At 47.6% G+C, this 54,941-nt stretch carries 67 protein-coding genes and 8 tRNA genes (2 of these 75 cut by a window edge); 73 read left to right on the forward strand and 2 right to left on the reverse strand.

All coding sequences use genetic code 11. The features are described 5' to 3' along the window. The 17 genes from lpxI to PHR44_02905 all read left to right on the forward strand — a co-directional run. Positions 1-259, forward strand: the final stretch of a protein-coding gene (gene lpxI / locus PHR44_02825; protein MDD4909603.1) for a UDP-2,3-diacylglucosamine diphosphatase LpxI. It extends 545 nt beyond the left edge of the window; only the last 259 of its 804 coding nucleotides appear in the window; its start codon lies beyond the left edge, outside the window; the stop codon is at positions 257-259. Further along, positions 256-975 carry a radical SAM protein gene (locus PHR44_02830; GenBank protein MDD4909604.1) on the forward strand — a complete coding sequence of 240 codons (720 nt, stop codon included), beginning with the start codon at positions 256-258 and terminating at the stop codon, positions 973-975. Before lpxI ends, PHR44_02830 begins: the two co-directional genes overlap by 4 nt. Before the next feature lie 14 nt (positions 976-989). Further along, complete coding sequence (gene lsrF / locus PHR44_02835; GenBank protein ID MDD4909605.1) at positions 990-1,787, forward strand: 3-hydroxy-5-phosphonooxypentane-2,4-dione thiolase; 798 nt, start codon at positions 990-992, stop codon at positions 1,785-1,787. Beyond that, a complete protein-coding gene (locus PHR44_02840; GenBank protein MDD4909606.1) occupies positions 1,765-2,745 on the forward strand; it encodes an alcohol dehydrogenase catalytic domain-containing protein in 981 nt (326 codons plus the stop codon). Before lsrF ends, PHR44_02840 begins: the two co-directional genes overlap by 23 nt. 119 nt (positions 2,746-2,864) lie before the next feature. Next, complete coding sequence (locus tag PHR44_02845) at positions 2,865-5,465, forward strand: HEAT repeat domain-containing protein (GenBank protein ID MDD4909607.1); 2,601 nt, start codon at positions 2,865-2,867, stop codon at positions 5,463-5,465. Between the two features lie 72 nt (positions 5,466-5,537). Beyond that, positions 5,538-5,611, forward strand: a tRNA-Arg gene (locus PHR44_02850). Between the two features lie 62 nt (positions 5,612-5,673). After that, positions 5,674-5,746: transfer RNA gene (locus PHR44_02855), tRNA-Lys, on the forward strand. Between the two features lie 14 nt (positions 5,747-5,760). Continuing rightward, positions 5,761-6,186 (forward strand): archease, encoded by a 426-nt coding sequence (locus tag PHR44_02860; protein MDD4909608.1) that lies wholly within the window; start codon positions 5,761-5,763, stop codon positions 6,184-6,186. Next, on the forward strand, positions 6,183-7,643 hold the full coding sequence (locus tag PHR44_02865; GenBank protein ID MDD4909609.1) for an RtcB family protein: 1,461 nt from the start codon (positions 6,183-6,185) through the stop codon (positions 7,641-7,643). The genes PHR44_02860 and PHR44_02865 overlap by 4 nt, the downstream gene beginning before the upstream one ends. Positions 7,644-7,646: 3 nt before the next feature. Next, positions 7,647-8,921: a serine--tRNA ligase gene (gene serS / locus PHR44_02870; GenBank protein ID MDD4909610.1), complete on the forward strand. Its 1,275-nt coding sequence runs from the start codon at positions 7,647-7,649 to the stop codon at positions 8,919-8,921. After that, on the forward strand, positions 8,893-9,567 hold the full coding sequence (locus tag PHR44_02875) for a hypothetical protein (protein MDD4909611.1): 675 nt from the start codon (positions 8,893-8,895) through the stop codon (positions 9,565-9,567). The genes serS and PHR44_02875 overlap by 29 nt, the downstream gene beginning before the upstream one ends. Before the next feature lie 7 nt (positions 9,568-9,574). Beyond that, a tRNA-Ser gene (locus PHR44_02880) sits at positions 9,575-9,664 on the forward strand. A gap of 8 nt (positions 9,665-9,672) precedes the next feature. After that, positions 9,673-10,047: a response regulator gene (locus tag PHR44_02885; GenBank protein ID MDD4909612.1), complete on the forward strand. Its 375-nt coding sequence runs from the start codon at positions 9,673-9,675 to the stop codon at positions 10,045-10,047. Positions 10,048-10,056: 9 nt separating this feature from the next. Beyond that, positions 10,057-10,143 (forward strand) — tRNA-Ser (locus PHR44_02890). 134 nt (positions 10,144-10,277) lie between these two features. Next, positions 10,278-10,898, forward strand: coding sequence for a Yip1 family protein (locus PHR44_02895; protein ID MDD4909613.1), 621 nt, complete (start codon positions 10,278-10,280; stop codon positions 10,896-10,898). 44 nt (positions 10,899-10,942) lie between these two features. Beyond that, a tRNA-Ser gene (locus PHR44_02900) sits at positions 10,943-11,027 on the forward strand. Positions 11,028-11,251: 224 nt separating this feature from the next. Further along, the gene (locus PHR44_02905) at positions 11,252-11,830 is read left to right on the forward strand and encodes a rubrerythrin family protein (GenBank protein MDD4909614.1); all 579 of its coding nucleotides are present in this window, start codon (positions 11,252-11,254) and stop codon (positions 11,828-11,830) included. Here the strand turns inward: PHR44_02905 and PHR44_02910 are convergent. Next, positions 11,827-12,354 carry a DJ-1/PfpI family protein gene (locus tag PHR44_02910; protein ID MDD4909615.1) on the reverse strand — a complete coding sequence of 176 codons (528 nt, stop codon included), beginning with the start codon at positions 12,352-12,354 and terminating at the stop codon, positions 11,827-11,829. The genes PHR44_02905 and PHR44_02910 overlap by 4 nt on opposite strands. 118 nt (positions 12,355-12,472) lie before the next feature. Between PHR44_02910 and PHR44_02915 the strand changes: the two genes are divergently transcribed. From PHR44_02915 to PHR44_02950, 8 genes are all read left to right on the forward strand, one after another. After that, positions 12,473-12,976, forward strand: a complete 504-nt coding sequence (locus PHR44_02915; protein MDD4909616.1) for a peptidylprolyl isomerase — start codon at positions 12,473-12,475, stop codon at positions 12,974-12,976. Positions 12,977-12,979: 3 nt separating this feature from the next. Beyond that, positions 12,980-13,053: transfer RNA gene (locus tag PHR44_02920), tRNA-Arg, on the forward strand. A 40-nt stretch (positions 13,054-13,093) separates the two neighbouring features. Continuing rightward, complete coding sequence (gene tadA / locus PHR44_02925) at positions 13,094-13,567, forward strand: tRNA adenosine(34) deaminase TadA (protein ID MDD4909617.1); 474 nt, start codon at positions 13,094-13,096, stop codon at positions 13,565-13,567. A 43-nt stretch (positions 13,568-13,610) separates the two neighbouring features. Next, positions 13,611-13,699, forward strand: a tRNA-Ser gene (locus tag PHR44_02930). Between the two features lie 203 nt (positions 13,700-13,902). Next, entirely contained in the window at positions 13,903-14,541 is a 639-nt protein-coding gene (locus PHR44_02935) for a hypothetical protein (GenBank protein ID MDD4909618.1), read from the forward strand. A 15-nt stretch (positions 14,542-14,556) separates the two neighbouring features. Continuing rightward, a complete protein-coding gene (dnaX, locus tag PHR44_02940; GenBank protein ID MDD4909619.1) occupies positions 14,557-16,125 on the forward strand; it encodes a DNA polymerase III subunit gamma/tau in 1,569 nt (522 codons plus the stop codon). Between the two features lies 1 nt (position 16,126). Beyond that, positions 16,127-16,726, forward strand: a complete 600-nt coding sequence (recR, locus tag PHR44_02945) for a recombination mediator RecR (protein ID MDD4909620.1) — start codon at positions 16,127-16,129, stop codon at positions 16,724-16,726. A gap of 66 nt (positions 16,727-16,792) precedes the next feature. Beyond that, positions 16,793-16,865 (forward strand) — tRNA-Asn (locus PHR44_02950). 343 nt (positions 16,866-17,208) lie between these two features. On the opposite strand, the gene PHR44_02955 is transcribed toward PHR44_02950, so the two are convergent. Further along, positions 17,209-17,601 carry a hypothetical protein gene (locus PHR44_02955; GenBank protein ID MDD4909621.1) on the reverse strand — a complete coding sequence of 131 codons (393 nt, stop codon included), beginning with the start codon at positions 17,599-17,601 and terminating at the stop codon, positions 17,209-17,211. Positions 17,602-18,097: 496 nt separating this feature from the next. Here PHR44_02955 and PHR44_02960 point away from each other — a divergent pair, with 496 nt between their 5' ends. The 48 genes from PHR44_02960 to PHR44_03195 form a co-directional block, all read left to right on the forward strand. Then, positions 18,098-18,886 carry a hypothetical protein gene (locus tag PHR44_02960; protein ID MDD4909622.1) on the forward strand — a complete coding sequence of 263 codons (789 nt, stop codon included), beginning with the start codon at positions 18,098-18,100 and terminating at the stop codon, positions 18,884-18,886. A gap of 1 nt (position 18,887) precedes the next feature. Then, positions 18,888-21,392: a DEAD/DEAH box helicase family protein gene (locus PHR44_02965; GenBank protein ID MDD4909623.1), complete on the forward strand. Its 2,505-nt coding sequence runs from the start codon at positions 18,888-18,890 to the stop codon at positions 21,390-21,392. A 71-nt stretch (positions 21,393-21,463) separates the two neighbouring features. After that, positions 21,464-22,090 carry a hypothetical protein gene (locus tag PHR44_02970; GenBank protein MDD4909624.1) on the forward strand — a complete coding sequence of 209 codons (627 nt, stop codon included), beginning with the start codon at positions 21,464-21,466 and terminating at the stop codon, positions 22,088-22,090. A gap of 648 nt (positions 22,091-22,738) precedes the next feature. Next, a complete protein-coding gene (locus tag PHR44_02975; GenBank protein ID MDD4909625.1) occupies positions 22,739-24,538 on the forward strand; it encodes an LTA synthase family protein in 1,800 nt (599 codons plus the stop codon). Beyond that, positions 24,501-25,181, forward strand: a complete 681-nt coding sequence (locus PHR44_02980; protein MDD4909626.1) for a phosphatidylserine decarboxylase — start codon at positions 24,501-24,503, stop codon at positions 25,179-25,181. The genes PHR44_02975 and PHR44_02980 overlap by 38 nt, the downstream gene beginning before the upstream one ends. Positions 25,182-25,410: 229 nt before the next feature. Next, positions 25,411-26,409, forward strand: a complete 999-nt coding sequence (hflK, locus tag PHR44_02985) for an FtsH protease activity modulator HflK (protein MDD4909627.1) — start codon at positions 25,411-25,413, stop codon at positions 26,407-26,409. Next, positions 26,406-27,365, forward strand: coding sequence for a protease modulator HflC (hflC, locus tag PHR44_02990; GenBank protein MDD4909628.1), 960 nt, complete (start codon positions 26,406-26,408; stop codon positions 27,363-27,365). Before hflK ends, hflC begins: the two co-directional genes overlap by 4 nt. 131 nt (positions 27,366-27,496) lie before the next feature. Continuing rightward, positions 27,497-28,624, forward strand: a complete 1,128-nt coding sequence (locus PHR44_02995) for a glycosyltransferase family 4 protein (protein MDD4909629.1) — start codon at positions 27,497-27,499, stop codon at positions 28,622-28,624. Continuing rightward, positions 28,608-29,195, forward strand: a complete 588-nt coding sequence (locus tag PHR44_03000) for a hypothetical protein (protein ID MDD4909630.1) — start codon at positions 28,608-28,610, stop codon at positions 29,193-29,195. The genes PHR44_02995 and PHR44_03000 overlap by 17 nt, the downstream gene beginning before the upstream one ends. Continuing rightward, a complete protein-coding gene (locus tag PHR44_03005) occupies positions 29,192-29,347 on the forward strand; it encodes a hypothetical protein (protein MDD4909631.1) in 156 nt (51 codons plus the stop codon). Before PHR44_03000 ends, PHR44_03005 begins: the two co-directional genes overlap by 4 nt. A gap of 53 nt (positions 29,348-29,400) precedes the next feature. After that, positions 29,401-29,790, forward strand: a complete 390-nt coding sequence (locus PHR44_03010; GenBank protein ID MDD4909632.1) for a hypothetical protein — start codon at positions 29,401-29,403, stop codon at positions 29,788-29,790. A 16-nt stretch (positions 29,791-29,806) separates the two neighbouring features. Beyond that, a complete protein-coding gene (locus PHR44_03015; GenBank protein MDD4909633.1) occupies positions 29,807-30,757 on the forward strand; it encodes an aldolase catalytic domain-containing protein in 951 nt (316 codons plus the stop codon). Between the two features lie 2 nt (positions 30,758-30,759). After that, the gene (locus PHR44_03020) at positions 30,760-31,386 is read left to right on the forward strand and encodes a bifunctional 4-hydroxy-2-oxoglutarate aldolase/2-dehydro-3-deoxy-phosphogluconate aldolase (protein MDD4909634.1); all 627 of its coding nucleotides are present in this window, start codon (positions 30,760-30,762) and stop codon (positions 31,384-31,386) included. Between the two features lie 67 nt (positions 31,387-31,453). Beyond that, on the forward strand, positions 31,454-31,579 hold the full coding sequence (locus PHR44_03025) for a hypothetical protein (protein ID MDD4909635.1): 126 nt from the start codon (positions 31,454-31,456) through the stop codon (positions 31,577-31,579). Between the two features lie 18 nt (positions 31,580-31,597). Beyond that, complete coding sequence (locus PHR44_03030; protein ID MDD4909636.1) at positions 31,598-32,020, forward strand: peptidoglycan-binding domain-containing protein; 423 nt, start codon at positions 31,598-31,600, stop codon at positions 32,018-32,020. A gap of 201 nt (positions 32,021-32,221) precedes the next feature. Beyond that, a complete protein-coding gene (locus PHR44_03035; protein MDD4909637.1) occupies positions 32,222-32,422 on the forward strand; it encodes a cold-shock protein in 201 nt (66 codons plus the stop codon). Between the two features lie 142 nt (positions 32,423-32,564). Then, a complete protein-coding gene (locus tag PHR44_03040) occupies positions 32,565-32,726 on the forward strand; it encodes a hypothetical protein (protein ID MDD4909638.1) in 162 nt (53 codons plus the stop codon). Between the two features lie 18 nt (positions 32,727-32,744). Further along, positions 32,745-34,430, forward strand: a complete 1,686-nt coding sequence (gene gspE / locus PHR44_03045; GenBank protein MDD4909639.1) for a type II secretion system ATPase GspE — start codon at positions 32,745-32,747, stop codon at positions 34,428-34,430. After that, positions 34,431-35,645 (forward strand): type II secretion system F family protein, encoded by a 1,215-nt coding sequence (locus tag PHR44_03050; GenBank protein ID MDD4909640.1) that lies wholly within the window; start codon positions 34,431-34,433, stop codon positions 35,643-35,645. Between the two features lie 3 nt (positions 35,646-35,648). Then, positions 35,649-36,101, forward strand: a complete 453-nt coding sequence (locus tag PHR44_03055; GenBank protein ID MDD4909641.1) for a type II secretion system protein — start codon at positions 35,649-35,651, stop codon at positions 36,099-36,101. Continuing rightward, positions 36,098-36,616, forward strand: a complete 519-nt coding sequence (locus tag PHR44_03060) for a prepilin-type N-terminal cleavage/methylation domain-containing protein (protein ID MDD4909642.1) — start codon at positions 36,098-36,100, stop codon at positions 36,614-36,616. Before PHR44_03055 ends, PHR44_03060 begins: the two co-directional genes overlap by 4 nt. Before the next feature lie 6 nt (positions 36,617-36,622). Continuing rightward, positions 36,623-37,174 (forward strand): hypothetical protein, encoded by a 552-nt coding sequence (locus PHR44_03065; protein ID MDD4909643.1) that lies wholly within the window; start codon positions 36,623-36,625, stop codon positions 37,172-37,174. Between the two features lie 7 nt (positions 37,175-37,181). Further along, positions 37,182-38,714 carry a hypothetical protein gene (locus PHR44_03070; GenBank protein ID MDD4909644.1) on the forward strand — a complete coding sequence of 511 codons (1,533 nt, stop codon included), beginning with the start codon at positions 37,182-37,184 and terminating at the stop codon, positions 38,712-38,714. Continuing rightward, positions 38,714-40,252: a type IV pilus assembly protein PilM gene (pilM, locus tag PHR44_03075; protein ID MDD4909645.1), complete on the forward strand. Its 1,539-nt coding sequence runs from the start codon at positions 38,714-38,716 to the stop codon at positions 40,250-40,252. Before PHR44_03070 ends, pilM begins: the two co-directional genes overlap by 1 nt. Positions 40,253-40,266: 14 nt before the next feature. After that, positions 40,267-40,773, forward strand: coding sequence for a type 4a pilus biogenesis protein PilO (pilO, locus tag PHR44_03080; protein ID MDD4909646.1), 507 nt, complete (start codon positions 40,267-40,269; stop codon positions 40,771-40,773). 1 nt (position 40,774) lies between these two features. After that, a complete protein-coding gene (locus PHR44_03085) occupies positions 40,775-41,179 on the forward strand; it encodes a hypothetical protein (GenBank protein ID MDD4909647.1) in 405 nt (134 codons plus the stop codon). Positions 41,180-41,231: 52 nt separating this feature from the next. After that, positions 41,232-41,633 carry a nickel-responsive transcriptional regulator NikR gene (gene nikR / locus PHR44_03090; protein ID MDD4909648.1) on the forward strand — a complete coding sequence of 134 codons (402 nt, stop codon included), beginning with the start codon at positions 41,232-41,234 and terminating at the stop codon, positions 41,631-41,633. A gap of 67 nt (positions 41,634-41,700) precedes the next feature. Beyond that, complete coding sequence (locus PHR44_03095) at positions 41,701-43,050, forward strand: carbohydrate porin (GenBank protein ID MDD4909649.1); 1,350 nt, start codon at positions 41,701-41,703, stop codon at positions 43,048-43,050. Positions 43,051-43,070: 20 nt separating this feature from the next. Continuing rightward, positions 43,071-43,706 (forward strand): energy-coupling factor ABC transporter permease, encoded by a 636-nt coding sequence (locus PHR44_03100; protein ID MDD4909650.1) that lies wholly within the window; start codon positions 43,071-43,073, stop codon positions 43,704-43,706. Positions 43,707-43,708: 2 nt separating this feature from the next. Beyond that, entirely contained in the window at positions 43,709-44,002 is a 294-nt protein-coding gene (locus PHR44_03105) for a PDGLE domain-containing protein (GenBank protein MDD4909651.1), read from the forward strand. Further along, a complete protein-coding gene (cbiQ, locus tag PHR44_03110; protein MDD4909652.1) occupies positions 43,999-44,646 on the forward strand; it encodes a cobalt ECF transporter T component CbiQ in 648 nt (215 codons plus the stop codon). The genes PHR44_03105 and cbiQ overlap by 4 nt, the downstream gene beginning before the upstream one ends. Then, positions 44,636-45,391: an ABC transporter ATP-binding protein gene (locus PHR44_03115; protein MDD4909653.1), complete on the forward strand. Its 756-nt coding sequence runs from the start codon at positions 44,636-44,638 to the stop codon at positions 45,389-45,391. The genes cbiQ and PHR44_03115 overlap by 11 nt, the downstream gene beginning before the upstream one ends. A 65-nt stretch (positions 45,392-45,456) precedes the next feature. Continuing rightward, positions 45,457-45,930, forward strand: coding sequence for a Fur family transcriptional regulator (locus tag PHR44_03120; protein MDD4909654.1), 474 nt, complete (start codon positions 45,457-45,459; stop codon positions 45,928-45,930). Positions 45,931-45,994: 64 nt separating this feature from the next. Continuing rightward, positions 45,995-46,378 (forward strand): DUF5320 domain-containing protein, encoded by a 384-nt coding sequence (locus PHR44_03125; protein MDD4909655.1) that lies wholly within the window; start codon positions 45,995-45,997, stop codon positions 46,376-46,378. A 24-nt stretch (positions 46,379-46,402) separates the two neighbouring features. Beyond that, the gene (locus PHR44_03130; protein MDD4909656.1) at positions 46,403-46,801 is read left to right on the forward strand and encodes a NifB/NifX family molybdenum-iron cluster-binding protein; all 399 of its coding nucleotides are present in this window, start codon (positions 46,403-46,405) and stop codon (positions 46,799-46,801) included. A gap of 17 nt (positions 46,802-46,818) precedes the next feature. After that, on the forward strand, positions 46,819-47,196 hold the full coding sequence (locus PHR44_03135; GenBank protein MDD4909657.1) for a NifB/NifX family molybdenum-iron cluster-binding protein: 378 nt from the start codon (positions 46,819-46,821) through the stop codon (positions 47,194-47,196). Positions 47,197-47,207: 11 nt separating this feature from the next. Beyond that, positions 47,208-47,459, forward strand: coding sequence for a ferritin (locus PHR44_03140; GenBank protein MDD4909658.1), 252 nt, complete (start codon positions 47,208-47,210; stop codon positions 47,457-47,459). Positions 47,460-47,548: 89 nt separating this feature from the next. After that, positions 47,549-48,001, forward strand: a complete 453-nt coding sequence (locus PHR44_03145; protein MDD4909659.1) for an S-adenosylmethionine decarboxylase — start codon at positions 47,549-47,551, stop codon at positions 47,999-48,001. Between the two features lie 23 nt (positions 48,002-48,024). Beyond that, positions 48,025-48,225, forward strand: coding sequence for a hypothetical protein (locus PHR44_03150; GenBank protein ID MDD4909660.1), 201 nt, complete (start codon positions 48,025-48,027; stop codon positions 48,223-48,225). Between the two features lie 10 nt (positions 48,226-48,235). Continuing rightward, the gene (locus tag PHR44_03155) at positions 48,236-48,847 is read left to right on the forward strand and encodes a class I SAM-dependent methyltransferase (protein ID MDD4909661.1); all 612 of its coding nucleotides are present in this window, start codon (positions 48,236-48,238) and stop codon (positions 48,845-48,847) included. Between the two features lie 5 nt (positions 48,848-48,852). Beyond that, positions 48,853-49,707, forward strand: coding sequence for an ATP-binding protein (locus PHR44_03160; GenBank protein ID MDD4909662.1), 855 nt, complete (start codon positions 48,853-48,855; stop codon positions 49,705-49,707). A 12-nt stretch (positions 49,708-49,719) separates the two neighbouring features. After that, a complete protein-coding gene (locus tag PHR44_03165) occupies positions 49,720-51,066 on the forward strand; it encodes an FAD-dependent oxidoreductase (GenBank protein MDD4909663.1) in 1,347 nt (448 codons plus the stop codon). A gap of 20 nt (positions 51,067-51,086) precedes the next feature. Further along, on the forward strand, positions 51,087-51,947 hold the full coding sequence (locus PHR44_03170) for an ATP-binding protein (protein MDD4909664.1): 861 nt from the start codon (positions 51,087-51,089) through the stop codon (positions 51,945-51,947). A 22-nt stretch (positions 51,948-51,969) separates the two neighbouring features. After that, positions 51,970-52,575 (forward strand): DUF169 domain-containing protein, encoded by a 606-nt coding sequence (locus PHR44_03175; GenBank protein MDD4909665.1) that lies wholly within the window; start codon positions 51,970-51,972, stop codon positions 52,573-52,575. Positions 52,576-52,588: 13 nt separating this feature from the next. Beyond that, the gene (locus tag PHR44_03180) at positions 52,589-53,368 is read left to right on the forward strand and encodes a radical SAM protein (GenBank protein MDD4909666.1); all 780 of its coding nucleotides are present in this window, start codon (positions 52,589-52,591) and stop codon (positions 53,366-53,368) included. A gap of 71 nt (positions 53,369-53,439) precedes the next feature. After that, entirely contained in the window at positions 53,440-54,339 is a 900-nt protein-coding gene (locus PHR44_03185; GenBank protein ID MDD4909667.1) for an ARMT1-like domain-containing protein, read from the forward strand. Then, a complete protein-coding gene (def, locus tag PHR44_03190; protein ID MDD4909668.1) occupies positions 54,320-54,820 on the forward strand; it encodes a peptide deformylase in 501 nt (166 codons plus the stop codon). The genes PHR44_03185 and def overlap by 20 nt, the downstream gene beginning before the upstream one ends. Then, on the forward strand, positions 54,807-54,941 hold the 5' portion of the coding sequence (locus tag PHR44_03195) for a zinc ribbon domain-containing protein (GenBank protein MDD4909669.1). Its footprint extends 114 nt past the window's final position; 135 of the gene's 249 nt are visible here — the first part of the coding sequence; the start codon lies at positions 54,807-54,809; its stop codon lies off the right edge, out of view. Before def ends, PHR44_03195 begins: the two co-directional genes overlap by 14 nt.

Here is a 54,941-nt window from a genome sequence, read left to right on the forward strand (position 1 = left end):
TGAGGCGCTGGAAGGAACGGACAACACCATAAGAAGGGCCGGGGCCATTGCCCGCGCGGGATTCTCAGTGGTCAAGGTAAGCCGGCCCAAACAGGATATGCGCTTTGATATCCCCGTGGTAGGCCTGCGCACGATCTCCGTGATACGCAAGGCCAAAGGTGCCTGCCTTGGCGTTGAGGCAGGCAAGACCATTATTCTGGACAAGGAAGATTTTATAAGATACGCGGACAGGAAAGGCGTAGCGGTGGCAGCCCTATGAAGTATCTATACGGCCCGGTCAAATCCCGCAGGTTAGGATATTCGCTGGGAGTAAGTTTAGTGCCTCATAAGGTATGCAACTTCGACTGCGTCTACTGCCAGTTGGGCCGCACCACGGTGCATACGGACAGAAGAAAAGAATACGTGAAGATCGAAGAGATCGTGGCCGAGATCAGGGAGTGGCTGGAGAGGGCGGAGGATGCCCCGCAGAGTTTGGACTATATAACCATTTCCGGCTCAGGCGAGCCGCTTCTTAACGCCGGTATAGGCGATCTGATAAAAAAGATAAAGGATCTGACCTCTGTGCCTTTGGCGCTTATAACCAACAGCCAGTGCATGGTGGATAAAGGGATAAGACGGGCCTTGAAGGGCGTTGACCTGATAGTGCCGTCGCTGGACGCGGTAACCCAGGAGGAATTTGAGAAGATAGACAGGCCGGCAGGCAATATAAAGATATACGATATCATAAAGGGCCTGATACACATGAGAAAGGAATTTAAAGGCAGGATATGGCTTGAGATAATGATCGTAAAGGGCATAAACGACAGCACCGATTATATCAAATACTTCAAGCCGGTATTATCGCGGATCGATCCTGATAAGATACAATTGAACACGCCTGTGCGCTGCCCTGACTTGAGGCACAGCGCCGTGCCGGATACGAAGGCGCTGGGGAAGATAAAGAAGATGCTGGGAAGCAAGTGTGAAATTATTTAAATGGAGGATTTAAAATGGAATGGGGTATGAAGAACAGGTTATCAAGGATAATTAATCCCAGGACAAAACGCTGCGTTATGCTGGCGGTTGACCACGGTTATTTTCAGGGCCCGACCACGGGCCTGCGTGATCTGGGCAGGACGGTTGAACCCCTGCTGCCGTACGCGGACGCGCTTATGATAACCAGAGGCGCCTTGAGGAACTGGGTCGCGCCCGAGATGGATAAGCCGGTAGTGCTGCGCGTTTCCGGCGGTACAAGCATCCTTAAGGAACTTTCCAATGAAATATTGACCGCTTCCATAGAAGACGCCATACGCGTCAACGCCTCGGCGATCACCTGCTCGGTCTTTATCGGAGGCGAATATGAAAAGCAGAGTATCAGTAACCTGGCGCAGATCGTGGACTGGGGAGAGAAATACGGCATACCTGTTTTGGCGGTAACAGCCGTGGGAAAAGAGATGGCGCGCGAGGCGCGCTATCTGGGGCTTGCCTGCCGTATTTGCGTGGAAACAGGCGCGCGTATGGTAAAGACCTATTATTGCGATAATTTCTCTGAAGTGGTTGAGGCGTGCGGCAGCGTGCCTGTTGTCATCGCCGGCGGCAAGAAGATAGAAGAGAAGGCGGCTTTGGAGATGGCATTCAATGCTATAAAGGAAGGCGCCGTAGGCGTTGATATGGGCAGGAACGTATTTCAGTCGGATAATCCCGTAGGGATGATGAAGGCGGTAAAGGCGGTTGTCCACGGCAATGTTTCTATAGCCGATGCCTTCGCGATATATAAGAGTAAGCATGAAAGTTGCTGTATATCATAGTAATAACGATATAAGGATACAGGATCTCCCCGTGCCAGAAGTTAAGTCCGGGGAGATTTTGGTTAAGGTCAGGGCATCCGGCATCTGCGGCACCGACGTTATGGAATGGTACAGGATAAAGAAGGCGCCGCGGGTATTGGGCCATGAGATAAGCGGGGATATCGTTGAGTCAAAATCCGACAGATTCAAGGCAGGCCAGCGCGTATTCGTAAGCCACCATGTCCCCTGTAATCAATGTAAATACTGCCTGGAGGGTGATCATACCGCCTGTGAAACCCTGCATAACGGCAACTATGAGCCAGGAGGTTACAGCGAATTTGTGCGCGTGCCTGAGATAAACGTTGAGCGCGGCACCTATATTTTGCCCGAAAATATTTCCTATGAAGAGGCGGCGATGATCGAGCCGCTTGCCTGCGCGGTCAGGGGGATAAGGGTGGTCAACGTCAAGGCCGGGCATACCGTATTGGTCTTGGGCTGCGGCATTTCCGGCTTGCTGAATATCCGTCTGGCAAAACTCAAAGGCGCGAAGGTCATTGCCACGGATATAAACGCCTTCCGGCTGGACAAGGCAAGAGAGTCCGGCGCGGATGAGGTGGTAGATGTAAGCAAAAAACAGGTTGATACCAGGGCAGACAGAGTGGTGGTCTCAACGGGCGCCCCCAGCGCGGTTGAGACGGCATTTAAGTGTGTTGACAGAAAAGGCGTAATACTCTTTTTTGCCATACCCAATAAGAACATTGAGATACCTGCCGTAGATTTCTGGCGCAATGAAATAACAGTTACCTCTTCTTATGGGGCGGCGCCGGTCGATCTGGAGGAGGCGTTGGAGTTGATCCGGAACGGCAGAGTCAGGGTTAAGGATATGATAACGCATTGCCTGCCTCTGGAAGAGATAAAAGAGGGCTTCCGGCTGGTTTCCCAGGCAAAGGACTCTCTGAAGGTAGTATTGAAACCGTAGCGCGGCATCACCTTATACTTAAGCTAATTCTGCAACCGCTTTCATAAATTCCCCTTAATGCCGTTGTTTTTCCTATTTAGTTCACGTATACTTATATTACAGTAATGAAGAGAATACACATGCCAAAATACAGCCTCTCCATATTAATATTAGCGGTTGTCTTTATGTTTACAGGTATGCCCTATACTTCAGGGGATACCATAGTTACATCCGATTTGGTAGACGCCGTTATAAGATGCGATCTTGATGGCGACGGCGATGTAGACGTTAAAGATTGGCTTTCCTTTAGAGCAGGATACATAGCGCGCAATCCCCTCTATGACCTTAACGGTGACAATAGAGTCGATAGATCGGACTTACTGTTTTTCAGGAGTCATTTTAGGCAGAGTGCCATTGAACTCATGCAGGAATGGCTGGGGTCTGACGTTGTATCGGAAAGATGGAATGCCATAGGAAAGCTTGGCGACATAGGTACTGGTTGGGCCATTGATATGCTGCTGGGCCATATAGCTGACGAGGAAGATTCAGCCAATCGGGAGTCGATAACAGGCATCATCAACAATATAGGCGGTGAGACCGACAGGGAAATAGCGCTGCGCCTTAATGATTTATTCTATAGTTCGTCTTTAACGAGCTGGCCCAAAGTCGATGCGGTCTGGATGCTGAGCGAGATAGAGAGGCCATGGATAGCAGATCTTTTATTGTCGTTGCTGAGCGAATCCCCGAATTATTTTGTCCGGAAGGCAGTTGCGGAGAGCGCAGGGACATTGTACAACCCGGACGCCAGGTATGTTCCGTCATTATTGGATGCTTTACAGAACGATACAGAACGCACAGTCAGAAGAGAGGCTGCCTGGTCTTTATACCAGATATACGATATCCTGCCGGAGGCATTTGAGGAAGTAGACATCAATATGCTTTTTGAGCTTTTTCAGGCAGAAGACGACAAGGACACACGGCTGTCGACCATAGACCTCATAGGCAAAATAGGGAACGAGCAGGATTATCAGGTAGCGCAGAACATAAACATCTTGTTATCAACTTACAACAGGAGCAAGTTGATTACTGCTGTGAATGCATTGGGAGATTTGGGCGATATTCGTGCCATCGGGCCTCTAATGGCATTCTTGCAAGGGGAGGCCTCTTTAGGATTGAGAGACGATGTTATATCTGCCATAGGCAGGGTATTGGGCGGCGCAACAGGAGATGTTTCCGCTGTAGTAGATGCCCTGGTAGGTATTTATGAAATCAGCGGCGGCATAGACGATACGACCGAATATTTGTATAAAAGCTCCATAATAAATGCATTGGCGTCATTACGATCATCGAGGGTTGTAGACATTTTCATAGAATGGATGAAAGACTCAACGCGCCACTTATTGTCCCTGCAGGAATTTTCTTATCTTGACCTCATTATAAATAGTCTGGGTAAGATGGATTCTGTTTATGGCATAGACGCATTGATCAATTGTCTGGGCGAGGACAATGAAGATTTCCGCATGAGCGCTGCCAAGGCGCTGGGTAAGATTGGCCCTGCGGCAGTAGGATCGCTGCAGAGGGTCTTGAACACGGGCAATCTTCAGGCAAAGCGCCATGCGGCCATAGCCCTGGGTGATATGCAGGACATACGGGCAATTGATGCCCTGGTTAATACGTTTGGTGACGCAGATGAAGGGTTAAGCTTTATTCTCGCGCCTGATGCACTGGCGCGGATCGGGGCTTCTGCGCAAGGCGCCCTGTTAAGGGCAGCGAATAATGAAAATTGGCGGCTGCGCGCAGGGGCTGCGATAACAATGGGAAGGCTGAGAACCCCGGAGAATATCGCATTGCTTAACGGCCTTTTATCCGATGCGAATATCCGTGTAAGGGAAGCGGCAAAGCTGGCATTAGAAAGTAATATCGGCCCTTCTTCCAGAGACGTTCTTTTGCTTTTGTCCTATATCTTGGATAACGATTATTTAAGCTCAGTATCATCTGAGAAAGAATTGCTTAGAGTGCTTGGCAGCCTGGAGATCAGCGGAATAAGAGCGGCTTTAGGAATAGCGAATTTATATTCAGAGACAGCAAGATTGAGAGCGTATTTGAGGCAGAAGCCGCAAATACTCGCAAGGTTATTTCAAGGACATAATACGACGATTGATGAGATAGATAAATTTACCGTAGGAGAATTACGCTGTCTGGAAAACTTTATGGATGTCTGGCGCCTGTTGGGAGTAAATGATGAGCTGATCATGTTTAGACGCCAGATCGTCCCGCACGGTACATATTCTTTCGGGAATAGCAGGGCAGAGATAACCTTAAAAGATGCCTATTATCAGGTGCCGATGTTTCTTCTGGACCCGCTATTACATGAGTTCGGGCATTTTCTTGATCATAGGAGATTCAGGGGGGACGCTATGTGGACAGATCCTCGCGCGGAAGACTTTGCCAATAATTTTTCCGCCTTTATGCTCGATTCAAGGGAAAAATTTTTAGAGGCCTTAAGGCAAACAAGGGGATCTCCGGGGTCGGCTTATCTTGAAGAACTTTTGGGTATCCTGGATATTTTCTCTCAAGGTACAAATACTTCATTCCTATGCCAATGGACCGTTAATGGCATAGAAAAAATACCCGTGGAAATAGGCAGGGATTTTGCAGGCAGCATATATAGTATCGCAGGCATACCTATTGAGAATATATCGGCATTGGAGACCTTTTTCAGTAACTTATTCACTTCATAAAATACATTTCTATTTTAGCCTTGCCCTGTCCGTATTATCCATATATAATAACGCCGTCCAAGCATCGATAATGCGCCCATAGCTCAATTGGATAGAGCATCTGTCTTCGGAACAGAGGGTTGCGGGTTCGACTCCTGCTGGGCGTAAAATTGCATATCGCCTGTTGCAATTCCCTCTCAATTTTGTTAAAATACGATAAGCAAAATTCGGGCCGCTAGCTCAATAGGTAGAGCAGGACCCTCTTAAGGTCAAGGTTCTTGGTTCGATTCCAAGGCGGCTCACTTAATATTCACAGGTGGGAAAGATACCCTACGAATTCATTGAACACACCGCGGATATCGGCATCCGTGTCAGGGGCGGCAGTTTGGAGGATCTATTCAAGAACGCCGCCTTGGCTATGTTTGAGATAATTGCCGAGAGAAAAAAATCCGCGCCCCAGTCGGCTAAGAAACATCTGAAAATAAAACAAACAGCGGATACAACAGACGAACTCTTTATAAATTGGCTGAGCGAACTGTTATCGTTGTCTTCGGCAAAGGGATTGATATTCTCCGATCTTAAAATAGAGAAAATGGATGAAACCGGATTGCGCGCCACCGCGGCCGGAGAGGACAGCGGGAATTACAGGTTTAACAGGGAGATCAAGGCCGTCACCTATCACGGGTTTAAGTTAGAGCAGGGTCCCTCCGGCTGGCAGGCAGAAGTGATCTTTGACGTATAAAAGAGATGTGGCAAGGCCCGTTAGAAAAGATCGACGATCGCCGTTTCCGCATACCCAGATCATACAAAACAGGCATGCTGGTAGACGGCATCATCATTGCCGACGAGCGGCTGCTTAAAAGCATCAGGCAGGATAAGGCGCTGGAACAGGTAGTCAATGTGGCCTTTTTGCCCGGCATAGTCAAGGCGTCTTTTGCCATGCCCGATATCCATTGGGGCTACGGCTTCGCCATCGGCGGAGTGGCCGCGACAGATATAGACGCCGGCGGCGTGATCTCTCCCGGCGGCGTGGGATTTGACATAAACTGCGGCGTGCGGCTGGTAAAGACCAACCTGCGGTATGACGAGATAAAAGACAGGATAGAAAAGATAGTCGCGCGGTTATTCAGCGATGTCCCTGCCGGCATCGGCTCCAAGGGCGACATAAGAGTAAGCCCGAAAGAAGAGAGGCAGATCCTGATCAAGGGGGCGCGCTGGTGCGTGGAACAGGGATACGGCGTTGAGGCAGACCTTGAGGCGACGGAAGAGAACGGAGAGATAAAGGGTGCCGACCCTTCCGGGGTTTCTGACAGGGCATACGAGCGAGGCAAGGCGCAGTCAGGCACTCTTGGTTCAGGCAACCATTTTCTGGAGATCCAGGCGGTCGAGCAGGTATTTGACCGCGGAGCAGCCGACAGGTTCGGGATCAGCGAGGGCCAGATCGTGTTGATGATACACAGCGGCTCGCGCGGTTTTGGCTATCAGGTTTGCGATGAATACGCCAAAGGCATGATAAAGGCGCTCGCCAAATACAGCATAAACGTCCCTGACAGGCAGCTTGCCTGCGCTCCGGTGAACTCCAGCGAAGGCAAGGCGTATCTGGGCGCGATGCGCTGCGCGGCGAATTACGCCTGGGCAAACAGGCAGAACCTTATGCATCTGGCGCGCGGCTCATTTGAGAAGATATTCGGCAGGTCCTGGCAGGATTTAGGTATGGACTTAATCTATGATGTGGCGCATAATATAGCCAAGATCGAGAAGCATAAAGTAGGCGGTAAAGAAAAATTGCTCTGCGTGCACCGTAAGGGCGCCACCCGCGCCTTCGGGCCCGGCTCTCCGGGCATACCGGCGCAATACGAAGACATAGGACAGCCGGTGATAATCCCCGGGGATATGGGCAGGAATTCTTATCTTTTAGCGGGGACGCGGAGGGCGATGGAAGAGACATTCGGGAGCACCTGTCACGGCGCGGGGCGGCTTATGTCGCGCCACGAAGCAAAGCGCAGGGTGAATTTTTCCGAACTTATCAGCCGCCTGAAGGCAAAAGGTATTGTGGTAATGTCCTCCGGCAGAGGGACTGTCGTGGAGGAGGCTCCTGAGGCGTACAAGGATGTCAATGAAGTGGTGGATGTGGTCCACAAGGCGGGGATCTCAAAAAAGGTCTGCAAGATGCGGCCGCTGGGTGTAATAAAGGGGTAGGTTATGCTGGATCTGAAATTTATCAGAGAAAATATTGACGCGGTAAAGAAAGCGATCAAGGACAGGAATTTAAAATTAGACCTCGCGGAGTTGATCTCTCTGGATGAGAAGCGGCGCAAGACGCTTGGCGAATTGGACGGCTTAAGGAGCAAGAAGAACGAGGCCAACGACGAGATAAGCGGGCTGCTGAAAGAGAAAAAGGACCCTAAGAAGAAGATCGCTTCAATGAAGTCCATATCCAAAGAGATCGATGCTCTGGAAGAAAGCGCCAGGTCTTTTGATTCCCGCCTCAAAGAAATACTGCTTACTATCCCCAATATCCCTCACGGGTCAGTGCCCGTGGGCAGCGCCTCTGTGAATAAAATAGCGCGCGGTTGGGGCGATCCGAGGCAGTTTGATTTTAAGCCGCTTACCCATATAGAACTTTGCGAGCGCCTGGATATAATAGATTTCCCGCGCGCGTCAAAGATCAGCGGCTCTAATTTCGTGCTGTATAAGGGAGACGGGGCGCGGCTTGAGCGGGCGCTGTTCAACTTTATGCTGGATCTGCATACAAGCAAACACGGTTATAAAGAGGTGTTCCCGCCTTTTCTGGTAAACCGCGCCTCTATGACCGGCACAGGCCAGCTGCCCAAATTAGAAGAGGATATGTACCGGCTTAAAGACGACGATCTGTTCCTGATCCCCACGGCAGAGGTGCCGGTTACAAACATACATAGAGACGAAGTGATCGATGAGAGCGCTTTACCTGTATACTATGCCGCCTACAGCGCCTGTTTCAGGAGGGAGGCGGGTTCCTACGGCAAAGACACAAGGGGGCTGATGCGGGTGCACCAGTTTAACAAGGTGGAACTGGTGAAGTTCGTAAGGCCGGAGACATCTTATGATGAGTTGGAGAAACTCCTGAATAACGCCGAGACAGTCCTGCAGATGCTGGGCCTGCCTTACAGGGTCATTCTTCTGGCTACGGGGGATATAAGTTTTGCCGCGGCAAAATGCTATGACCTTGAAGCATATGCCTGCGGTATGGATAAGTGGCTTGAGGTATCCAGCTGTTCCAACTTCGCTGATTTTCAGGCAAGGCGCGCGAACATAAGATTCCGCAGCAAAGAAACCGGCAAGACAGAATTTCTGCACACCCTGAATGGTTCCGGAGTCGCCCTGGCAAGGACCGTCGCCGCGATAATAGAGAACTATCAGCAAAAGGACGGCTCTGTAATAATACCTGAAGCCCTGAGGAGGTATTTTGATGGCAGAGAGAGGATCCAAAAAAAATAACGGAGAGAAATCGCAGGGGGATGAGGGCAGGAGGCCTTCCGGCAGGTTCCGTTCCCGCGTATTCGGACTGTTAAAACTTTTTTTGGGCATCCTGGTGGTCCCGCTGTGCGTAGGAACGAGCGCGGCGTTTATCTATAATTTCCGCCTTTTAGAGCCGGCCGTAATAAAATGCTTCATAAACGGCGCGGTTACGTTTATCGCCCTGTTTTTCCTGATATGGGAGCCGTTGCTGCTTTACAACAAAGGGCAGAGGATCATCAGCGTTATCTTCAGTTTCTTCCTGCCTCTTGTAAAAGTGGCATCTTATGTGCTGCCTGCCTATGTCATTGTGCTTTTTGCCGGTTATTTTATATTGAGGTTTTTTGGCTTGGAGGGGCCGGCTTTGGGCTGCATCGTCTTTCTGATCGGTTTCAGCCAGGCCCTGCACCTTGCCTTTACCGCGCGCACCTTACGGCAAAAGAAGGATTTTCTCAAGGCCAATTACGTATTCGGCTTCTCAGCCATTTACGTATTGAACATATTTATCCTTGCGCTGGGGATCAGTTTTATGTTTGCCAGGTTTTCGTTCCTGGATTTCGCGCGCAGCGCCTGTCAGATAACCGGCGAGATCTACCGTCCGCTTGTCGCACAGTTGTTTATGGTATAGGATTTCTGGTGGGGTGGCTGAGCGGTTGAAAGCGGCAGTCTTGAAAACTGTTGTGGGCGCAAGTCCACCCTGGGTTCGAATCCCAGCCCCACCGCCAATCGAGATATGGAAAGAGCCATTTTAGTCATTGATGACGACCGGATGGTCACGCACGCCCTGAGCAACCTGTTATCCAGGGAGGGCTACTCTGCCACCACCTCTAACGACGGATACAGCGCCATGGAGGAGGTCATAAGGGACGCGAATTTTGACCTTATTGTCTGCGACCTGCGCATGCCCGGCATCAACGGGATCGAGACCGTGCGCAGGATAAAGGAATACCTGAAGTCAAAGAATAAGCCGGATGTGCCGGTGATATTCATAACCGGCTATGCCGATTCCGACCTCCATATCAAGGCAAAGGACCTGGGCAAGGTGATCCTTAAGCCCTTTGAGAACAAAGACCTTATTGAGAGTATAAGGGAGTATCTGGAAGAGTAAGTACCCTTTGGAGAGTTGGCAGAGCGGCTGAATGCGGCGGTCTCGAAAACCGTTGTCGTCGTAAGACGACCGGAGGTTCAAATCCTCCACTCTCCGTTTTCATTTTCCGATAAGGAAAATGAAAACGGATACTTAACAAATGCAGCCGAGCGACAAGCGAGGCCATTTGTTAAGTATCTTGAATGAACAGGGCCGTAGCGAGCGTAGTGCCTGACAGGTAAAAGGAGTGTATGATGAAAAAATTTATAAACCGTATTATCCGCGCCTCATTATTGGACGCGGCGCTGTACAAGGAAGCCGTCTCTGACAATAAGACAATGGGGCAGGCGGTAGGCGTGGTTGTGTTGGCCGGGCTGGCAGCGGGGCTGGCGGTTGCCGCGCAAGGGGGAGTGATCGCGCTCCTTATGGCTATCGCGGCATCTCTTCTCGGATGGTATATCTGGGCGTTCCTGATCTATTTTCTCGGCACGCGGCTTATGCCCGGGCCGCAGACACAGGCGGATCTGGGCCAGTTGCTGCGCGCCGTCGGTTTTTCAAGCGCGCCGGGTATAGTCCGGATATTCGGTATTATATATGCCATACAAAACCCTGTTTTTATGGGCGCTTCGATTTGGATGCTGGCCGCGATGATAATCGCGGCCAGGGAGGCGCTCAATTACAAAAGCACCCTGCGCGCCATAGGCGTATGCGCTGTCGGCTGGATCATTCAGGCGGCGATTCTCGCGGCGCTGTTTTCTGTTTTGGGTGGAGGGGATCTGCTCAAGGGTATTTCAAAAGACGCCGCGTCCGAAGATAAACCGGCTGCCCAACAGCAGGGAATTCAGAATAGCTTGGATTCCGCAGTTCGATAGATTTAGCTTAGTTCTTAGCTCTTTTATCTTAGTTCTGCATTTCTGGAGGGGTCGCGTAGTGGCCGAGCGCGCGTGCCTGGAGTGCACGTAACCCGCAAGGGTTCGAGAGTTCGAATCTCTCCCTCTCCGTTTTAATTTTGCGACAAGCAAAATTAAACGGTACTGTACGAGCGTAGCGAGGCGACAAGCCGAGCAGCGAGTACAGTACCTGACAATGTTTTTCGGCTCCGGCACCAAAATTAAATTTCCCGACAAGGGAAATTTTAACGGCACTAAAGCGAGCGTTAAACGGCCCGACAAGGGCCGTAGCGAGCGTAGTGCCTGACACTCATTTTTACAAGGAGAAATCCAGGATGACCAAGTCAATTAAAGGGACAAAGACAGAAAAAAACCTTTTAGCGGCGTTTGCCGGAGAATCACAGGCGAGGAACAGATACACCTATTTTGCCTCGGCCGCCAGAAAAGAGGGCTATGAACAGATAGCCAATATCTTTACGGAGACCGCGGAAAATGAGAAAGAGCACGCCAAGGTATTCTTTAAATATCTTGAAGGCGGTGATGTGGAGATCACCGCCTCTTATCCCGCCGGGATGATCAAAGATACCAGGGCCAACCTTGGGGAAGCGGCAGCCGGAGAGAACCTGGAGTGGACCACCCTTTATTCGGATTTTGCTAAAACCGCTAAAGACGAGGGCTTTCCGGAGGTAGCGCGGTCATTTGAACAGGTAGCCAAGGTGGAAAGGTTCCATGAGTCCAGATACAGAAAGTTGATCAATAATATATCTGACGGCGAGGTATTTAAGAAGAAGGCAGTGGTAAAATGGCACTGTATTAACTGCGGTTATGTCGCTGAGGGCGCTGAGGCGCCTAAAGAGTGCCCTGCTTGTAAGCATCCGCGGGCGTTCTATGAGGTTTTGAGCGAGAATTATTAGAGGATAACAGTTTCTTTCCCGCAGAGTTTTTCCGCTATCGCCAGCGCGAAGGACAGGGCAGTGGCCGGGCCGCGGCTGGTGATGATATTTCCATCCACAACAACATCATCCTCTTTATAGGCTGTGTTTTTGCCGAAGCTGTCCTGCATCCCGGGATAGCAAGTCGCGGCCTTTCCTTTTAATATCCCCGTGGGTATCAGCACCAGGGCAGGGGCCGCGCAGATAGCCGCGATTATCTTTCCTTCCTGATTCATTTTTATTAATAGGGATCTGACCTTATCCGAAGCGGCGAGATTTTTCGCTCCCAGGCTGCCTCCGGGCAGGACGCAGGCGTCAAAATCCGTCCCGGATTCCTCAAGTTTCTTATCGGCAACGACAACTAATCCGCGCGAGCCCTTGATCTTGACATCTGTCAGCCCGGCCGCTATCACATCTACCCCGGCCCTTCTTAACACATCTATCGGGGTCACCGCCTCTATTTCTTCAAAACCTTCCGCGAGTATAACAATGGCTTTTTTTGGCATATCCGCCTCCTTAAGTATTATTTTAACACCTTATTTCAGAGTTGCAATTTTCTTATATATGGATATAATAGAATAAGCCATGAGGACGATTTTAGCCGTATTTCTAATATCAGGTTTGATGTTCAGCGCTTATGCCGAGGAGGGTGCTTTGGATGAGAAGGTCGCGGTTTTAGAGACAAATCAGGGCGTGATAAAGATAAAGTTGTATCCCGAGGCAGCGCCTAAGGCCTGCGAGAACTTCACGCGGTTGATCGGTGATGGTTATTACAACGGTCTCATATTCCACAGGGTGATCAAGGACTTCATGATTCAGGGCGGAGACCCTACCGGCACAGGCAGGGGAGGGGAGTCAATTTGGGGCGCGCCTTTTGAGGATGAAGTAACCTCACGGATTAAATTTGACAGGCCGGGGATCCTGGCGATGGCGAATGCCGGCCCCAATACCAACGGAAGCCAGTTTTTCATTACGACCGCGGCAACGCCCTGGCTCAATATGAAACATACTATATTCGGCGAGGTGATCTCCGGGTACGAAGCAGTTGAGAAGATAGAGAACGCGCCTGCCGACTCCTCCGACCGTCCGGTTAGCGAACAAAAGATCATAAAGGCATATTTAGAATAAAGCGCGCCCATAGCTCAATTGGATAGAGCACTTGCCTACGGAGCAAGTTGTTGCTGGTTCGACTCCAGCTGGGCGCATTAAAACAGAACTAAGAACTAAGAGTTAAGAACTAAGATCGTGAAGCGGAATGATGAGTTTTATATGCGCCTGGCGCTGAAGGAGGCGCTGGCCGCCTCTGAGAAAGACGAGGTGCCTGTGGGAGCGGTGATAATCCACAAGGGGCAGATGATTGCCAAGGCGCACAATCAGATAGAGTCCCTGAAAGACCCTACCGCCCACGCGGAAATGATAGCCATAACGCAGGCGGCAAATTACCTGAAAAGCAAGTGGTTGTTGGGCGCGACGATTTATGTTACAATTGAGCCGTGCGCGATGTGCGCCGGCGCTCTGGTGCTTTCGCGCATAAAGAATATAGTATTCGGGGCAAAGGACCCCAAGACCGGCGCCTGCGGCTCGGTGTTTGACATAGCGCGCCATAAAAAGCTTAACCACAGGATAAAGGTCTCCGGCGGCGTAATGGAAGCGGATTGCTCTTTATTATTGAAGGAATTCTTTAAGAAAAAGCGGGCAAAGAACGCCGACCTGAGTTGATTGATCTTAGTTCTTAGCTCTTAAATCTTAGTTCTGCTTTTCTGGAGAGGTGGCTGAGCGGTCGAAAGCAACTCACTGCTAATGAGTTGACCTGGGAAACTGGGTCCCTGGGTTCAAATCCCAGCCTCTCCGTTTTCATTTCCCGATAAGGGAAATGAAAACGGATACTTAACAAATGTAGCCGAGCGGCAAGCGAGGCCATTTGTTAAGTATCTTGAATGAACAGGGCCGTAGCGAGCGTAGTGCCTGACACGATATCATGAAATATTTCGCACTTTAGCGAAAGATTTGGTATAATAGATAAAATAGCATTAACCAATTTCAGAGAAAGGACAGTGAAGGTGAAAAAAAAGCGTATCGTATTTTTCATGATCGTTTTTCTTTGTTTCTTTATCACCAGCGCTTTCGCGCGGTTCTCAGGCAAGCCGAGTTTCAGATTGGAAGAGTTATACAGGTTTGATATAAAGACGAGCAAAAGCAACCTGGTCATCACCCGCCTGAATGCCGCGTTAAGTTATCTGGGGGCCGGCAAGAAAGAGGCCTTTAAATTAATACCGTATATTGAGGGCCAATGGAATCATAAGTATGACACGTGGATAAGGCATAAAGTCGGCCTGGAGATAGGCAGGGATATATTCAAGTGGCTATACCTGGGCCAGGGGTTCCATTATGCCGATCTTGATGAGAACGACAGGGATAGGGAAATATTTCGTAAAGACGATACCGCGGAAGGCCTGACCCGCGTGAAAGTCAGTTTTCCGCTGCCGAAGATGAAGAATAAGCTCAAAGGCTACATAATGAACGAATTCACTTATAATTTAGAGGAGAACGAGGGGTACAGAAACGACTCTATCATAGGCGCCGTAATGCCCATAGGCAAGAATGCCGAAGCGAACCTTGACTGGCGCCACATAGACAGGATCCATTATTACGACTCTGATACCGTAGAGGTTTCTCTCGCCTTATTGTTTTAAAATTTACAGTTTGATATGTCTTACGTCGTCTTTGCTAGGAAATGGCGGCCTCAGAAGTTCGACGAGGTAGTAGGCCAGGACCATATCGTCACTACCTTAAAGAACGCCATTCTGAAGGACCGCCTGGCTTACGCCTATCTTTTTGCCGGTTCAAAAGGCATAGGCAAGACCTCGACCGCGAGGATATTCGCCAAGTCCTTAAACTGCGTTAACGGCCCCACTGTTGAGCCCTGCCAGAAATGCGCTTCCTGCGTGGAGATAACCGAGGCAAGAAGCATGGATGTTATTGAAATAGACGGCGCCTCCAATACCGGAGTTGACAATATCCGCGAATTAAGGGAGAACGCCAAATTCTCCCCTGTGAACGGAAGGTACAAGGTATACATCATTGATGAGGTGCATATGCTTTCCGATTCGGCGTTTAACGCCCTTCTCAAGATCCTTGAGGAGCCGCCGCAGCACGTCAAATTCATTTTCGCCACCACGCACCCGCACAAGATACCCCCTACCATACTTTCGCGCTGCCAGCGGTTTGATTTTAACCGCATATCTACTTTGGGGATAATAGAGCAGTTGAAGAGGATAGCCGCGGCCGAGAACCTGAATATAGATAAGGAGATATTCTTCGCGATCGCCCGCGCTTCCGAGGGCTCTATGCGCGACGCCGAATCCATCCTTGACCAGCTGGTATCTTTTTCAAAGGGCAAGGTCAGTATGGATGACGTGACTACCGTGCTTGGCTCGGTAGGGGATGACGCCCTTTTTGATATCGCCGATTCCGTTGCCAAAGGCGACTCACCGCGGGCGTTGGCGGCGCTGGACAAGATCATCAATGAGGGAAGGGACCTGGCAAATTTCCTTCAGAACCTCATCAGCCATTTCAGGAATCTTATGGTCGCCAAGATAAGCTCGGCTGATAAGGGGCTGCTTGACCTGCCCGATGAGATCTGCGCGCGCCTGCTTGAACAGAGCAAGGAGTTCTCTCTAAACGAACTCTTTTCCATATTCAACCTCCTGGTGAACACCCACGACGTCTCAAAGCGGCTTAATACTCTTAAGATCCCCATAGAGATCGCGCTGGTAAAGTTGGCGTATCCTAAAAAAAAAGTTGAACCCCGAATAAATACTCCTAAACGCGAAAAAGAGCAGGCAGTTTCCGCGGACGCCCCCAGGCAGGAGCAGAAAAAGCCCCCTTCCGAGGTAAAGGCCGCGCAGGCGCAGCCAGGCCCGGCAGAGGATACCGTCCACATAGATTGCAGCAGCGTATTATCGGTATGGCAGGAACTTATCATGCGGATGGAAAAGATAAAGATGTCCATAGCCACTTACCTGCGGGAGTCAATGCCTGTGGCGGCCAAAGGCAGGCTGGTGACGATAGCGCTGCCTAAGGACCTGGGTTTCCACAAAGAGGTCCTGGAGAAGAAGGAGAACAGGGCCATAATTGAGAACGGCCTGCAGGATCTATTGAAACATAACGTCCATCTTGATTTTACCCTGGTGGAGCGAAAGCAAAGCGAGCCGGACAAGGAGTCCGAAGCTCTGATACAGTCCGCCCTTGACACATTCGGCGGGAAAATAGTCTGATATGGCAGGTTACCCTGAATTAGTAGAAGGCCTGATAGAGCAGTTAAATAAATTCCCCGGCATAGGAAGAAGGAGCGCCGAGCGGATCGTCTATTATATTCTGCGCAGCCCAACCAGCGAATTAAAGAAGCTGGTCAACGCGATCATAAAGGCAAAGGAGGGCATACGCCTGTGCAGGATATGCAACGGCTTTGCCGCCGGTGAGGTCTGTTCCATATGCGGCGATGAGAAGCGCGACAAGGGCACGATCTGCGTCGTGGAGGAGCCCAAGGATGTGAACGCGGTTGAACGGGCAGGCGGCTACACCGGGCATTATCATGTCCTGCTTGGTTCTATTGCCCCGCTTGAGGGCAGGGGGCCGGAGGATCTTAAAGTCAATGAACTGATCCAGCGCATAAAGCAGAACGGGGTGAAAGAGATAATCCTTGCCACCGATTCTGATACGGAAGGCGAGGCAACCGCGCTTTATCTTGCCAGGCAGATCAGGCCTTTCGGGGCGAGCATCACGCGCATCGGCATAGGCCTGCCTATGGGCTCTAACCTTGAATATGCCGATTCCACCACTATTGCCCGCGCGCTTTCTTCCCGCAAACCGGTCTGATTTGCCCTATTGACTTATCCCCGATTTAAAGTAAAATAATATTCTGCTCTTTAAGATAGAATTCATTCCCCTGTAGCTCAGTTGGTAGAGCGGGTGGCTGTTAACCACCATGTCCGAGGTTCGAGTCCTCGCGGGGGAGTAAAATTTGGCACCGAGCAATCGGTGCCTTTTTTTGCGCCAAATTTTACGAGCCCGCGAGGAAGAGGGTTGTTAAGGGGGAGACCGTCCCCCTTAAGCATCCGGCTGCATTGACGAAAAGGGGTGTCAGCGAGTCCGCCTTTGGCGGACGAGCGTCAAGGGGAAAACCTATGGTTTTCCCCTTGAAGAGGAGCGACCGAAGGGAGCGACGACCTCGCGGGGGAGCCCCCAGTTAATGTCGCGACAGAGTCAGTGACAAAAATAATTGTGCCATTGTAACTATCTGCGGTATAATAAATAAGGATAAGGAGAACCGTCCCCGGATATATTAAAATCCACGATGCTTACGGTGTTTGTCGAACCGTTAATTCTGTGGGTTTTCGACGAATTTCTTTAAATCGCACCACAGCTTCGTTAAGCGTAATAACACCGGCTAAGAATTCAGTCTTTATTATGCTGTACTCCCTGGCATTACGATCATGTACTTCTTGACGCTGCTGAAATCTCAATATAGCATTTAAAAGCGGCAAGGCAATATTAAACGTGGATAACGCTACCATGCTGACAACAAACCAGGTATGCCATGTGGCTTCTTTGCCTAAGTTAAATTGATAAGTAGCTAGGGCAAGCAGCAAAAACCTCGTAACCCATACTGACCAGTGAACAGTTACATAAAATGCCCTATTAAATCGCTCCCAATGCCACTCCCACTCAATCTCACTATCCAGTTCGCCCATAAATGAATCTCTGCTATCCGCCTCAGTCATATTTCCGTTTCCTTATAATTGCTGTTTACCATTTTACCTGAAAACACCTTACGAGATAAATTTTACTACAAGCACAAATTGTCTGCAACATAAATTGCTATAGATGCTATAGAAAAAAGCTGATACTGGCTCTCCTGTCTTTTGGCAGTGGGCTTTATTTCGGTTTCGGTTCTGCAATTCGGCAAGTATTTATTTTTTGCTGATTTCTTCCAAGGCCTTCAGGGCTCCCTCATAATCCGGCTGCATTGACGGAAAGGGGTGTCAGCGACCCGCCGATCTTTTTAGCGGGGAGCGACCCTCGCGGGGGAGCCTCCAGTTAATGTTGCGACAGAGTTAGTGACAAAAATAATTGTGTTATTGTAACTCTCTGCAGTATAATAAATAAGGGTAAGGAGAACCGTCCCCGATACTCGCGCATACAACTTAAAATTTGCAGGTATGTTAAAGGCTTTGAAAGGCCAAAACGATGAATATTAAGGGTGTAAAGATTGTTCGGAACAATAAAAGCTGGGTTTGTCATGTAGATGACTTTTCGGATGATCTCAAAGAGATTATTAGAAAAAATCTTCAAGAAATTTGTTACGGAGCCAAACAAGTATCCGATTTTAAAAAGACATATACATACAAAAATACGTTAAATAATTTTCTTGATAGATACTCAAGAAAAACCGATGAACAAAAAAAGGGCATGCTTGGTGAATTGCTAGCTCACGTCCTGCTTGTTAAATCGATGCCAAATCTTACAAGGACAAGTATATTTTTCAATCCAGGCGAAAGAAATATTAAGAAAGGATTCGATATTATTTTTTTAGATACTTCAGGAAGAATTCTTTGGTACAGTGAAGTTAAATCTGGTGAGAAGCATAAGAAAAGCGTAAACGATTCTAATTCTGAACTTCTAAAGTCCGCTAGAAAAGATGTTAAGACAAAGATTGGCTCTAAATTAGCGTATTTATGGGATAATGCTATGGTTGATGCACAACTGACAACAGAAAAACAAGTTTTCGAAACGCTCAAGTCTCTACTAGAGCAGGATTGTTTTTTTGTTAACAAAACTGCCGAATTAAAGGGACACGCCATAATCGTATCAGTTCTTTACGCAAGTATGAGTGAAAAGATTGATGTTGCGAATTTAAATAATTTGTATGAAGAGATTGAAAAAAATGGTGATTTTAAAGATCTGATTATTTATTCTATACAAAAAGAAACATTCAAAAAGATTGAAGACTTCTTGACGCAAGAAAAAGATAAATAATATGAAACTGAAAGAAGTAACATTAAATAAGCTCAAGCGACATATTCCCCATACGAAATTTGCTAGAGCATATCAAAAATTAATGACTTCAGAGAAAGATAGTTTACTCTCTTTTGAAGATAAGTTTATACTACTGAAGTTAGCAATAATTTTCTGTAACTTCGGAGATAAGCATTTAAAAAAGTTAGGATATAGGATTATTTTAAGATATTCGAACTTGTCCAATGACTATATCCCTTTATATGATATCGCCATGGCAAATGATCATATTTCTGTGGCAAAGTTTATTGAAATAAATTATTTGAATAAAGAAAAGATCGAAAACTCCTTTAATTGCATTTTTCTATCTGCTTATAAAGAAAACTTTAAATATGGAGAGATTTATCTTTCTGCTGGGCAGAAAGATATTATAGAATTTGCTGAAGAGACCAGTGGAAATTTTGCAATTGTTGCCCCAACTTCTTATGGTAAAACAGACATAATAATATCTTTAATTAAGAAAAACATTTCTAAAAAAGTATGCATAGTGGTGCCTACAAAAGCTTTGCTTTCTCAAACTAGGAAACGAATAATGGGAAATGAAGATTTAGCGAAACAAATTAATAGAATAATTGTTCATCAGGATATGTACAAAGGAAATGAGAAAAATTTTGTTGCCGTTTTGACACAAGAAAGGCTTTTGAGATTGCTTGAAGAGAATGAGAAATTGGGACTTGATTTGATTCTTGTTGATGAAGCCCATAATTTATTATATGGAGAGGCTAGAGACGTACTCTTGGCGCAGGTATTAATGCTTTCGAAAAAGAGGAATTCAAGAGTAGAATTTCAATTTTTTACTCCTTTTTTAGTAGATGTAAATAGTTTGAAGATTCCCTACATGAAGTATGAAATAGAAGAAAAGAAAGTCGAGGAAAATATAAAAGTAGAAAGATACTATTATTGCGAAAAGAAAAACAGATACAGGCTCTATCTATACGATCAATTTATTGACGAACCTTTGAACATAGAAGGGCCATTGTTTGATGATGATATTTCTTTTATAATGCACCATAAGGGAGTAAAAAATATCGTATATTTAAACCGCACAAGAGATTTAGAAACAGCCGCATTAGATTTAGCTTCTCAAAATGGTAGCTTAAATGGAATAAATAAAGAGGTCGAAGAACTATGTAAAGATATTTCGTCATATCTGCACGAAGACTACAATTTGTTGAAGTGCATTAAAGGGGGAGTCGTATATCATCATGGGTCTATGCCAGACATTATTCGATTATACGCAGAAGACATTTTCACTAAAATGCACGAGTTTAAATTTATCGTGACAAGTTCTACTCTGTTAGAAGGAGTAAATATTCCTGCGGAAAAAATGTTTGTACTTAACTGTTCCATCGGGACAAGATATTTATCGAGTTCACAATTTAGAAATCTTGCAGGTAGGGTTTGTCGTTTTAAAGATGTTTTTAAGGAAAATTTCGGTAACTTAAAAATGTTAGAACCTGACATATATGTTGTAGGAGGAATTTTCGCCAGAAAAGGAGTAAATATAAAGAATTTCTTGAAACACAGGGTTAAAGACGATAAAAAAATTAGTGATAAAATCGAGAACGTATTATTACTTGATAAAGAAAAGAATACTGCAATCAATGAAGAAAAAAAAGAGGAAATTGAGAAAGCTTTAGAATATTTGGAAAATATCGAGCCTGAGACTACTAAGACTAGTAAAGCTAAATACGCGCAATCAGAGATCGGCAAAGCATGCTTTAAGAATAATGTTACCGAATTTGATATTATAGAAAAGGAACTCAATTTGCAAAAATTATTTGAAACGATTGATAAAAATACTAAAATTGATGACTTAAATAATCTACTCAGCACTATAGCTAAATTGTTTATTACCTTAATAGATTTTAATGAAAGCTTAACTAGGGAAAATGTAAGTAACCTGTTGCGTTTGGAGAATCCGAAAGCTCAAAGTTTTTATGCGATGCTGCTTTCATGGCGCATGAGTGGCAGTCCGTATAAAATGATGATAAGGAAATTTCTAGACCACTGGGATAAAGTTGAAGATAAGATAGTGTATTTTGGTAAAAAGTGGGGAGAAATAAAACGCAAAGAGAGTGATTTTTCCCCATTGTTCGTAGATATTAGTAGAAAACCTCCGGCTCAACGAGTAAACTTGGCTATTGTGCGTATTAAAGAAGAACAAGATTTCATTGATAACGTTCTAATAAAATATATTGAAGTTCTTAACGATCTTGGCTTGCTTGATAAAACTTTTTATGAAAAAATTAAATATGGTAGTGCAGATCCAGATACGATATGCTTGCTGAAGAATGGGTTCTCAATGGACTTAGCTGGTCGTGTTACTGAAGAGAAATACAAGCAGTATGTGAGTATTGATGTCGCTGAAGAAAATGTTAAAATTAACCCTGATATCATTTCTGCAATGAAGGAACACGGAGAAAATAAGCTAATTATCTTTGAGGTTGGTTATCACCTTAGCTAAAAATGAAATAAGGAGCTTTCTATAATTTTCCCTGAACGGTAAGTTTTGTGTATCGCTAAAAATTAAACAAAATGCGAATTATTAAAAGTGAAGAAGAATTGCCTTGGCCTAAAAAAGGCGATAGTATTTTTACGCCTTCTAATAAATGGCAATATAATGCTTGTTTTCATTTTACCCATGAAGAGATGCACTTGTATATTGATGGCTATCTCCGTGCGGCAGAAATATTAGTTAACTCGGTTTGCCGTTCTGCAAGAAGAAGTAGTTACATAGACGCTAAAGTTTATCCGATTTTATTCCTCTACCATCATCATATTGAATTACAGCTAAAAAATATCATATACAAAGGAAACATCCTTCTAAACAAAAATGAAAGATTTCCTCAGCATCACAAGATTTATGAATTATGGCTTATTGCCAAAAAGATTATTTGTAAAGTAAATGAGAACAGCAAAGACAGAAGGCCAGTAAATATTGCTGAGAAGGTTATTAAGGAATTAGCTACGATAAACAATGACGCTGAGGGGTATCGCTATCCATATGATAAAGATGGTAATCTTTTACTCAAGGATATTAAACATTTAAACCTTGATACCTTGCGAAAAGTTATGGGAAGAATCACCACATTTCTAGATGCAGTATCTGAACAAATATATGTTTATTTAGATTATAAGCAAGAGATGGAAAACAATTTTTAATGAGGGGGATAACAGAATTCGGTTTTTTTTGTCTGCAATCTATAGTAGAATTATTTTCCACCCCTCAAAATCCTCTGAATTGAAGCTGTTTTCTTATGCAAAAGGGCAAATTTTTCCGCCGCCAAAAATTTGCCCTTTTGCTCGCGCTTCTCAAGCGTCGTTCAGGAGAGGCGCAGTATGCCGCACCGCCAGCTTTTACTCGTTAAATGCGGCATAGCGGACACTTTACTGCGTAAAGTGCAAGCACTTTTCTTATTATTAAACGATTGAAAAGTGGACGCTGGGGCTGGCGGCGCCGCCACCCGCCGCCAGCCGCACAGAACCGCACACTCACCGACAAATAAGAAACTCCGGAAACTCCAGACGCTTTATGGGCTCCCCCGCGAGGAAGAGGGTTGTTAAGGGGGAAATATCTCTTGCATAACAAGATATGGGAATTATAATTAAATAAAACATCCGGCACGGCCGTTATTCATTATTATGAAGATCCTTTATTGGCAGGGAACTCTGTTTCTGTTGCTTACACTCCTCTTGGTGTGGTTGTCGCGGTCGGCATCACGCCGGCAGGGATTTCTTGCTTCTGTCGGCATAGCGGCAGGTTCGTTGCTGTGGGGCTGGACAGCGCTGTTTTTCATAAGCGTCTTCTTTATGGAAATTGCAGGTTTAGGCCTTGATGTTGTAACCGTTAGAAGCATTACCTCCGAATCGGCTCTGGTTGTGTTACCTTTGGCGTTGTTGCCGGTATTTATGCGCAAGGGAGCGGCCGCATTATTAGTGTCGTTTTTTTCCCTCTTGATCTTTGCAGATATCCTCTACAGGCGTTATTTTGGCATACCTGTTCCGTTTTGGTCGCTGGCAGAAGCACATCAGCTGATAGAATGGCGTGAGAGCGTATATGGCATTGTATCTTTGAGGGATATGGTGCTGCTATTTTTTCCCCTGGGAATACTGCTTTTTGTCTTAGGTTACAAGAATTCCATAAGATTTCAGCGGCCGCTTGGGGGATTACGCATAATATGCCGGTATATCTTTATCTTTCTGGTCTTCCTGGCGATAGGCCTGCCGAGTATACGCCTATTATACAGTAATATGCATGATTACAGTAATAGGGACAGGGTCTGCCGCGAAGGCCTCTTCCTTCAGAGATGGGGAGTGTTGAACAACCATTTATTTGACCTTTTGCGGCTGATACGGGAAAGTTGCCTGCGCAGCAGGTTGAGTCCTGACGCGGAGCGGAAGTTACGGGCGTTTTTTGAGAAGCGGGCAGAAGGGGCAAAAGACGCAGGCACATTTGGCCTGGCCCGCGGCAAGAACTTGCTCTTGATACAGGTTGAGTCACTGGAGCAGTTTGTCATAGGTAAAAAGATCAACGGCCAGGAGGTCACCCCTTTCTTAAACCGGTTATCTGAGGAGGCGCTGTATTATCCCTATATATTTGACCAGACGGCCGACGGGACAAGTTCCGATGCCGATTTTTGCGTCTTGAACTCTCTGCATCCCCTCAACCGGGGGGCGGTTGTCTTTCGAAGGCCTTACAACCATTTCGTGGCCCTACCGCGTCTTCTTAAGGACGCCGGCTATACAACTTTCTCGGCGCAGGCCATCGTTCGGGATACCTGGAATATGGCCGTTGTGTATCCGCGTTACGGCATTGAGCATTCTCTGTTCCTGGAAGAAATGGGGGAGGGAGAACTGTTGGGAAGAAGGTTTGCCGACCATATATTTCTAAGCCGTATGGTCAGGGACCTGGAAAAACTGAGAAGGCCTTTTTTTGCCTTCCTGGCTACCATTATCTCCCATTACCCGTTCGATAATATACCCGATGAGTATAAGAGTTTAGACTTAGGGAAGATAGAAGGCACCATGCTCGGCGATTACCTGCATTGCATGTATTATGAAGATAAGTGCATAGGTCAGTTCCTGCGTGATTTAAAAAGCGCGGGATTGCTCAAGGATACTGTTGTAGTTATATACGGGGACCACAGGGCTCGTCTGCCTGTTAACGCGGACCTGCTTCAGTTCGCAGTGCCTGACGCAGAGGCGCTTTCGGAACAGATGTTAGAGGCGGGATTAAGCCGCGTTCCACTCTTTATCAGGATCCCCGGCGACAACCCAAAAGGCATAATGCCGGTTGTAGGGGGCCATGTAGATATCGCTCCGACGTTATTGCATTTGCTGGGCATTGAACGGCCCAGGTGTTTTATCGGTAATTCTCTGATCGGCACCGGCCCCAAGACGGCCGTTTTATCACAGCCATTGATGTCTAAGGTGTCGGACGGCCGCGTGCTGATGCCTAATAGAGGCAGATGCCTTGAATTTCCTTCCGGCAAGCCCTTATCGATAAGGGCTTGTGAGGATCTCAGCTTTAGCGCCAGAGAGGAATTAGATACCTCCAGGGCGGTTATCTTGCATGATCTGGCCAGGGAGATCAAAGGAGGCGGCGATTAGAAACATATTTAAGGCCATTCATATCGCGTACGAGGCACGTTATGTTCTTTTGGCGGCGCTGTCGTTTTGCCTGGCCTTCTGTTTGATATTTCCCGACCAGAGGTATATTTTTATCGCGGCCTGCGCATTGCTTTTATTGTTTTTCAGGGATCCCGCAAGGGACATCCCTGATGACCCTTTCGCCATAGTCGCTCCTGCCGACGGCAGGATCGCCGATATTGATATTGTCAGGGTGGAAGAGCTTGGGAAAGAATTCCTGCGTATAGGGATCTATCTTTCCATCTTTGATGTGCATGTCCAGCGCCTGCCTTATAACGGCGAGATCGAGAAGGTGGAATATAAAAAGGGCAGGTTTCATATCGCTTCCGGGCATAAGGCCGCGGTTCACAACGAATCCAACACCGTAGCGATAAAGACAGAGTGCGGGGCGATGCTGGTCAAGCAGATATGCGGGAGCATTGTAAGAAGGATTGTCTGCAATGTGGCACCCAGGAAGATGGTAACAAAAGGGGAGAGATTGGGCATGATTATGTTTGGTTCGCGCGTTGAGCTTTATATCTCTCCGCGGACAGAGTTGCTTGTGGGGGTTGGAGATAAAGTGGCGGCAGGCCAGACGTTTATGGGCAGGTGCATTGTTCCTTAAGGGCGCTTCGGGGATGGCTCGGCAGGGCCCGTTGCCTCTTAGTTCGATTATGCTTGACAAAAGGCATAAAACTCTTTAAAGTAGTCATATAATGTTATAGAATATTCGCGGGTTCAGAAGTAAGGTTGTTTTCTGAAGGTTTTGGATGGTCGGGCCGCCATCTTGCGCGTTAATGCGAGATGGCGGTTTTGTTTTTCGCGTAACATAATAACTTATAAGGAGGTTGTCCATGGAATGGCAAAATGTCCCTACCCCTGATGAAATAATAGACATAGGCAAAAAGAAGTTTTCTAATTACGGCGGATATGTCACCTGGATAGCATTAGCCCTGATAATTATCGCGGGGCTGAAAAGCGCGGTCTATTCCATAGGCCCGGATGAGGTGGGCGTGATCCAGAGGTTTGGTAAATATAGCGCCTTAAGTTCGCCCGGGCTGCACGCGAAGATCCCTTTTATTGACAGGGTGACCCCCATCAAGGTGGAGAAGATCTTTAAGGAAGAGTTTGGGATAAGGAGTATGGATAAAGGGCCAAGGGCAGGGCGTTATTATGGAGCAGACCTGGAAGAGTCCCTTATGCTTACGGGGGACTTAAACATACTTGATGTGCGCTGGATCGTGCAGTTTAAGATCAAAGACCCCATAAAGCTGCTCTTTATTGTGCGTGATCCCCTCAAGATCATAAGGGACGTTTCCGAGATAGTCATGCGCAGGTTTGTGGGAGATTACACTGTGGATGAGGTATTAACCATTAAAAGGGAAGAAATAGATCATCTGGCTCAAGTCGAGATGCAAAAGATCCTGGATGATTACCAGACGGGAGTGCAGGTCATCACGGTAAAGCTGCTGGATGTAAACCCTCCTGATAAGGTAAAGCCGGCTTTTAACGAAGTGAATGAGGCAAAGCAGGAAAAGGAAAAAATGATCAATCAGGCCTGGGAGGCATATAATAAAGCCATACCAAAGGCCAGGGGAGAAGCGGAGCGGACTATCCGCGAGGCGGAAGGATATTCCCTTGATAAGATAAACAGGGCCAAAGGCGAATCGGATAGATTCTTAATTACTTTAAGCGAATATCAAAAGGCTCCGGAGATCACCCGCAAGAGGTTGTATCTTGAGACGCTCGCCGAAGTTTTGCCCAAGGCAAAGGAAAAATATGTTATTGACCCAAGGCAATCTTCCATATTGCCGCTGTTAGATATCGGCAAGAAAGGAGGGACCAAGCAATGAAAGAAGGCAAATTAGGGACTATTGTGGGATTGGTTTTTTCACTGGCTATAATTGTTGTGTTCGCGTTCGCGAGCGGGGCGTTATTTATAGTGGATGAAACAAAACAAGTAGTGGTCACTCAGTTCGGCAAGCCGGTGGGAGAGCCGATAACATCCGCGGGCCTGCATTTTAAGACGCCTTTTATTCAACAGGCGCATTATTTTGAGAAGAGGCTTCTGGAATGGGACGGTGAGCCGAATCAGATACCCACAAAAGACAAAAAATATATATGGGTAGACACAATGGCGCGCTGGAAGATAGTGGACGCGTTGAAGTTCCTGCAGTCCGTAGGCAATGAGTTAAGCGCCGGCAGCCGCCTGAATGATATCATCAATTCAGCCACCAGAGACGCCGTTACGGGGAATCTTCTGGTTGAGGCGGTAAGGGACTCAAACCGCATATTGGAGAGCAAAGATCTCGGGGATGATGCCATTGTCAGCGAGGAGGCTTTGGAGCGCATTGAGACAGGAAGGCAAAAATTAACCCGCGCCATATTGGAGAAGGCAAAGGTCCTCGCTCCGCAATACGGGATCGAGATCATGGATGTGCGCGTAAAGCGCATAAATTATGTGGAGGAAGTGCGTAATAAGGTGTATGACAGGATGATCGCCGAGAGAAAACGCGCCGCCGAGAAATACCGTTCGGAAGGATTTGGAAAATCCGCCGAGATCGAAGGCCAGACCGGTAAAGAGTTGAAATTGATCACCTCTGAGGCCTACCGGCAGGCGCAGTCGATCGTCGGGAAGGCAGATGCCGAAGCGATTAATATTTACGCCGGCTCTTATGAGCAGAACCCCGAATTTTACTCGCTCCTTAAGACATTGGAAACATATAAAGGCACTATCGACGAAAATTCAACGCTGATCCTGACTACCGACAGCGATTACTACAAATACCTTAAGGCCCTGGGTAATTAGAACACAAAATCTCGCGCCGGACCGATACTGGTAAAACGCAGTATAAAGTCCGCCTATCCCGCGCAGACGTTGTTTATGGCCAAACAATAATCTGATATTTCCCGGGAAAACTTTCAGTGAGGAGTCTTGTCATGAAGAAGGTGCTTCTTATTTCATTTGAATACCCCGTCGGTAAGTCATATTGCGGCGGGGTAGGTCAGATCGTAGAACAGAGCAGGGACAGCCTGTTGGCTATGGGCTACGAAACTTACGTCCTTATAAGCTCTGATTTTGCCAGGAAATACCCGGTTAAACTGCTGTTTCCGAACGGTTCCATAAAACGCTACCGCAATCTCGGGGCGTTCCTGAGAGAATATGACTGGTGTAAATTTGGCTACATAATCCATCATTTTGTGAACTGGACCAGCGAGCTTAAGAAAATTAAAATGCAAAAAGGAAGAAAACCTAAGATTATATATCATTTTCACAGCATATTAAGAAGGGAAAAAGAATCCGGATTCCGGACGTTAAACCACTTCCTGCGCAATCAGGAGAAGATGATTGAATTGGCGGAAAGGATAATCTGCCCTTCCGCTTATGAATACGATAATTTCATCAGATATTTCCCTTCTTCCATAGACAAGGTGGTTGTTATTGAGAATACGATCGAGACCTTCAGGGCGGACAGAAAGAGGATCGAAGAGATAAGGGATACGCACAACATAAAAAGGAACGACATTGTTTCGCTTTATGTGGGCAGGCTTGAGAGGATAAAGGGGGCCCATATTCTGCTTGAGGAAGCGCACAGGATCCTCGAGAGGCGCCGGCATCTTAAACTCTTTTTTGTAGGGAGGTCGCTGGAGAAAGACCTGTATAAAAGGTTGTTAAAGCTCTGCAGGAGATTCCCAGGCCAGTTCTTTTATAAAAGGCATCTGGAGAAAAGCGAATTGTTCCAATATTATTATTTAAGCGATATCTATATAAACAGTTCCTTAAGCGAATCGTTTTCTTTGAGCACCCACGAAGGAGCGTTTTGCGGCAATGCCCTGCTTTTAAACCGGCTTCCGGTTTTGGAGAAGTTCAAGCGCGCCGCGTTATTTTTCGACGCGAATAACGGGGATTTTTCCGATAAATACGAGGCATTGATAAGAAATCGCGCTTTAAGAAAGAAACTCGCGGGCAGAGCACGGGAAGTTGCCAATAAATTTATCCACGGCAACAGGTTTAAAAATAATCTTTGCAAACTTATTAATAGCTTTGCGGTTGAGGGTAAAATTTAACGGCATATACCCGCTTTGCCCGCATCTTCATACAAATTCCCCTTGTAGAGTTATAAGGTGGGGGAGTATAATAAGAACCATGATAATTTATGAAGAAGTACTGCGTGAATTTCAGAAGCAAAAGGTAAGGTATGTTTTAGTTGGAGGCATAGCCTTTAATTTGCTTGGAGGATACAGAAGCACCTTTGATATGGACATCATTGTTGAGATGACCGATACAAACCTGCGCGGGGTCGTCCAGATATTAAAAAAGTCAGGTTTTCGCCTCAAACAGCCGATTGATCCGATTAGCATAGCTGATAAGGATATACGCGATGACTTAATCAGGCGCAAACATATAAAGGCAATCAACTTTTACAAGGACAAGAAGAGCTATGAAGAGATAGACATAATTATCAAATCACCGGTGGATTTCAAGAGAGCTATCAAGAACGCGAAGAGAATTAAAGTAGGGAGATTGGCGCTTCCGGTTATCGCTCCAGCAGATCTAATAAAGATGAAAAAGGCTATAGGGCGTAGCAGAGATAAAGAGGACATAAAGGAATTAAGAACCATTCAGAGGATGAAATGATATCTAAGTGGGAAACTCAGAAGGAGAAGATATTGAGAGGCCTTGAGGTATCGCCCAAGAATAAGCTGGAGGCCTTGAGGTTAATGAACGAGTTGGCAGACAGGGTTCTCTCGTATCGCCAGAAACTCATACGCCGTAAATTAAGGGCCTGAGAAACAACCGAGCCAGCCCGCGCAGTGATATAATCGTAAAAAAGGAGGCAGAGATGGAAAACTCGGTATTCATAGCGAAGATTTTTGGCCTGTGTTATCTGATCCTTGGAGTGGGCTTTATGTTCAATCGCAAGGCCTTTCAGCAGGTAATGGATGACTTCTGCAAAAATGCCGCCCTCGTATTTTACGGCGGGATGCTGGCGCTTGTTATCGGGGTCGTGATCATACTTAACCATAACATATGGGTGGCTGACTGGACTGTGATGATCACAGTCATCGGCTGGCTGGCGCTCATCAAGGGCATATGGATAATTATCCTGCCGAATACAGTATCTAAATTCATGCAGATCTACAGGGACAACGAATGCCTGCTGGCCGCCCATTCGGCTCTTGTGCTTATATTGGGCGCTGTCTTGACTTACTTCGGGTTCTTCGCGGCATAGGTAGAGGAGGGAATAGATGTATAGAGAACAGATCAAGGTGCTGGACTGCACTATCCGCGATGGCGGGCTTATCAATGATCATAACTTTGAACGCGAATTTGTGCGCAAGGTATATAAGGCCATCTCGCTGGCGGGCGTTGACTATATGGAGATCGGCTACAAGAATTCCAAAAAACTCTTTTCCCCCAAAGAGTACGGCCTGTGGAAGTTCTGCGACGACGATGAGATAAAGCGGCTGAAAGAGGGGGTGGAGTCCCGCACAAAGATCTCTGTCATGGTGGATGTCGGGCGCGTGGACACAGAGGAGATAAATCCTTCTGCCGAGAGCCCCGTTGATATGATACGGGTGGCCTCTTATGTCAAGGAGATAGACAAGGCCATACACCTTGTGAATAACTTTGCCGAAAAGGGCTATGAGACCACCATCAACATAATGGCGATATCCCGCGACCAGGGCGCTGAGTTGGACGAGGCGCTTCATCAGATAGAGGAAGAGAGCAGGGTAGGCGTGGTCTATATCGTGGACAGCTTCGGCGCGCTTTATCAGGAGCCGGTTGAATGGCTGGTGAAGAGATTTAAGGGCATATTGAAGACCAGGGAGGTGGGCTTCCACGGCCATAACCATCAGCAGCTGGCCTTCGGCAATACCATTGAGGCGATCATCCACAACGCCAACTATCTTGACGCCACGGTCTATGGCATCGGCCGCGCCGCGGGTAACTGCCCGCTGGAGTTGCTGATCGGCTTCCTGAAGAACCCGAAGTTTGACATCAGGCCCATACTTGATCTGATATCTCAGGAGTTTGTGCCGTTAAGGGACAAGATAGAATGGGGATATATCATACCTTACGCCATATCCGGCATGATGAATGAGCATCCCCGCGCGGCGATGGCGCTGCGCAAGAGCAGTAAAAAGGAAAATTACCGCGAGTTTTACGAAGGCCTGATGAACCCGGAGTTGGATTAGGCATGGATGTGGAGCAGTTCAAGCGGCAGCCGGTCTTAGGCATACTACGCGGGATAGAAGCGGATGTAGTTGAGCCGCTTGTTGAGGCGCTGGCCTCATCCGGCCTCAAGGCCGTTGAAGTGACGATGAACACATCAGGCGCGCCTGACTTGATCAGGCAGATGGTCAAGTCAGCCAACGGCCGCCTGACAATAGGGGCAGGCACTGTTTTGGATATGGATGAGCTTCGGCTGGCGCTTGATTCCGGAGCCACATTCATTGTTTCCCCCATATTAGTGCCCGCTGTAGTGAAATATTGCGCCAAAAAGAAGATACCCGTATTTCCCGGCGCGCTGACCCCGCGGGAGATATACAATGCCTGGATGGCAGGAGCTACTATGGTGAAGGTGTTCCCTGTCAGCTTTTTCGGCCCGGAATACATTAAGGAGATAAAAGGGCCTTTTAAGGATATACCGCTGCTTGCCTGCGGCGGCGTGACCCCGGAGAATATCCGCCTGTTTTTTTCCCGCGGCGCCTCGGCGGTCGCCTTCGGCGGCAGCATATTTAAGAAAGAGTGGTTTGAGCAGAAGAAATTTTCACTTATCACCGAGCGCGTAAAGGCGCTGCTTTCCGGCATGCGGCCTGTTTAACGCCTCGCGCAGTTTTTTATTGTTTTAATCCCTTAAACAGGTATAATAGCGAAAAGAAGGAGGTGGTATGACCAAGAGGCTTTGTTATGCCGCGGTGATCGCTATTTTCACGTTTTTTGTTTCGGGTTGCGCATTACTTAATACGGCCTTAGGCGTGGCTGCTGCTTACGCTGTTTATCAGGCAACTAAATAACACTAATATCAGGAGGCAATGGAAATGAACAGGATGTTTTATGGCTTGGTTCTCGTGAGTTTGTTTTTTGTTCTTGGCTGCGGGCAGCAACCTCAGGAAGAGGCCATTAGCGAGGAAATGGAACCGGCAGACAGCCTTATCCAGGAGGGCGTTGGGGCATCCGTTACCGAGGTAAAACCGCTCGCGCAAACGGCGCAACAGCCGGTCGCGGCAGCGGCGCAGCAGGCAACAGAGAGGCCGTCATCCATAAATGAGATACAGCAGGCATTAAAGAACGCCGGGCTTTATCAGGGCGCGATTGACGGAAAGATGGGGCCGATGACCAGGGAGGCGATAGAAACATTCCAGGCGAACAACGCGCTGGAAGTGGACGGCAAGGTAGGGCCGCGTACCTGGGAGAAATTAAAGGCATACCTGAACGCCGCAACCCCATCTGACTAAGGCATTTTGCCGCTTAAATTTATTGAAGATTTTAGTTGACAAACGGCAAAAGCGGCATATAATAGCTCAAGCAGTAGATGGTAGTAAATAAAGGAGTAGGAATCTTGGCCCGTAAGGATAAGAAAACACTCTCCTTACGGTTTTTTTGCAGTTCCGCCATTATTTACTACGCTAAATTAAAAGAAAGGAGGGTAGTAAGTAATGGCAAAAGGTAAAGTGAAGTGGTTCAGCAACCAGAAGGGTTATGGCTTCATCACCACCGAGTCAGGCACGGATGTATTCGTACATCACAGCGCGATTCAGGGTGACGGCTATAAAACTCTGGAAGAGGGTCAGGAAGTAGAGTTTGAAGTGGAAAAGGGCCCTAAAGGCGATCAAGCCAAGAACGTAGTCAAGTTGTAAACTGAGAAAATACAGTTGTACAATATAGACGGAACGAGGCACTGAGTAATCAGTGCCTCGTTTTTTTGATATACAAATATTTATAAATTGCTATAATATATTAATAATATTATAGATGTCAAAAAATGAAAGGGGATGAGGCATGATCGAGAAGAGCGAATTCAAGGGGAAACCGGTTATTATTCTAAAGCGGAATGAAGAAGACAAGTATCCTTTTTCCTTCGGCTTGTCCAAGGCGCGGCTGATATTGGAGAACATGGAAGAGATAAAGCGGTTTGTGGAAGAAAACGAGACAAAACAGTAATCTATCCGCGGGTATAAGATGCAGAAGCAGAGAAAATCATTAGGCGAGAGCCTGGTAGATGAAGGCGTCATAACCGCCGAACAGCTCAATAAGGCCAAAGAGGAAGAGAAGAGGAGCGGCCAGAGGTTAAGAAAGGCCCTGGTGAAATTAGGCATCATCGCGGAAGAGGACCTGGTCGCCTTCCTGGGTACCAGGCTGGGGCTTCCCCGCGTAGAGCTGGATAACTATCTCATAGACCAGAAGGTAATTGACCTGGTGCCTGAAGAGTCAGCCAGAAAATACGAGCTCATCCCCGTGCTAAAGATAGGCAACCGCCTTACCTGCGCCATGGTCGACCCGTGGAACGTCTTTGCACTGGATGATCTAAGGATGAAGACCGGGCTGATTATTGAGCCGGCGGTGGCGACTACGGATGAAATAAAGAAGGCGCTCAGCCGTTATTACGGGGCAAGGGGCGGCATTGAAGAGATAATCAAGGCCATTGACGCCGAAGGCGTGGGCATAGACATAGACAAGTCCGATGACATCAAAAAGATAGAAGAGATCGTCGCGGAGCCGGTAATAATAAAGCTGGTGAACTTGATCATTATGAAGGCCGTAAGCGCCAGGGCCAGCGATATCCATATAGAGCCGGAGAAGGAAACACTCCGGCTGAGGTTCCGCATAGACGGGATGCTCCAGGAGGAGGCATCTCCCCCCAAACACCTGCAGTCAACCATAATTTCCAGGATCAAGATAATGGCCAGGCTGGATATCGCGGAAAGAAGGGCGGCCCAGGACGGCAGGTTCAGCGTCAAGATAGAGGGCAGGGATATAGATATCCGAGTTTCCTGCGTTCCCACCATATACGGAGAGAATATTGTGCTGCGCATACTGGATGTGTCCAACGCGCTCTTAGGGCTGGACCAGCTGGGTTTCTCCAAAGATATTTTAGGCCGTTACCATAAACTTATCATCCGGCCCCACGGGATAATCCTGGTGACCGGCCCCACAGGCAGCGGAAAGACCACCACGCTTTATGCCTCGCTGAATGAGATAAACAAGGTTGAGAAAAATATCATAACCATAGAGGACCCCGTGGAATACAAGCTGGAAGGCGTCCGGCAGATCCAGGTGAACCCCAATGTAGAGATGACCTTTGCCGGCGGCTTGCGTTCAATATTGAGGCAGGACCCCGACATCATTATGGTCGGCGAGATACGGGATTTTGAGACCGCGGAGATAGCTGTGCACGCGGCACTGACCGGCCACCTTGTTTTCTCTACGCTTCATACCAATGACGCCGCGGGAGCGGTAACCAGAATGCTTGATATGCGGGTTGAGCCGTATCTGCTTTCTTCTTCTGTTATCGGCGTGCTGGCGCAGCGGCTGGTAAGGACCATATGTAAGGATTGCAAGGAAGAGTATGCGCCCACAGAAGCGGAACTGAAGGGCATCGGTATTCTTAAAGAGGTAAAATTATATAGAGGAAAGGGCTGCGACAGATGCAGGAACAGCGGATATAAAGGCAGGATAGGCATCTTTGAGCTGATGCCTTTTGACGACAATATACGCAACCTCGTTACTGCCAAGGCGGCGCTGGAGGAGATACGCAAACAGGCAGTCGCCTCCGGCATGGTCACTCTGACGCAGGACGGCATTGATAAGGTAAAGCAGGGGCTTACCACTACGGAGGAAGTCCTTCGCGTGACGCGGGAGGAATAAGTGGCCGTATATAATTACAGGGCGCGGGATAAGGCCGGCAGCGCCGTTAAGGGCGCGATGGAGGCGGCGGCAAAAGACGAGGTCGTGGAGCGGCTGCGCAAGATGGGGTATATGGCCACGCAGGTCAGGGAATCCCTGCCCGGCATTAAGATAGAGTCGTTATTTGAAGGGCTGAAAAGAGTAAGCACGGAAGATATGATCATCTTTAACGTGCAGCTTTCCAATATGATCGGCTCGGGTATAAGTATATTGACCAGTTTGGATACGATCAGCAGGCAGATCGAAAACAGAAGGTTGAGGCAGATCATAAGCGGCGTTGCCAGAGGCGTTGAGGCAGGGGAGAGTTTTTCCCAGGCATTGTCCAGGCACCCCGGTGTCTTTCGGCAGTTATTCATAAGTATGGTAAGGGCGGGTGAGTCCAGCGGCAAGCTGGACGTTATTTTAGCCAGATATGCCGTATTTGCCGAACAGCAGGAGGATTTAAGGCAGAAAATAAAAGGCGCGCTTTTTTATCCCGCCATACTGTTGGCCGCCGGAATAGCAGTCACACTTTTTGTGGTCACGTTTATTATTCCCCAGTTTGCCCAGATCTTCCTGAAGGCGGGCATAACGCTGCCTTTACCCACCTTGATCCTCTACAAGATAGGCATGGGGATAAAGCATTTCTGGTATGCTATCATATTATTTATCATTGTATCCGGCCTGGCGCTCAGATACTACGCCGGGACAAAGTCAGGGCGGCTTAAATGCGACAGGTTGAAGCTGAACCTGCCTGTTTTGGGCCCCCTGCATCGTAAGGCCGCGATATCGGGATTCAGCCGGACGCTGTCCACTCTCATAGCCAGCGGCGTTCCGATATTAGAGGCGCTGGCCACGGTCAAAGGCGTCATAGGCAATGAGGTCCTGGAGAACGTGATAGACAATGTGCGCGGCGCGGTAGAGAAAGGGGAAGGCATAGCAGCCACCTTAAAGGTGAGCAATGAGTTCCCTCCGGATACCGTGCAGATGATCTCTTCGGGCGAGGAAAGCGGCGCGCTGGATAAGATGCTGAATAAGGTAGCCGATTTCTACGATATGTCTTTAGGCCACGCGGTCAAGAAAATGACCGCTGTGATCGAGCCTTTATTTTTAGCCGTAATGGGCTGCATGGTGGGGTTTATTATGCTGTCAATGCTGCTGCCGATTTTTGATATGATGAAAATACTAAGGAGGTAGGAGATGAGAAAGGCATTTACATTGATCGAACTGTTGATCGTCATCGCGGTGATATCCATTCTGGTAAGCATCGCGCTGCCGCGTTTTAAGGGCATGGTTGACGAGGGCAATATTGCCAAGGCGAAGGGAGAGCTGCGCACGCTTCAGACGGCGGTTGAGAGTTACTATATTCATAATAATAACGCATATCCTGCCACCGGCTCTGCCGCGCTTCAGACGGCGCTGTCCACCGCCGTGCCAAATATCATTGATTTTGTGCCCACTGATCCGTTCAGCGCCTCAAGCGCCGATTACGTGTGGGTGAACGGCGGCACAAATAATAAGTTTTATATAATTTATTCAGTCGGCCCTGCCGGCAACGGCAGCGCCGCGATATCCGGCACCGATACCGTCACGGAAACCAACGGCGCCAGCTGTATATATGTCTCCAATATCAGCCGCGATACCCAGCCGTGAGAGGTTTCACGCTGCTGGAGGTCCTCATTTCAATTGTTATTATCACATCCGGGATCGTGATATTGCTGGAGATCATACCGGTGGTTATGCAGGGCTCCGCCAATATTGAAAACCTGGTTACCGCCACAACGCTGTCAAGGGACCTGATGGATGAGATCCTGAGCAAGGGCTTTGACGACCCCGACACAGGGGCTGCTTTCGGCCTTGAAGAATCAGCGCCCAGAAGCAACTTTGACGATGTTGATGATTATGACGGTTTGAGCGAGGACCCGCCGCAGGACGTAAGCGGCGCCGACTATGACGGCACAGGCGCGATGCCGGATTACTCCCGATTTACGCGCGCGGTCACGGTGGAAAACGTCCCGGAAAATGACTTCAACGCGGCAAGTCCGTCCGCGGACGGGACTACCGATGCCAAAAGGATCATCGTGACAGTGTCCTGGCCTGATAAGGCAGGCACAGCGCAGGTAGAGTTAAGGTCTGTGGCAAGCGAATATCATCCCGACCCAAGATAACGCGCGATGGCTGCGATAACAAGAGAAGGCGGTTTTACGCTGTTAGAGCTTACGATAGCTGTCTTGTTGTCTGCCATGCTGTTTGGCACAATAGGGCTTTCCTTTACGGTCATTCTTAGAGAGGCATCAAGCACGTATATGCGCAGCAGTTTAAGGCAGGACGGCCTGGTCGCGATCGAGCGCCTGACGCGCGAATTAAATGAGGCGAAAGAGATCACCTCGGCAGAGGAAAATTCGCTTTCCTTTTGGTGGCAGGACACAGACAGCGACGGCCTGCGCGACGCCTCGGAGGTCGCGGCCTTTTCCTGGGACGGGGTTGCCGGTTCATCGCTTGAGCGCGACAGCGTCAGTTTAGCCTTCAACGTTGAAAGCTTCCAGATCACTTACCGCGACCTGAACAATTCATTGCTTTCGCCCTCGCCGGATCTTTCCCTGGCCGACAGGGACAGTATACGCAGGATAGAGGTTGAATTGAACCTGGACCAGGAAGGCGAGAATATAACGCTGGTTACGGCGGTAATACCCAGAAATTTGCGCCAGGTCCGCGGGCCATGGTGATGAAAAAATGAATAATAAAGGGATGTCCCTTATCATAGTCGCGTTCCTGGTCCTGATAACGGCCACGGTTATAGTCGTGGCCTACAGCGTTTTGATCACTGATGAGACGCTGATGGGAGGCATTGAGTTAAAACAGCAGCAGGCGCTGTATATAGCGGAGGCAGGCATAGAGCGGGCCATGGAATTTCTGGAGGACGATACTGACTGGAGCGATAATAACGGCAGCGCTGTTATTGCTGAGAGCTTCGGCGAGGGAAGTTATTCCGTGGACCTGTCCGTGGGCACAAGGACTACCATCGTAGTTGACTCTGAGGCCGCGCTTGACAGCGGCAGGCTTCAGGTAAGACGAAAGATCAGGCAGAAGATCCGCCGGCTTCCGGAGGCGTTCAATTACGCGTTATTTTCAGATACGGCCAATTCCTCGAGTATCCAGGGCACATTGGTGGTTAACGGAGGCGACATTTACGCCAGGGGGGATATTACCGACGGCCCGCTGAACGTAGCCGACGGCGGCACAGTAGCCACAACAACAGGGGGGCTGGTTTATTCTGAAGGCGCTGTCAGCGCGACCGGAACATATACAGTAGGCACAACACCTGTCCATACGCCGCCTAAGCCGGTCCTGGATACCACATATTTTGCGAATATCATTACAGATTTTGACTCGGATATGAATACTTACGATACCAGCGCGGATTATCTGGGCTATGCCGGGGTATTTGAGCCGGATCCCAACGGCGTCGTTAATATCGTGCTGTCCGGCAACAGGTATTTCAGTAATTTCAGGGTCAGGGGCAGCAGCACCATTACCGGCACAGGGGCGATCGTGTCGGACGACCTCATTAGATTGCAGCAGGATACCGTGGTTACCCCCAGCGGAGGGGATATACTATTGATAGCGAGAAATAACGCTACGGCTGAGGACCGCTCTATACTGAACGCGAATACGGTATTGTATTCCAGCACAGGATTAGCCAGGGCCATAAACCAGTCCGTTGTTAATGATTCTACGCTTCTTTCTTCAGGCGGCATAAGGATCTTAAACCAGGCAGAGCTCACCGATTCAACCCTGTATCAATCGGATACAACCGATACATTGCAGGTTAACGGAGGCAACGTGCTGCTGACCTCCTGCACTCTGTTGTCCAGCGGTGGAATGAGGATAGATAATCCCGACATCCTTTCCGGCAGCATACTGTATTCTACCGCGACCGCGGACAGGATCGATATCAATGGGGCCAACACGCTGATAGAAGGCAGCGTATTGGCCAACAGCCAGTTCCGGCTGACCAATAATGCCGTAATAACCGGGATCGTATATGCCGTTGAGTCGGATATGAGACGGGGCACTATAAACGGCAGCGTTGCCGCCGATAGTTTTTTCAATGATGAAATAGTCAACGGCAACAGCACGGTAACCATTAATTATGACCAGAGCTATCTTCCTGAGGCGCCCGCGGGGCTGGGCCTGGATATAGACGCGGACGGCAATGAAGAAGGTATTATAATCAAGGTGCCGGGCACATGGCGGCAACTATAATGGCTAAGAAAACTATCATCGGGCTTGATATAGGCACAAGTTCAATAAAATCGGCAAGGTTTGCCAGGAAAGAGGACGGCCTGCATTTGATCAAGGTTGATCTCAGGGAATTTCCCCGCTCTGAAGGCGAAGCCGCGAAGGAAAAAGATGTGTTGTCCGCGCTCAAAGATATGCTTAAGGGCGTGGACATTAAAAGATCGCGGATCATCCTGAGCATTAACTGCCCCATGACTTCGCTGAAGAAGATAACCGCGCCTTATATGCCTAAAGCGGAGCTGCGCGGCGCCGTGATCATGGAGGCAAAGAGCCATTTTCCCTTCTCGCTGGAGGAGGCATTCCTGGATTTTGAGGTATTGAAGGAGGTATCCGAGAACGGCGTAAAGAGATACGAGGTCGCCCTGGCTGTTTCGCCGAAGAAGACGGTCGGCGCTTATCTATCTTTGCTGGATAAGGCAGGCATATCTCCCGCGGCGTTTATCCCCTGTTCCTACGCCTTCAAGAAGATATCCGAACGTGTTTCCGGAAGCGGCGGCAAGGTCAATTGTTTCCTGGAAATGGGCAGCCGTTTTACCGAACTGCTTGTGTTTAAGGGCGGCGATCCGGAGTTTTACCGCAAGATACCGGTATCTGGAAGCGATTTTACCAGGGCATTGACAGTCACCCTCGCGTCGGCAGAGGGGAAGGTAGGGCTTTCCGGCGATGAAGCAGAGGAGTTAAAGCGCAGGGAGGGCATACCGCAGGAGGCCGGGCGCGTTCTTTCCCTGCTTCGCGCCCCGCTTGAGCATTTAGTAAAAGAGATAGAGCGGTGTTTTGATTATTACCGCGAAGAAAGCGGCGGCGCCAAGGTTGATTCGCTGCTTTTATTCGGCGCGGGCGCCTCTCTTAAAGGGCTGGACAAGTATCTTTCAAAAGAGCTGGGTATGGATGTAAGGCCCGGCAACGCGTTTGAGGGTATTACAGTGGATGAGCCGCTTTTAGACAGAGGGGAGGAAGCCGGCAGGTTGTTCGTCCCGGCTATAGGCGCGGCCTTAACCGAGGCAAAGGGCATAAATCTTCTTCCTCCGGAGATCAAGGATGAGCCAGGGCGCATCGTCAGGCGCAGCGTATCAGAGGGACTGGCAGCCGCCGCCGCGCTCATATTGCTTTTCACATATATAGGTATGAGCATACAACTATCTAATTTTCATAAGAGGATATCCGCTGCCGCGATGGAGATCTCAGCGCTGACATCCCAGTTTAAGGAGGCCGAGGCGCAGATCGCGATAAATAAGATGCTGTTCAATGAGCCGTACTGGGAAGATGTATTTAAAGAGCTTAGCAATATCATGCCTTCAGACATATATCTCAGGGAATGCAATATGAGAGACAAGGTAATAGGCATACGGGGCACGGCAGTTTCCAAGGAGCCGGAGAGGTCAATATCCGGTTTTATACTCGCGCTGGAAAAGGGCATATTCAGCAGTGTAAAGCTGGTCGCTTCCAGAAAGGCGCAGGAGGGCTCATCCAACGAGTTTGAGTTGAAATGCTGGCTGGACTGACAGGGTTTAAAAATATGGAGATGACGAAAGAGAGATTGGCAGCGGTTGTATCGGCGTCTTTGGTTATTTTCGGCCTGGGGCTTTATCTTTTTTTATACAGGCCGCTTAAGCTGAAGTTGAGGGATGCCCGCGTTCAGGCGGCTGCTGTTGAAAAAGACCTGGCAAGGATGCATCGGGCCATAGGATATCTTAAGAAGAACCCTGTCAGAAGGGCGATAATAACCGAGGATGGCGTGTCTTTGGCCATGGATGAGCTGACGCAGGAGGCAAAACTAAAAGGCATAAACTTTATTTCTATAACCCCTGCTCAGCCCATAGAGTCCAGGACAGGCGGCTATAAGATCCTGCCCATAGACATTGAGGCGGAGTCCACCTACGCCGATTTCGGGATATTTCTGGGGGCGTTGGATGAATTTAAGAACAGCGTAGTCACGGTAGAGGGCTTTAGCCTGTATTCTTACGGAGATGATCCGGCAAACTTAAGGAGCAGGTTGACGTTAGGCATTTATCTGTCGGAGTAAAATGAGAGATAGAAAACTGATAGCGTTGGTTGTGTTGGGTGTCGCGGCGGTATTCAGTTTGATCTACGGCATAGTTACGCCTTCAAGGGCAAGGCGCGCGGCAGCGCGGCAGGATAAAGGAGCGGGCAGCGTTGAAGAGATCGAGACCAGGCAGCGCTATAAAAGGACGGCGTTCGCTTCCTGGGGGAGAAATCCGTTTACGCTGACAAAGGCGCCTGCTCAGGTATACCAGGGCATTGTTTTAAAGGGGATAATCCGGGATGCCCGGGGGTCTCTGGCCGTGATAAACGACGTTATCGCCGGAGTAGGCGATAAGGTCGGCGCGAACACGGTGATTGAGATAAAAGAAGACAGGGTGATCTTGGACGGCAGCGCCGGTAAATTTGAGCTTGAATTAGAGCAATAAAATATCTTGACAGTAATAAAATCAGTGTTACTATTGTGATAAAGGTGTTATCATGAAAACTATAAAGCGTTTTGGCGTTTCTTTGGAAGAGGGGCTGCTTAGCGAGTTGGACGGCCTGGCAAAAAGGCAGAAGTTCCCCAGCAGGAGCCAGGCAATAAGATTCCTCATAAGGAACAATGTAGTAGAAGATGCCTGGCAGAGTAATAAAGATGTTGCCGGATGCATCGTCCTGATCTATGACCATCATAAAAGGGACCTGGTAAATAAATCTCTGGATATCCAGCACAAGTTCGGCCATTTGATCCTTTCCAGCCAGCACGTCCATTTAGACCATCATAGCTGCCTGGAGATGGTTGCCTTGAAAGGTAGTGCCTCCGGGCTTAAGGAGTTGGCCGATAGTTTAATATCCCTGAAAGGCATAAAGCACGGCAGATTGGTTATGACAGGGGTTTAATTTTTTTTCTTTCCTGGTAGCACGATTTTCAAAAAGGTGATATATATAGGTAAAGAAAGGGGGAAAGATGAGAAAAGGCGCAGTCATTGTTTTATTATTTTGCTTTCTTTGCGGTGTAAATTCTTCCTGGGCAGGGGAAGGCGTATCCAATGAGGAATTACTGAAGGAAATACAGGCGTTGAAAGAAGCGGCTGCTAAACAGGAGAAGAGAATCGCGGAGCTGGAGCAGCGGCTCGCGCAGCAGGAATCCGCGCCTAAGGGCGCGCAGCTTAAAGATATGACCATAGAGGATTTTGACAAGCATATAGATTCCCATTTATTGCACAGGATTCCCGGTTATCAACTGTTTGATGGGCTGCGCATGGGCTTGGGCGCGACATTTATATCGCAGGCAACTTATAACGCAAACGCGGACGCCCTTTCTCGCGAGGGAGAGGACGCGGCGGATGCTTCTTATTCTGTTGATCTGGAATTTGAAAAGGAGTTTGCTGGATCGGGGAGGGCATTTCTGCATCTTGAGACAGGGGACGGCGCAGGCGTAGAGGATGAGCTCAAACTGTTTGCCAATGTCAACAGAGACGCGGACGACTCGGACAATGGCATATCCGTGACTGAAATCTGGTATGAATATTATATGGACAATATGCCGTTGAGTTGGACGTTCGGCAAGATCGATCCCACTATTTATGTAGACAATAATGAATATGCCAATGATGAGACCACCCAGTTTTTAGGCAGAATATTCAGGAATTCTCCTACAGTGGAATTCCCCGATAATAGCCCGGGTATCCGCCTGGGATTGGAGCCGACTGAGTTTATGGGCGCTGAGTTGGTGTTAATGGACGCGGACAGCGACTGGGAAGATATGTTTGACGGCGTGTTCCTCGCAGGCCAGGTTAATCTTAAACCGGCATTATTCGGCAAAGGCGGCAATTACCGCCTGCTCGGCTGGTTAAATGACAGGAATCATATCAAGTGGCATGACGCCACAAAAGATAAGGAAGAGGGCTATGGGTTTGGCGTGAGTGTCGACCAGCAATTCAGCGATAATCTTGGCGCCTTTGCCAGATATGGATGGCAGGACCCGCAACAGCGCCTAAGCGGCTTGGATGACGATTTTTCCCTCGAGCACTCCTGGAGCGCGGGATTACAATTTAGCGGTGATCTCTGGGGAAGAGATGAAGACGTATTGGCCGTTGCGGTCGGTGAGGCGATCCCCTCGGATGACTACAAAGATTCCGGCAGCCTGAATGCCAAAGACGAACGCCATTTAGAAGCGTATTACAGTTTTAAGGCGAACGAACATTTGACCTTAAGCCCGGATGTCCAGATAATATGGAATCCTTACGGCGATGACGCGGTAAACGGCAAAGACACTATTGTCGTAGGAGGCATAAGGGGACAAGTAGATTTCTAAATACAGAAAGGAGGATGATTATGCATATACCGGACGGATTTCTGGCGGTTAATACCTGGGCGCCCGCGTGGTTGATCTCTTTAGGCGGTTTAAGTTTCTGTTTCAAAAGGACTGCCGCTACACTGAAAGATAGAATGGTGCCGTTAATGGGTGTCGCGTCCGCCTTTATTTTCGCGGCGCAGATGCTTAATTTTCCCGTAATGGCAGGGACTTCCGGGCATCTGTTAGGGGGCGTCCTGGCAGCGGTTTTGCTTGGGCCTTGCGCGGGGGCGATCGTGATCGCCGTAGTCCTTATCGCCCAGTGTTTTATATTTCAAGATGGAGGGTTTACTGCCTTGGGCGCCAATATCTTGAACATGTCCTTTATAGGGGCCGGGGCGGGTTATTTTATTTATAACGGTATCAGGACGGTTATAGGCGGCGATAGAGGGGTGGTTGTCGGCGCGGCTGCCGCGGCCTGGGCCTCTGTGGTTCTGGCTTCCAGCGCCTGCGCCGTTGAACTGGCCATATCCGGCACATCGCCTCTGAAGGCAGCGCTTCCCGCGATGGCAGGGGTGCACGCGCTTATAGGCATAGGCGAGGCAATGATCACTTCAGTGGTTATCGGATTTGTATTGAAGGTAAGGCCGGATCTGATATATAATAAGGAGGCATAATTATGGGAAAAAAAGATATATTTTTCAGTTTGATTTTAGCGCTTTTCCTGGCTGGGGCGCTTTCGCTTTTTGCCTCTTCCTGGCCCGACGGGCTGGAGAAGGTCGCTGAAACAAAAGGGTTCTTGGAAAAAGGAGAGGGCAGGCCTGTTTTTGTTTCTCCTGTTCCGGATTATGCCTGGCCGGGCATGGAAAATGAGGGGTTGGCTACCGCTGCCGCGGGCATAGCGGGGACGCTGATAGTGTTCGGCGCGGGGTATGGATTAGCAGCCTTTATCAGGCGGCGTCAAAATGAATGAAACATTTTTATATAGATAAATACAGCGATATAGACAGTCCGTTTCAACGGCTTGACGCGAGGGTAAAGGTCGTCGGTTTTATCGCCTTTATTTTGTCTATAGCGCTTACCCCCGCGCGTCTATTTATCGCTTTTTTATTCTACGGGCTGCTTATCTGCCGGCTGGCCCTGTTGTCAAAGGTGCCGCTTTTGTTCATCCTTAAGAGGTCGCTGGTGATCGTCCCTTTTGTATTAATGGTAACGGTCTTTATCCCTTTCTTTAAAAAAGGCCCCGAAGGCCTGATGATCTTCTGGAATGTCCTGATAAAGTCATCTTTATCCATTTGTTGCGCGGTTCTCCTTACTTCAAGTACCAGGTTTACCTATATATTAAAGGCGCTTCAGGACCTGAGATGCCCGAAACTGCTGACTACAGTGCTTTCTTTTATGTATCGCTATATTTTCGTTGTGCAGGATGAATTGATGGAGATGCTTCAGGCAAAAGAGTCCAGGTCAGCCGGCGGCTCAAGATGGTTTAATGTGAAGGCGCTGGCTAATATCGCCGCGGTTTTATTTATTAAGAGTTATGAAAGGGCGGAGGCCGTGTACCTGGCCATGTGTTCAAGGGGATTCACCGGGCACATACATACAATAAATGACAGATAAGGCAGTTGAGATCAACGGTTTAAGTTACAGTTATCCTGATGGCACGGCCGCGCTTGACAATATAGGCCTGGAGATATCAAAAGGCGAATCTTTGGGTATTGTCGGGCCGAACGGAGCGGGGAAGTCAACGCTGCTCCTGCATCTAAACGGAATATTGAGGCGTAATGGCAGTGTAAAGGTCCTGGGGATGGATGTAAATGATGATAACCTGCCATTGATCAGGGGCAAGGTAGGCCTGATTTTTCAGGACCCGGACAGCCAGCTTTTTATGCCTACGGTTCGCGAAGACGTATCATTCGGCCCGGTCAATATGATGCTCGCCAGGGATGAAGTGGATAGGCGCGTCAAGGGGGCGTTGGAAGAAGTGGATATGTCAGGTTTTCTTGACCGTCCTTCTCATCACTTAAGTTTTGGCGAGAAAAGGAGGGTTTCTATCGCCACTGTTCTTTCTATGAAGCCGGAGATCCTGGCGCTGGATGAGCCCAGCAGCAATTTAGACCCGAAGCACAGGCGCGATCTGATAAACTTTCTTAAAGGGATAAAACTCACAAAGATAATCGCCACGCATGACCTGGAGCTGGTGCTCGAGGTCTGTTCGCGCGTGGTATTGCTGGATAAGGGGAGGGTTGTTGCTTGCGGGGATAACAAAGCGATATTGAAAGACAGGGATTTGCTGGATAAGCATAATCTGGAAGTGCCTTATTCATTGAGGCAGGGCAGTATTAATATATCAGAAAATACTTGACAGAAGCCGTAGAGTAAGGTATATTTAGTAATGGAAACCACTTTCATCAAGGAGTGATCTTAAAAATGCCAAGAGGTGAATGCGGTAGAGAGGGGTGGTGGCACGGCAGATTCAGGGGCTGCGGCTACCGGCTTACTACAGGCCGGGAGGCGATCCTTGATGTCCTGTCTAAATCAGAAGGCCACTTGAGCGCCGAGGATATATACATGAAGGTTCACTTGAAGCACCCTAATACCGGGCTTACCACTATTTACAGGACATTAGACGTGCTGTCCGATCTTGGCATGATATATAAGCTTGATTTCGGCGATGGCAGGGCTCGTTATGAATTAGCAGAAGGCCCTAAAGGAGCGCATCATCACCATCATTTAGTCTGTACCGGCTGCAAAAGGGTGATCGATTATACGGACTTTATTGATGAAGAAGTGGAGCTGCTCCAGCAAACAGAAAAGGGCCTGGGGAAAAAGTATAATTTTAAGATCAACAATCACGTTATCCAGTTTTATGGCTTATGCGAAAAATGCGGCGGCAAGAAATAACCGCTATATTTTTTTTCTTTATTAATGGAAATGGTTTTCAATAACAGAAAGGAAGGTGATAGTTATGCCAGGTTTTGACGGAACAGGGCCGCAGGGAGCAGGCCCTATGACAGGAGGGGGCAGAGGTTATTGCGCCTTTCCCCTATCGGGCAACAGGCCAATGTATGCCGGCCAAAGATTCTTTGGCAGAGGGGGCGTAAGAGGCCGAAGAAATCGGTATTACGCAACCGGGCTTACCGGTTGGCAGAGAGCCGCAATGGGGATGCCCTTTGGCTTTGCTAATGGAGGGCCTGCTTTTGGCGGGGCGTATCCTTACACGCCTGCGATTACGCCGAAGCAAGAAACGGATATCTTAAGAAATGAAGCTGAATTTCTAAGAAAGCAGCTTGAAGATATCCAGGGCCGCATTGATGCTTTAGAGGATGCCCGGCAGGAAAAGGGCGAATAATTATAATTTGAGAAAGGAGCGGTTATGCGCATAGCTATATCCACAGATGGAGAGTTTGTGTCTGCTCATTTCGGCAGATGCCCTTCTTTTACTCTTGTTGATATTGAGGATAGCAAGGTAACTAAGAGGGTGGAAGTCGCTAATCCCGGGCATCAGCCGGGAGCAATCCCCGAGTTTTTGCATAAAAAAGGCGTCAATTGTATCGTCGCCGGAGGCATGGGAATGCGGGCGGTGTCATTTTTTGAGGACTATGGTATTAAGACGATCGTGGGGGTAAGCGGAAAGATCGATGACGCAGTAGAGCAGCTTAAAAAAGGCACATTAGAAGGCGGTGAGAGTCTTTGTAAACCCGGAGCGGGTAAGGGTTATGGTTTGGAGAAAGAGGAATGCGACCATCCGCACGAGGATGATTGCGGGCATTAAATCAGGGAGGTAGCAGCATGAAAATTTGCGTAACTTCGCAAGGCAGGGATTTGGGCGCGCAGGTTGACCCGCGTTTCGGCAGATGCCAATATTTTATTATTGCCGATACCGATACGTTGGAATTCGAGGCTGTTGAGAATCCCAATATCAAATCTATGGGTGGCGCGGGGATTCAATCCGCGCAACTGGTTGCTTCTAAGAGAGTTAAGGCGATGCTTACGGGAAACGTCGGGCCCAATGCCTTTCAAACATTGCAGGCGGCAGGGATAGAGGTTTTTACCGGCGCATCCGGCACGGTTAAAGAAGCGATTGAGAAGTATAAAAAGGGGGAATTCAAGGCTGTTTCCGGACCAAGCGTCGGTTCTCATGCCGGAATGCCGGGCAAGAAAAAATAGGAGGTGGGAAGATGCCGTTTTTTGAACCGTTAGAAAAGATGGATCCCAAGCATGTTGATTTAGAAAGAGCAAGAAAATCGCTGCGCGAAGAACTTGAAGCAGTAGATTTTTATCAGGAACGGATTGACGCGACCAGCGATGAATCATTAAAACATCTTCTCGCGCATAATATGAATGAAGAGAAGGAACACGCGGCAATGCTTATGGAATGGATCAGGAAGAACGATCCGGTTCAAGATAAGATGTTTAAAGAGCACGATTAAGCCGTCATTTGCGCGGCGCTTTAAAGGCGGGAATAAATTAAGGATGACCCGGAAAAATTTTAGCGCGAAGAGGAAGAGGAGGTAAGAAAATGCCTGCAGGGCATGAAAAGACCAAGCAAAAGGCTTTCGGTTACGAGCTTCTTCTTGATCTTTATAATTGTAAGAAGGGGGTTTGCGATAATTTACTTCTTTGTTATCGATTTCTCGATGATATCGTGATACATCTGGGGATGGAAAAACAATCTCCGCCGAGTATTTTTTTTACGGATGCAAAGCGCTTTCCTGATAAAGCCGGTCTTTCCGGATGGGTTCCCCTGGTGGAAAGCTCGATTGTAATCCATACTTTAAGCCTTAAGAATTTCATAACCATTGATATCTATTGTTGCCGGGATTTTGATGAGCAGAGTGCATTGGATTTTTGTAAGCGGTATTTTTTACCTGACAGGGTGGAAACACAGTTTTTGTATAGAGGTATTGATTATTATGTTAAAAGAAGCGCTCAAGCAAAACCGGCCGATCAAGCTTTAATCGGGATTTCTTAAGGCGCTATAAGGAGGCGATTACTATGCCAAGAGGAGATGGAACCGGCCCTATGGGGCAAGGATCGGGAATGGGAAGGGGCATGGGTAGAGGCAGAAGAGGCGCGGCAGGCCCGGGAGGAAATTGTGTCTGTCCAGGTTGCGGGGCCAAAGTCACCCATCAGGCAGGCACGCCTTGTGCCTCAATGAACTGCCCTAAATGCGGCATAAGGATGGTAAGAGAATAAGGATCGGATTTTGGACAAAGAGGTTTTAGAGAATCATAAAAAGTATTTAGAAAGAGCCCGCTTTTACCGAAGCTTCGGTTACGATTTAGAAAAGGAAAGAGATTTTATCCTCGATAGATCCCTGCCTATTTCCGGAGAGATACTTGAGATCGGTACCGGTAAAGGTCATTTTGCGCTTGCCTTGGCAAGGCGCGGCTATAGTTTTATAAGCGTAGATATTTCCAGGCAGGAACAAGAGATCGCTATGTTAAACCTGCGGTATTCCGGTCTGGAAAGGCAGGCCATTTTTAAAATTGAGGATGCCGGGCATTTAAGTTTTTCAGACCGAAGCTTTGATACCATATTTTCTATCAATGTCTTTCATCATTTAGAAAAACCCGTGGCAGTTTTAAATGAGATGGTCCGTCTTTTGCGCCAGGGCGGCAAAGCGGTCTTAAGCGATTTTAACGATAAAGGATTGGAGATAATTAACGCCTGTCATAGCGCTGAAGGACGCACGCATGATTATTTTAAACATCGTTTAAGTGAGGCAGGGGAGTATTTCATTGTGAAAGGATTTGCTGTCAGGGAGTACCGGAGTGAAGTCCAGAAAGTACTTATAGCCGAACGAACTCAAGGATAAGAAATATGGTTATTTCAGTGGCAAGCGGGAAAGGCGGAACAGGGAAGACGACGGTCGCGGTCAACCTGGCTTTATCTATTGATAATGTGCAATTCCTCGATTGCGATGTGGAAGAACCCAACGCCCACATTTTTCTTAAACCCCAAATCAAAGAAAAGGAAAAGGCGTATATCCCTGTTCCTGAAATCGATGAATCAAAATGTAATTACTGCGGCAAATGCGCCCAAGTTTGCGTTTATAACGCTATAGCGATCCTTCCGTCGCAAAATGGGAAAAAGGGCGCTACCCTGGTATTCGCGCAGCTATGCCATGGATGCGGCGCCTGCAGCGCTCTCTGCCCTCAGGGCGCGATAAAAGAAGTCAATAGGGAGATCGGCGTTGTAGAGATGGGCAATCGCGGCGAAATAGAATTTGTTCATGGAAAACTTAATATCGGCGAAGCAATGTCTCCGCCGCTTATCCGGCAGGTCAAAGAGCATATAAATCCCGGGAAAACCGTTATTATAGACGTTCCTCCGGGTACATCCTGCCCTGTAGTTGCTTCAATCAAAGGCAGTGACTTTTGCGTATTAGTTACTGAGCCGACCCCCTTTGGTTTGAATGACCTGATTTTAGCGGTTGAGGTATTAAGAAAGCTCAAAACCCCTTTTGGCGTCGTAATTAACCGCGCTGACTTAGGAAATACTGAAACCGAGGAATACTGCAGGAAAGAAAATATCCCTATTTTAATGAGGATACCGTTTAAAAAAGAGATAGCCGTGGCTTATTCCACGGGAGAGCCTATGGTTAAGGCATTTCCGGAGTATAAGAAAGATTTTTATGGTCTTTTTAATACAATAAAAAATGGAAAACTTCGTTAAAGGAGCGATTCTATGAATAAGAAAGCGGATATTCTTATCATCGGCGCCGGTCCCGCCGGAATGGTAACCGCGGTTACAGCCAGGAGGTATTATACGGATAAGAATATTTTGGTGATAAAGGATGTAAATAATGGCTGTATTCCTTGCGGGATCCCGTATATGTTCTCGAGCCTAAAGAATCCCCAGGATAATATTTTGGGGACAGATGCTTTAGCGAAGAATAACATTAAAGTTGTGGTTGATGAGGCATTTAAGATCAACCGGGGCAAAAAGAGCGTGGAAACAAAAAAGGGCGATGAATACGCTTATGAAAAGTTGATTTTAGCCGCAGGTTCTTCGCCTATTATTCCAAAAATTCCCGGTATTGATAAGAAAGGCGTCTATCCCATACATAAAGACATGGATTATCTTAAAGCTTGCGTTGAAGAAATTAAAAAGGCAAAAAGCGTTTTGATTATAGGGGGAGGTTTTATAGGGGTAGAGTTTGCGGATGAGATTTCGAAACTCCCGGAAATTAGCGTGCATTTGGCAGAGGTTCTTCAGGGATTATTGGCGAATTCTTTTGATAGGGATTTTTCATCATTGGTTGAAGAAAAACTGAAAAGTAAAGGCGTTAATATTATCTTAAATAGCAAGATTGTTGAGATTTTGGGTAAGGGAAAGGTAGAAGGCGTACGGTTTGAGAATGGCAAGGATTTAAAGGTGGATAGCATTATTTTAGGGATAGGCGCGCTTCCTAATACAAAGCTTGCAACTGACGCGGATTTGGACTTAGGCAAGGGAAAGGGGCTGTGGGTGGATGAATATATGCGTACTTCTGATCCCGATATTTTTGCGGTAGGGGATTGCGCGGGCAAAAGAGATTTTTATACGCGCAGGGATACTGCGGTTATGCTTGCTTCAACCGCTACTGCTGAAGCAAGGGTCGCGGGAGCGAATCTTTATCAATTAAAGGTTGTGCGCGAAAATAAAGGGACAATCGCAATCTACTCCACATATGTGGATGGGCTGGTTTTAGGTTCGGCAGGGCTTACGGAAACAAGCGCTAAAAAGGAGGGGTTTGAAATTATAATAGGAAACACGGAAGGGGTAGACAAGCATCCCAAGAGTTTACCCGGGGCAAATAAGGTTAAAGTGAGATTGATTTTCGCTAAACAGTCCGGGATATTAATGGGAGGGCAGGTTTTTGGAGGGATATCCGCGGGAGAGATGATTAATATTATCGGCATGGCCATTCAAAAAAGAGTTTCTATTACAGAATTAGAGACATTGCAGATGGCAACGCATCCATATTTGACAAGCGCGCCTACTATGTATCCGATTGTATTAGCGGCTCAGGATGCTTTGGGCAAGATGTAGTTTTGAGTTTTGGAGCATATATGAAACAGATAGTTATCATTAGCGGAAAGGGCGGTACGGGCAAGACCGTAATTACCGGAGCGTTTGCCGCGTTAGCAAAGAATAAGGTCATGGCTGACTGCGATGTTGATGCCGCGGATTTACATTTATTATTGCAGCCAGAGATCAAAGAACGCCATGATTTCAGGAGCGGCCTGAGCGCCTCGATTGATAAAAAAACCTGCTTGAAGTGCGGACAATGCCTTGCGGCCTGCAGATTCAGCGCGATAAGCGATGATTTCGTGATTGACCCTGTTTCCTGCGAAGGGTGCGCTTTTTGCAGCCATATTTGTCCGGTTGGCGCTATAAGAATGGAAGAGAATCTTGCAGGTGAATGGTTTATTTCAGAAACGCGATTCGGCCCTATGGTGCACGCGAAACTCGGCATTGCCGAAGAGAATTCCGGGAAACTTGTTTCTCTGGTAAGGAAGCAGGCAAAAGAACTGGCAGAGAAGCGTAATTGCGATTGGGTGATCATTGACGGGGCCCCGGGCATAGGATGCCCTGTTATCGCGTCTCTTTCCGGCATTGATTACGCGGTAGTGGTCACAGAGCCCACCCTTTCCGGGCTTCACGACGCGGACAGGGTTATAGGTGTGGCCAGGCATTTCGGCATCGCAAGCAAGTTGATAATAAACAAATATGATATTAACGTTGATATGACAGGGAAAATAGAGGGGTATTGCAGGAATAATAATCTTGATTTGATCGGGAAGGTCCCCTTTGATAAATCTATAGTAGAGGCGATGGTCGAAGGTAAGACCATAATAGAATATGGCATCGGCAAGGCCGGGCATGAAATTATGCGTGCCTGGCAGGCAATACAGGATAGCCTGAAATAACCTGTTCAAGAGGGAGGATGAAATGGAAAATATTCATCAAAGGTTTTCTGATAAGTTCGGGAGCCATTGGATTAAGGTGAAATTTTACCGGGAGAAACCGGAGTGCGAAGCTAAACGATTAAAGGGGGTAAGATTTTGCGAGGCAACAAAAGAGGCGATTTTATACCCCGTTTTGCTGGATAAGGAGAGCGTTATATGCTCCGGCGCGCAGCATGCCTTTGGCTGGAACGCTCTTTCCCAAGACATGCTTTTGCAGGGCTGCGGCGATAAGAGAGGCGCGCAGGCGGATACCCTGGAATCTATACTGTCACGATCGCCTCGCTTACAAGACGCCTTCGAGCATATAGGGCTGAATACCGAAGATGCCCCTGACCTTGTTATGTCGTATATGCCGCCCCAGCAGGTTATGGAATTGATAAAGGTCTATCATAATAAAAAAGGCAGCAGCCTGGATGTTTCTCTGTGTACAATGATGGCTGTTTGCGGGGGGATAGCGGTAAGGACATATTTAGAGGAAAAGATAAGTTTTTCCTTTGGTTGTGATGATTCACGCAGGTTAGCCGACATGCGAAGGGATAAATTGGCGGTCGGTATCCCGAGAAGGATGTTCGACCTATTCGTGGATTAAATATAAGGTTTGAATGAGTAGTAAAACTTATAAATATATTTATGGGCCTGTGCCTTCCTGGCGGCTGGGCAGTTCACTGGGGATAGACCCTCTTTCGCAGGGCGCAAAGGTATGCACATTTAACTGCATTTACTGCCAATTGGGCACAGGCGGGATTTTTACCGGTGAACGAAAGGCGCTGGTTCCGGCGGCAGAGATAATGGATGAATTGGATTCGCTGCCGCCGTTGACTATAGATTATATAACCTTTTCCGGCACCGGTGAGCCTACCTTAGCCGGCAACTTAGGACAAATGATAAAGGCCGTAAAAAAAATAAGGAACGAAAAGGTCGCGGTGCTGACAAATTCTTCGTTGATACACAGAGAAGACGTTCAAAAGGACATATTTTGCGCGGATTTTGTTGTTGCCAAATTAGACGCTGTTTCGCAAAAGGTATTTGAGCTGGTTAACCAACCGATGAAAGATATTAAGGTCGATACTATTATCCAGGCAATAAAAGATTTTAAAAGCCGTTATTTGGGAAAATTGGCATTGCAGATTATGTTTATAGAGCAAAATAAAAATCATGCTCCGGAGATCGCGAAGATCGCAAAAGAGATAAATCCTGATGAAGTCCAGCTTAATACGCCTCTTAGGCCGTGCAGAGTAAAGCCTCTGTCCAGGCAAGAATTGGATGAAATAAAAAGATATTTTGAAGGTTTAAAGGTAATATCTGTTTATGAAGCCGGGATAAAAAAGGTTAAGCCCGTAAGCGATGAAGACACATTGAAAAGAAGGGGCAAGGTTAAATAATGCAATGCCGGTCAGGCGCAGATATCCAGGCCCAGGATAATTGTGTTAGACGATAAGAATAGGATAAAAGCATGAAGACCTATTTAGATTGCGTCCCTTGCTTCTTCCGCCAGGCGCTGGAGGGCGCGCGAATCGTTCAGGCATCGCCAAAACAACAAAAGCAGATTATAGACGCATTTGCCAGGAAGATACCGGAGATTTCGCTTGAAGCCAGCCCTCCCGAAATAGCCGGGTTTGGATACGCCCTTTTAAAAAGAATAAGCCCCAACGGCGATCCTTATAAACAAATAAAGCAAAGAAGCAATCGTATTGCTTTACGGCTATTAGGTAAATTAAGGAATAAAATTGATCATTCCCGGGACCGAATCTTGGCAGCGTTAGAGCTGGCAATTGCCGGCAATATTATAGATTTTGGCGTTAAAAATAATTTAAATGTAAAAGCGGAATTGAAGAGGATACTCGCGCAAGAACGTAAGAGCATTCATAGAAAATCCATATTTCATTATTCAGAATTCAGGCGGGCATTAAAAGGGGCGGTAGATATTTTATATCTGGCTGATAATGCCGGAGAGGTTGTCTTCGACCGGGTTTTAATTGAAGAAATGAAAAAAGAGTATCCGGATAAGAATATTTATTACGCTGTTAAGGCAAGGCCTATTATAAATGACGCCTTGCTAGAAGACGCAAAGGCCTGCGGAATTGATAAAGAGGCAAGGGTGATCTCTAACGGTACTGAAGCCCCGGGCACGATACTTTCCTTATGCTCAAAAGAATTTAAGCGGATTTATAAGAGCGCTGATTTAGTAATCAGCAAGGGCCAGGGAAATTTCGAATCTTTATCACAAGAAAAAAGGCCTATTTTTTTCTTGTTTATGGTCAAATGCCCGGTGGTGGCAAAGGAAACCGGCTGTAAAATGGGGAATATAGTATTACTCTATAATTTAAAGAAAAATGGAACCCTTAAAAATTAAGAAATACCCCGATAGCGTTTTACGGAACAAATCTCTGGATGTAAAAGAAATTACCGATAAAGAAACCAGGCTTTTTGAGGAGATGTTCTTTACTATGCGTCATTTTGCCGGTATTGGTTTAGCGGCCCCGCAAATCGGGATTTTAAAAAGATTGATAGTTGTGGATATAGGTGAAGGCCCGATAAGATTGGCCGACCCGGTAATCTTAAATACAAAAGGATCGGATAAAATGGAGGAGGGATGCCTGAGTATTCCCGGCATAGGTGTTATTATAGACAGGCCGAATGAAATTATTGTAAGCGGTTTGAATGAGTCAGGGATGGCAGTTGAATTCAAGGCGCAGGGGCTTTTGGCAAGGGTGCTCCAGCATGAGATAGATCACTTAAGCGGAAGATTAATCATAGATTATTTGGGCCTGTTAGAAAAGTTCAAATTAAGGCTGCATACAAGAAGGAGGGGCAGGAAATATGCCGATTTATGAATATAAATGCAGGGATTGCGGTAAAGTGAGCGAGTTTTTGATCGGAGTTACTAATGACGCCGTTGAAATCAGGTGTAGTTTCTGCAACAGCGGTAATTTAGATAAAATATTTTCCTCGAGT

The sequence above is a fragment of the Candidatus Omnitrophota bacterium genome (assembly GCA_028707125.1).
GTDB lineage: Bacteria > Omnitrophota > Gorgyraeia > Gygaellales > JAQTUX01 > JAQTUX01.

What these genes read in the sequence shown, in the direction of transcription:
- PHR44_02830 (MDD4909604.1), top strand. Translation starts at nt 256, where the DNA reads ATGAAGTATCTATACGGCCCGGTCAAATCCCGCAGGTTAGGATATTCG.
- lsrF (MDD4909605.1), top strand. Translation starts at nt 990, where the DNA reads ATGGAATGGGGTATGAAGAACAGGTTATCAAGGATAATTAATCCCAGG.
- PHR44_02840 (MDD4909606.1), top strand. Translation starts at nt 1,765, where the DNA reads ATGAAAGTTGCTGTATATCATAGTAATAACGATATAAGGATACAGGAT.
- PHR44_02845 (MDD4909607.1), top strand. Translation starts at nt 2,865, where the DNA reads ATGCCAAAATACAGCCTCTCCATATTAATATTAGCGGTTGTCTTTATG.
- serS (MDD4909610.1), top strand. Translation starts at nt 7,647, where the DNA reads ATGCTGGATCTGAAATTTATCAGAGAAAATATTGACGCGGTAAAGAAA.
- PHR44_02875 (MDD4909611.1), top strand. Translation starts at nt 8,893, where the DNA reads ATGGCAGAGAGAGGATCCAAAAAAAATAACGGAGAGAAATCGCAGGGG.
- PHR44_02885 (MDD4909612.1), top strand. Translation starts at nt 9,673, where the DNA reads ATGGAAAGAGCCATTTTAGTCATTGATGACGACCGGATGGTCACGCAC.
- PHR44_02895 (MDD4909613.1), top strand. Translation starts at nt 10,278, where the DNA reads ATGATGAAAAAATTTATAAACCGTATTATCCGCGCCTCATTATTGGAC.
- PHR44_02905 (MDD4909614.1), top strand. Translation starts at nt 11,252, where the DNA reads ATGACCAAGTCAATTAAAGGGACAAAGACAGAAAAAAACCTTTTAGCG.
- PHR44_02910 (MDD4909615.1), bottom strand. Translation starts at nt 12,354, where the DNA reads ATGCCAAAAAAAGCCATTGTTATACTCGCGGAAGGTTTTGAAGAAATA.
- PHR44_02915 (MDD4909616.1), top strand. Translation starts at nt 12,473, where the DNA reads ATGTTCAGCGCTTATGCCGAGGAGGGTGCTTTGGATGAGAAGGTCGCG.
- dnaX (MDD4909619.1), top strand. Translation starts at nt 14,557, where the DNA reads ATGTCTTACGTCGTCTTTGCTAGGAAATGGCGGCCTCAGAAGTTCGAC.
- recR (MDD4909620.1), top strand. Translation starts at nt 16,127, where the DNA reads ATGGCAGGTTACCCTGAATTAGTAGAAGGCCTGATAGAGCAGTTAAAT.
- PHR44_02955 (MDD4909621.1), bottom strand. Translation starts at nt 17,601, where the DNA reads ATGGGCGAACTGGATAGTGAGATTGAGTGGGAGTGGCATTGGGAGCGA.
- PHR44_02960 (MDD4909622.1), top strand. Translation starts at nt 18,098, where the DNA reads ATGAATATTAAGGGTGTAAAGATTGTTCGGAACAATAAAAGCTGGGTT.
- PHR44_02965 (MDD4909623.1), top strand. Translation starts at nt 18,888, where the DNA reads ATGAAACTGAAAGAAGTAACATTAAATAAGCTCAAGCGACATATTCCC.
- PHR44_02970 (MDD4909624.1), top strand. Translation starts at nt 21,464, where the DNA reads ATGCGAATTATTAAAAGTGAAGAAGAATTGCCTTGGCCTAAAAAAGGC.
- PHR44_02975 (MDD4909625.1), top strand. Translation starts at nt 22,739, where the DNA reads ATGGAAATTGCAGGTTTAGGCCTTGATGTTGTAACCGTTAGAAGCATT.
- PHR44_02980 (MDD4909626.1), top strand. Translation starts at nt 24,501, where the DNA reads ATGATCTGGCCAGGGAGATCAAAGGAGGCGGCGATTAGAAACATATTT.
- hflK (MDD4909627.1), top strand. Translation starts at nt 25,411, where the DNA reads ATGGAATGGCAAAATGTCCCTACCCCTGATGAAATAATAGACATAGGC.
- hflC (MDD4909628.1), top strand. Translation starts at nt 26,406, where the DNA reads ATGAAAGAAGGCAAATTAGGGACTATTGTGGGATTGGTTTTTTCACTG.
- PHR44_02995 (MDD4909629.1), top strand. Translation starts at nt 27,497, where the DNA reads ATGAAGAAGGTGCTTCTTATTTCATTTGAATACCCCGTCGGTAAGTCA.
- PHR44_03005 (MDD4909631.1), top strand. Translation starts at nt 29,192, where the DNA reads ATGATATCTAAGTGGGAAACTCAGAAGGAGAAGATATTGAGAGGCCTT.
- PHR44_03010 (MDD4909632.1), top strand. Translation starts at nt 29,401, where the DNA reads ATGGAAAACTCGGTATTCATAGCGAAGATTTTTGGCCTGTGTTATCTG.
- PHR44_03015 (MDD4909633.1), top strand. Translation starts at nt 29,807, where the DNA reads ATGTATAGAGAACAGATCAAGGTGCTGGACTGCACTATCCGCGATGGC.
- PHR44_03020 (MDD4909634.1), top strand. Translation starts at nt 30,760, where the DNA reads ATGGATGTGGAGCAGTTCAAGCGGCAGCCGGTCTTAGGCATACTACGC.
- PHR44_03025 (MDD4909635.1), top strand. Translation starts at nt 31,454, where the DNA reads ATGACCAAGAGGCTTTGTTATGCCGCGGTGATCGCTATTTTCACGTTT.
- PHR44_03030 (MDD4909636.1), top strand. Translation starts at nt 31,598, where the DNA reads ATGGAAATGAACAGGATGTTTTATGGCTTGGTTCTCGTGAGTTTGTTT.
- PHR44_03035 (MDD4909637.1), top strand. Translation starts at nt 32,222, where the DNA reads ATGGCAAAAGGTAAAGTGAAGTGGTTCAGCAACCAGAAGGGTTATGGC.
- PHR44_03040 (MDD4909638.1), top strand. Translation starts at nt 32,565, where the DNA reads ATGATCGAGAAGAGCGAATTCAAGGGGAAACCGGTTATTATTCTAAAG.
- gspE (MDD4909639.1), top strand. Translation starts at nt 32,745, where the DNA reads ATGCAGAAGCAGAGAAAATCATTAGGCGAGAGCCTGGTAGATGAAGGC.
- PHR44_03055 (MDD4909641.1), top strand. Translation starts at nt 35,649, where the DNA reads ATGAGAAAGGCATTTACATTGATCGAACTGTTGATCGTCATCGCGGTG.
- PHR44_03065 (MDD4909643.1), top strand. Translation starts at nt 36,623, where the DNA reads ATGGCTGCGATAACAAGAGAAGGCGGTTTTACGCTGTTAGAGCTTACG.
- PHR44_03070 (MDD4909644.1), top strand. Translation starts at nt 37,182, where the DNA reads ATGAATAATAAAGGGATGTCCCTTATCATAGTCGCGTTCCTGGTCCTG.
- pilM (MDD4909645.1), top strand. Translation starts at nt 38,714, where the DNA reads ATGGCTAAGAAAACTATCATCGGGCTTGATATAGGCACAAGTTCAATA.
- pilO (MDD4909646.1), top strand. Translation starts at nt 40,267, where the DNA reads ATGGAGATGACGAAAGAGAGATTGGCAGCGGTTGTATCGGCGTCTTTG.
- PHR44_03085 (MDD4909647.1), top strand. Translation starts at nt 40,775, where the DNA reads ATGAGAGATAGAAAACTGATAGCGTTGGTTGTGTTGGGTGTCGCGGCG.
- nikR (MDD4909648.1), top strand. Translation starts at nt 41,232, where the DNA reads ATGAAAACTATAAAGCGTTTTGGCGTTTCTTTGGAAGAGGGGCTGCTT.
- PHR44_03095 (MDD4909649.1), top strand. Translation starts at nt 41,701, where the DNA reads ATGAGAAAAGGCGCAGTCATTGTTTTATTATTTTGCTTTCTTTGCGGT.
- PHR44_03100 (MDD4909650.1), top strand. Translation starts at nt 43,071, where the DNA reads ATGCATATACCGGACGGATTTCTGGCGGTTAATACCTGGGCGCCCGCG.
- PHR44_03105 (MDD4909651.1), top strand. Translation starts at nt 43,709, where the DNA reads ATGGGAAAAAAAGATATATTTTTCAGTTTGATTTTAGCGCTTTTCCTG.
- cbiQ (MDD4909652.1), top strand. Translation starts at nt 43,999, where the DNA reads ATGAAACATTTTTATATAGATAAATACAGCGATATAGACAGTCCGTTT.
- PHR44_03115 (MDD4909653.1), top strand. Translation starts at nt 44,636, where the DNA reads ATGACAGATAAGGCAGTTGAGATCAACGGTTTAAGTTACAGTTATCCT.
- PHR44_03120 (MDD4909654.1), top strand. Translation starts at nt 45,457, where the DNA reads ATGCCAAGAGGTGAATGCGGTAGAGAGGGGTGGTGGCACGGCAGATTC.
- PHR44_03125 (MDD4909655.1), top strand. Translation starts at nt 45,995, where the DNA reads ATGCCAGGTTTTGACGGAACAGGGCCGCAGGGAGCAGGCCCTATGACA.
- PHR44_03130 (MDD4909656.1), top strand. Translation starts at nt 46,403, where the DNA reads ATGCGCATAGCTATATCCACAGATGGAGAGTTTGTGTCTGCTCATTTC.
- PHR44_03135 (MDD4909657.1), top strand. Translation starts at nt 46,819, where the DNA reads ATGAAAATTTGCGTAACTTCGCAAGGCAGGGATTTGGGCGCGCAGGTT.
- PHR44_03140 (MDD4909658.1), top strand. Translation starts at nt 47,208, where the DNA reads ATGCCGTTTTTTGAACCGTTAGAAAAGATGGATCCCAAGCATGTTGAT.
- PHR44_03145 (MDD4909659.1), top strand. Translation starts at nt 47,549, where the DNA reads ATGCCTGCAGGGCATGAAAAGACCAAGCAAAAGGCTTTCGGTTACGAG.
- PHR44_03150 (MDD4909660.1), top strand. Translation starts at nt 48,025, where the DNA reads ATGCCAAGAGGAGATGGAACCGGCCCTATGGGGCAAGGATCGGGAATG.
- PHR44_03160 (MDD4909662.1), top strand. Translation starts at nt 48,853, where the DNA reads ATGGTTATTTCAGTGGCAAGCGGGAAAGGCGGAACAGGGAAGACGACG.
- PHR44_03165 (MDD4909663.1), top strand. Translation starts at nt 49,720, where the DNA reads ATGAATAAGAAAGCGGATATTCTTATCATCGGCGCCGGTCCCGCCGGA.
- PHR44_03170 (MDD4909664.1), top strand. Translation starts at nt 51,087, where the DNA reads ATGAAACAGATAGTTATCATTAGCGGAAAGGGCGGTACGGGCAAGACC.
- PHR44_03175 (MDD4909665.1), top strand. Translation starts at nt 51,970, where the DNA reads ATGGAAAATATTCATCAAAGGTTTTCTGATAAGTTCGGGAGCCATTGG.
- PHR44_03180 (MDD4909666.1), top strand. Translation starts at nt 52,589, where the DNA reads ATGAGTAGTAAAACTTATAAATATATTTATGGGCCTGTGCCTTCCTGG.
- PHR44_03185 (MDD4909667.1), top strand. Translation starts at nt 53,440, where the DNA reads ATGAAGACCTATTTAGATTGCGTCCCTTGCTTCTTCCGCCAGGCGCTG.
- def (MDD4909668.1), top strand. Translation starts at nt 54,320, where the DNA reads ATGGAACCCTTAAAAATTAAGAAATACCCCGATAGCGTTTTACGGAAC.